Here is a 57,671-nt window from a genome sequence, read left to right on the forward strand (position 1 = left end):
TATTTGTTTTGAAATTACATAGACAGATGGTTCAGCTAAAATAGCAACGGCACCTAGTAAAAATCCAAAGAGTATTACTACTATTTTATTCTCGAAGGAAGTAAGCGTACCTCCGATTGTTACACCAACATCCATAAATCCTCCGTTAGCGCCTGTTAGAAATAATACCGCACCTATGAATGTATGAACAAAACCTTTTATTATATTTAAAAAGGAATTTTTAGATAATTTGAAAGATATAACTTGAAAAACTAAGAATATTATTACTATTGGCAACAATGCCGATAACGTTTCAAGCATAATTGATGGAACCAATTTTAAAAAACTACCTGCAATAGAACTGGAAGTAATGTTATTACTTGTGTAATGGTTTATAGTATGTGACAAATCAGCGTTTCGTACGAAAATACTCATGATAAGCAAAGCAATTACCGCACCGCTTGTTGTAATACCAACTAAGCCAAAACTATCTTCTTCAGATTCTTTCCCAGCCCTTTTTGAAAACAATCCAATGGCAAGTGATGAAATAAAAGGTACAGTTAGAACACCTGTTGTAGCTCCAGGTGCATCAAAAGAAATAGAAATAAATTCAGGAGGAGCAATCAATGCGAGTATAAATATAATAGAGTAAATAATAGTTAAACACAGCCTTAGAGGGATATTAAACATAGGTCTAATAACCCCTAACGTAATTAAAACACCTACTCCAATTGAAACTGAAATGATAATAAGTGATTTTGAAATTGCACCTGCTGTAACATAATCTATCTGACCCGCTACAATATGTAAAACAGGTTCAACTACTGAGATACTGAATCCAAATAAGAAACATATTAATATGATTTTCCATATACTGTTGGTTTCTAGAATGGTCGAGCCCAGCATATCTCCCATCGGAATAATTGCTATATCTACTCCAATTAGAAATATAAATAAACCAAAAATAATCAAAACAGCCCCAATTAGAAATTTAATTAAGGGTGTTGTACCTAAAGGAACAATTGTAAAATTCAGAATCAATACAATAATAGTAATAGGGATTACAGAGAATACAGCATCCCTAAACTTTTTCAATAGTACATTCAATATAGTTCACATCCTTTAGTTATTTTTTAGTGTAGATTTTAGTAATGAGTATGGAATTTTAAAGAAAAATGAGGAGAAATTATCTTCTCCTCTTATTATAATACAATATTAATAGCTTTATTTCAACGTGTTTTGTTACAGAAAGATTTAATCTTTTGAAATAATGCTGTGCTTAATATATTTGTCATGATAGCAAGTAACCATTTCACTAAAGAATTCATAAAAGGATTCATACTTTTTTACGTTTACAGGATTGGGTTGATAACTATCTCCTTTTTTTATAAAAATTTTGCCTGCTTCTTTAAGATTTTTATAGAGACCGATTTCAGTAAAAGCGAGCATTGCTTCGCCTATTAAGGTAGCATTTTCTGTGAGAGATTTAGTAACAGGCATATTGAAGATGTCTGCTAATATTTGAGGCCAAACCTCGCTTTTGCTACCAGACCCTCCAACAGTTAGATATTTCAAATGAACGTTATTTTCTTCTAGAGCAATTTTTATAAGATTTAAACTGTAACCAATTCCTTCAAATATGGATCGTGCGAGATGTGAAGTGGTATGAGTAGTTTTTAAACCAAAGAAACTACCCGTTGCAAGGCTTCCTATCCTTGGGTCTCTTTCTCCAGTTAAAAAAGGAAAGCAGATTAAGCCATTTGATCCTGCTGAGGCTTTCAAAGCTTCCTTGTTTAGATCCTCATAATTCATGCCCTTTGCTATATTATTTATAAACCAATCGATAACAATACCTGCATTGTTTACTGCACCACCTGTTGCCCAAAGATTTGGAAGCAAAGCATAAGTTTGAAGTCTATAATCACCACTTTTATCAAGTAAAGGTTTACTGTAAGCGCATCTGAACATAGCAGTAGTTCCAAGGTTACAAACGGCGTTATCTTCAAAGCCTCCCATTCCTAAGATCATAGCTCCACCATCATAAACACCGAGCATCACAGGAATTTGTTTTTTCAGTCCTATTTTATCAGCAACTTCTTTTTTGATAAGATCTGCTATAGCATTTCCAGGTAATAATCTTGGGAGTTGTTCTTTTTTAATGCCCGCTTGCGCTATTAATTCATCATCCCAATCTTGTGTTTTGATATCTAATAGTTGAGTTGTAGAAGCTATGCTTGGTTCTGATATAAACTGTCCAGTTAAATTATATATAAAAAAACTTTTAATATCTAATATCTTGTATATGTTTCTAAAAACTTCCGGTTTTTCCTTTTTAAGCCATAAGATTCGTTGTAAAGTATAGTTAAATGCAGGTGGACATCCTGTTTTTTGATAGATTTTTTCTGTGGAGAATTTGTTTTCGAAATCTATCATTATCGATTGGGATCTAGTGTCTAATAACGTGATCATCCCAGTTAAGGGTTGATTGTTTTTATCTATAGGTAAGAAGCCAAATTGATATCCAGATAATACTAATAGAGCGATTTCGTTTTCAAAACTAGGTACAATTTTTTGAGATAGTTCAAGAAAATCATCCCACAGCTCTTTGGGATTGTGTTCAGCAGCTCCTTCTTCGTTTCTATACATATTTATTTTTTTTGTTTCTTGAGAGACAACATTTCCCTGTTCGTTTACAATTGCGAGTTTCATGTTTGTTGTACCAACATCAAGAACTAGAACATGTTTCATTGAAGAAACTCTCCTTTCTGGTTTTTTAGCGATTATTTTTACCTTGGAAGGTTTCTAGAATTTTTGATATGACTTCAGGATTAACTATTTGATCAGGAATTTCACCATTTACTAATTTTTCAATGTCTTCAACCATTTTTTCGTCCATCTTTCTTAAGGAATAAGTTCCATATCCTCCAATATGAGGCACGATATAGACATTTGGGAATTTTAACAGAGGATTGTCAGGTTCTATTGGCTCGGTTTCTAATACATCAAGTCCTGCAGCAAACACTTTCCCTGTTTCTAGTGCTTCGACAAAATCTGGAAGATTTATTAATTCTCCTCTTGCAGTGTTAACGATTACTACTCCGTCTTTCATTTTTTGAAAGGCTTTCTTGTTGATAAAGTGGTAGTTTCCTTCATTGAGAGAAGCATTAAGACTAATTACGTCAGATTTTTTAAATAATTCATCGAATTCAACAGGTTGTACCCCTGTTTTTTCTATAACCTTGTCTGCTATGTATGGGTCATAAGCAATTACTTCTGATTTAAAACCTTCTTTTACTATTTCCCCAACTCTACTTCCAATGTTTCCGTAGCCAATAATACCTACGGTAATTTTTGAAAGTTCTTTTCCTACGAAGTTTTTCCTTTCATGCCATTTATTTTGTAGTACAGCTTGATATGCAGGGATTATACCTCTTAAACATATTAGCATCAAACTAACTGCTATTTCAGCTACTGCGTCTCGTTCGTGTACACCATAAACCCTTGTAACCATTACTTCATTTTCTGTAGCAGCCTTTATGTCTACATTATTGTAACCTATACCGTGACGAGCAATTAATTTTACGTCTTTGTTATATCTAAAAAACTCTTCAGAAAAAGTGGGGGTTACACTTGATATGACAAACGTGAAACCTTTTAGTTTTTTGGCTAAATTTTTTCCATTAATATTTGGATCAACTTCAATCCTTTCAATATCGCCTATTTTTTTCAATCTTTGTATTAAATCCGGAAAGTATACCCCAAAGGTACTAGAATTTACAATGGCTATTTTGTAATTTTTACTCACAAAGATGCCTCCTCATTTTATAGATGAGCTTAGATTAAAAAGACCTTTTTAATCTCGGAGATTTTTAAATGTAAAATTTAGATATTATGTATATCCTGCCATTCAGTATGGAATATACCTTCTTTATCTTTTCTTTGGTATGTGTGAGCTCCAAAAAAATCTCTTTGAGCCTGTATTAAATTAGCAGGTAATTCTTTAGATCTTAATCCATCAAAATAATCGAGAGCTGAAGCAAAAGCAGGGATAGGAATTCCAATTTTTTTAATCTCAGAGACCACTTCTCTTAATTTTGGTATTCTATTTTCGAAATCTTTTCTGAATTCTTCAGAAATTATTAAATTCACTAGGTTTGGTTTTGATTTAAAAGATTTTTGAATGGGTTTTAATAGAGCAGACCTAATAATACAGCCGTCTTCCCAGATTCTTGCTACTTCTGAAAGATCAAGTCCATATCCGTATTCAGATGAGGCAACCTGGAGCAATTTCATACCTTCCGCATAAGCTATTATTGTTGCGATATACAAAGCATCTCTAACAGAATTTATAAAATCATTGTTTAGTGAATTGTTTACAGGGGTGTCAAATATATTCCCTATTTCTAATCTTTCATGCTTAATTGCTGAAAGTGTTCTAGCATTAACCGCTGCATTAATCGTAGGGATAGAGATATTCAAGTCAAGCGCATCTTGTACGCTCCATTTTCCAGTTCCTTTTTGTTGAGCACTGTCTAGTATAACGTCAACTAAAGGTTTTCCTGTTTCTTCATCTTTCCATTCTAATATTTTGTAGGTTATCTCCATTAAATAAGATTTGTGCTCATCGTTCCATTTTTTGAAAATTTCATGCATTTCATCAGCAGATAACCTAAATACTTTTCTCATTATATCGTAGGCTTCTGAGATTAATTCCATAATTGCGTATTCAATACCATTATGGACCATCTTTACATAATGACCACTTGATGATGGACCTAGATAAGCTACACAAGGTCCATCTTCAGTTTTTGCAGCTATGGCCTCAAAAATATCCTTCATTTCTTCATATGCGGATTTATCTCCACCTGGCATAATCGAAGGGCCATGAAGTGCCCCATATTCACCGCCACTTATTCCTGTACCTAAAAACCTTATTCCTTTGTCTTGTAGATATTTAAATCGTCTGTTCGTATCTTTATAATGAGAGTTTCCACCGTCAATAATTATGTCACCTTTTTCTAAGTTAGGAAGGAGCTGTTCTATAACATCGTCAACCGGTTTTCCAGCTTTAACCATTAGCATTATTTTTCGAGGCCTATTTAGAGATTTAGCTAGTTCTTCATAAGTATATGTACCTAATATATTTTTATTGCTAGCTCTTTCTTCGATGAATTTTTTTGTTTTATCGTGATCCCTGTTGTACACTGCCACTTTATATCCTTTGGATTCTATATTTAACGCCAAGTTTTGACCCATTACAGCCATTCCAACTACTCCGATATCACACTTTTCCAAGCTCATTAAATCAACTCCTTATTTTTGTTGTTGATGAATTATTATTAGGTGTAAAATATTGTTTAGACCCCGCTGTAGGCAGAAAATCCTCCATCAATCGGAACAACTATACCATTGACAAACGATGATTTTTCACTTATTAACCAAAGAATAGTTGAGATTAGATCTTGAGGTGTACCAAATCTTTCCATTGGAGTATGTTCTAAAATTTTATTGCCTCTTGTAGTTAAGCTTCCATCATCATTTGTTAGTAAAAACTTATTTTGATTTGTTAGTAAGAAACCAGGAGCTACCGCATTAACCCTTATCTTTTTAGAGTAATTGTGGTTCATATGAACAGCTAACCATTGTGTGAAATTACTTACAGCTGCTTTTGCAGCAGAGTATGCAGGTATATTTGTTAGAGGTCTAAAGGCATTCATAGAAGAAATGTTAATAATTTGTCCTTCACCTTTTTCAGCAAAATATTCCCCAAAAACCTGGCTAGCTAAAAAAGTACCAAGAAAATTTAAGTTGAATACCCATTGAACGGCGTCTTGAGGCAATTCAAAAAAACTTTTATCTTGACTTGTAGTTGCCGATGGATGATTTCCACCTGCACCATTTATCAATACATCTATTTTACCAAAATTCAATATCGTTTCTTCTTTTGCTTTTAATAATTGTTCTTTTTCTAGTACGTTGGTTTTTAAAACAATGTGTTTGATATTTTTTTCTGAGAGTTCTTTGCTTAGTTTTTCCATGGCAGATTCTGATAAATCTAAGACAACAATGTTTGCGCCTAAACTACCTAAAGTTCTTGCCATTTCAGAGCAAATTATCCCAGCTCCACCCGTAATTACGATAGTTTTATCTTTTACATCGAAAAAATCAGAAATGTTCATATCTTTCACTCTCCCTATATAAATTATATTACTCATTTTAGAAAATCTTCATTTTTAAAGTTCCTATAAATTATCTAAAAACATCTATAATATATTATACAATTAATTCATTCTAAAATGAAATTAATTAAAATATCATTAATCCGATTTATTTGTTAAAAATCGTTTATAATCATTATTAATGATGAATAATAAACAAAATATTGTATTAATTTTTTTATTAAACATGTTTTTATAGCAATTTTAGCAATAATTTGATACAATTATATAGGTAAACAATTTATAATTAAGGATTTTAAAGATGATAGACATTATGTGCGTATCAGATGAAGAAGTATTCTTACAGAATAAAGAAAATAGAAAAATTGATTTACTCATATCTGCCGGAGATCTTTCTCCGGGATACCTTGATTATCTTGTTAATGAGTTTAAACCGACGTTTAGTATAATGGTACACGGAAATCATGATAAAAAATTTTTTTCAAAGACTTATGAAGAGGAAAATTATTCGTTTTCTAAGGTATATAAAGGTATTTACGTTCTTAATCATGGTATTATTAATTTAAAGAAATTTATAAATAAAGATATTGTTGTTGCAGGATTTTCTGGTGCCTTATCATATGGATATAGGCCTTTTCATTTCTCAGAAAATGATGTTCAAAAATTTAAAAGAGAAATTTTTTTTAAGAGCTCTTTCAGAGGGAACGAGTATAAATTTATAGATATAATGGTAACTCATAATGCACCATATGTAAAAGGGACAATTCAAAGATATAGTCAATCACATCCTCCTTCAATTAATCTAGGAAAACTATTCTATTCTTTACGTCCAAAAATATGGATTTATGGTCATATTCATCCTAGATATGGGCAGCAGGAATTAGATTTTGTAATTGAAAATTCAAAACATAAATGTTATTTAATAAATGCAATTCCTTATAAATTTATAAAATACGACGAAGAAAACAAAGAAGTTGTTGAGATAGAAACATTTAAAAGAATCGAACCAAAGTTAGTTTTAATTAACCAATAAAAATTTGGGGGTAGAAAAATGTATAAGTCGTATAGAACTCAGGCTCGGACTGAATACGAAAAAGCCAATAGGATTGCAAAAAGAGATTTTTTACTGAGTATTTCTAGAGGAGAAGAGGGGTACTTACAGGCGCTTGAAGATATTATACAGAATGTTGAAATTGCTAAAGAACAAAACTTGGGAATTATAGACATTCCTATTGAAAGGATTAAAGGCACTTATTATCATTCAAGGGCAATGTCTTTTTCTAGTAATTTTTATCCTTTGATGAAAATCGATACAGAATTTGCGAGTAAGTGGATGAGTTTATACGAAATTCATTATAAAGAGGGAATAAGTGATCCTATTGTAGCCTACGAATATCTCAATTGGTTTTATGTTGTTGAGGGAAATAAAAGAGTTAGTATATTAAAATATTTAAATGCTTTTTCTATCCGTGGAGAGGTAAAAAGATTAATACCAAAATGGGACGAAAATGATCCTCAAATAAGAATTTATTATGAATTTTTAGATTTTTATGATAAAACAAAAATTAATATAATTTGGTTTAATAAAGAAGGAAAGTTCAATGAATTATATGAACTGATAAAAGATTATCAGAAGAGAAGTGATTTTGTAGAAAATAAATATGATGAATTAATTTCTTCTGTTTATTTGCCATTTAGAAAAGCGTATAGAGACCTCGCTAAAGATAGACTTAAACTTCCAGAAGAAGAGGCATTTATTGAGTATATAAAGAGGTTTGGATTAGATAATGTACCTGAAATAGAGAGAGAAATGAGAAGACAAGTTGAAATTCTAATTGAAGAATTATCAGAAGAAAAAGTTAAACCGGTTACACCTTTATTTAAGATTCCAGGACTTTTGGCTGGTACACCTTTAAAGGTTGCATTTATCTATAACACAGCAATTGAAGAATCTGCATGGACATATTCTCATGAATTAGGTAGGAGATATGTTCAGGAAAGGCTTAAAGGCGAAATAATAACTAAATGTTATGAAAAAGTTACTAATGCTAAAATATATGAACAAGTCATGGAAGAGTTAGAAAAAGAAAAGTTTGATCTTATCTTTACAACTAGTTTTGATTTTTTATATGAACAGCAGCTTAGCGCTTTTCATAATGTTAAGTTCATGTATTTTTCTGGTTATAAATCTCCCGAGGATATTAATACCTATTTTGGTAGGATGTATGAACCTAGATTTCTAGCAGGTATGGTAGCAGGAGCAATGACTAAAAGTAATAATCTAGGTTATGTTGCGTCATATGGAATTCCAGAGGTAATTATGGGTATAAACGCTTTTGCGTTAGGCGCAAGATCTGTTAACTCAAGGGCTAGAGTTCATGTGGGCTGGACAAATACATGGCATAATTCAGAATATGAAAGACGAACAGCTGAATATTTAATAAAAGATTTAGGAGTGGACGTTATAACGCATCATCAAGATTCTGCAGAGGTGTTAAAGGTAGGAGAAAAATATAGCGTATATACAATTGGCTACCATTATGACATGAGAGAACATGCCCCTACTACTTATTTAACATCAGTGGTTTGGAATTGGGGAGTTTATTATGAATCTATTATTAGAGATGTGCTGAGGGGTTCCAACTTTTCTTTGTTTAGATTGTTTTCAGGTTCAGAAAAGATAGAAAAGTTTTGGGGAGGCTTGAAGAGTGGGGTTGTTGATTTAGCTCCTATGAGTAAGCTTGTACTTCCTCAAATAAAAAATATTGTTGAATTAGTTAAGTATGACATAAAAACAGAAGAATTTCATCCTTTTAGGGGCCCAATATTTGATAGAGAAGGTAACCTAAGAGTTCCTGAAGGAGAAGATTTAAATGACGAAGAGCTTATAAAAATGGACTGGTTTGTAGATAATATTTATTATTCATGAAATAAAAGAGCGCTCAAGTTTATTTGAGCGCTCTGTCTGTTATTCTAAACTTTTTATTAAATCTATAGTGATTTCTTTAATACTGTTTACCTTAACATCGGCAAGTGAAAGATCTTGATTCATTGAGTTTGGATTAATAAAGCCTATACATTTCATTCCTGCAGCCTTTGCGGCTTTAACTCCGTTTTTCGAATCTTCAATAACGACACATTCCCTTGGTATAACATGAAGCAATCCTGCTGTATAAATGAAAAGATCAGGTTTTGGTTTTCCATAAGCCACATGATCTGCACTAGCATAGACATCAAAATATTTATCAAGATTTAAGGAGCTCAAGACTTCTTCGATTAAGACTTTTGGGGATGAAGAAGCTAATCCTATCTTAAAATTATTATTTTTTAATGTAGATAATAATTCTACTATTCCGTCAATAGGTTTCAAAGACGATTTTTTGAAATGTTTTATGGTTTCATTATTTTGTCTTTCTACGAGTTCGTTTACACTGTAAGGCAAACTAAAAGTATTTTTTAAATCTTGCCACATTTCCTCATTACTTACGCCAATATAATTGCTATATGGTACATCTTGAACAGGAATTCCTAAACTTGAAAATATTTCTTTGTTAGCTTCATAATGCAATGGTTCACTATCGATTATTACTCCATCCATGTCAAAAATAACAGCTTTAATCAATATTTTCACCAAACTTCCTTTCTAAGCTTTTTGATATTGAAGGTTATTTATAACGTCCATGTTTAAAAATTCATTTAATTCAGATTCGTTACCAACATAAGTTTCTAATTCTTCTATATCCATTTCCATCATTTTTTTAAACTCTTCTCCATATATAGTTTCTTCCTTAAAAATATAAGAAGATAAAAGGTCTAATCTTTTTCGGTTTTTATTTAATATATCTATTGCTTTATCGTACATATTATTGATGATTTTTTTTACTTCTAGATCAAGCTCTTTTTTAGTCTCTTCAGAATAATTTCTTTGTTTAGTTAATTCGCTTCCCAGGAAAACTTCATCTTCTTCTCCTTCCCAATATACGGGACCTATTTTTTGTGACATACCTAAACGATAAACCATCGTTTTAGCTAAATCAGTTGATTTTTGTAGGTCATCTTTAGCACCTGTAGTAGCAAAACCAAAAACGAGCTTTTCTGCAGCTCTTCCTCCTAGCATAACGGTTATTCTATCTAATATTTCAGATTTTTTTATTAAAAATTTATCTTTTTCAGGAAGAAGCAAGGTACTTCCTAATGATCCTACTCCTCTAGGAATTATGGTTATCTTGTAGATAGGGTCTGTATTAGGTAGATAATGAGCTATTAATGAATGTCCCATTTCATGATATGCAAGTATTTTTCTTTCTTTATCTGATATAATTTTATGCTTTTTAGCTGGGCCAGAGATTATTTTTTCTAAGGCCTCTTCAAAATCACTCATGTCGATAGCGGGCTTTCGTTTTCTAGTTGCTATCAGAGCAGCCTCATTCGTTAGATTTTCCAAGTCCGCACCAACAAATCCTGGTGTTCGTTTAGCTAAGATATCTAAATTTACATCATCACTTATAACTTTATTTCTTACATGAATCTTTAATATTTCTTTTCTTCCATTAGCGTCTGGGGGACCGACAAATATTTTTTTATCGAAACGACCTGGCCTTAGAAGTGCTTTATCTAAAACATCAGGTCTATTTGTAGCCGCCATTACTATAACGCCTGTAGAAGAGTCAAAACCGTCAAGTTCAACTAAAAGAGCATTTAAAGTTTGCTCTCTTTCATCATTCCCTCCGCCAAGGCCGGAACCTCTTTGTCTACCAACTGCGTCTAATTCATCTATGAAAATGATGGAGGGTGCATTTTCTTTTGCAGTTTTAAATAAATCTCTCACCCTTGCTGCGCCAACACCTACAAATAATTCAACAAAATCCGAGCCACTTGAATAAAAGAAAGGTACGTTAGCTTCGCCTGCTATAGCTCTTGCAGTAAGAGTTTTACCAGTTCCTGGAGGTCCTACCAATAAAACGCCTTTTGGCATTCTTGCACCAATTTCTTGGTATTCACTTGGGTTTTTTAAGAAATTAACTATATCTTCTACTTCTTCAATTACTTCGTCAATTCCAGCTACATCTTTAAACGTAATCTTTTTATCAGAAGGTTCAAATTTTTTTGAAAGACTTTTACTAAAAGTCATGCTACTTTTTGTGCCTGAGAGGGCATATTTGTACATCCAAAACAAGAATAATACTATAACTACAGTTGGAATCAAGCTCATTAATAACGTAAACCACCATTTGGAGCTCAAACTCTGTTTATAGTCAACCTTAATTCCTTTTTGTATTATCGTGTCTATATACTGTTTATCAGACATCATATTAGGAGAAAACGATTCATACAATGAACCATCTTTTGCAACAACTTTTATAGTTCCATTTTGGTTTATCAACATCGACTCGACTTCATCGTTATTTATCATATTTATAAGTTGAGAAAAAGGTATGTTAGTTTTGGTCTCTTTTGTTAAAAAAAAGATTGCAATAACAAAGATAGCGGCTAAAGCTATATAAATCCAAATAATACCAGTAGATTTTACCTTTTTTTTGTTTTCTTCTTTATCTTGCTTTGGCTGAGGATTGATATTTTTGTCGTCATTATTTTTATTTTTCGCCATTTAGTTACCTCCTAGAAGCCCTTAATCTTTTTAACCTGAACATTTTCAAGCCTTTATAGTTAATTACCTCGATATTTTCGTCATTTTCTAATCTTTCAATTATTGAATCGATAGCCTTACTATTACGACTTTCTAAAAATCCCTTAATCTCGAATTGATTCATTGGGTGTCTTGTGATTATACTAATTATTGCTTCGTAATCGTCTTCTATTGCACTGTAAAAATCATTTTTTGCTAAATAGTCAAGTGCAATCCCACCTAATATTTCTTCTGCTAATTCGATAGACTTTTTATCAGGTATTTGCGCCCATTTTTCCGCAGGTGGCCTAACAGGGACGTTGATATATATTCTATCATAAGATATTTTATCAAAAATTTCTTTAATTTTCCTTAAAGATTCCTCATCATCGTTAACGCCTTTGACCAACATCAACTCTAACCAAATCTTTCCTTCATATATTTTAGAAAATTGTATTATTCCATCTATATACTTTTCAAAAGATATAGTTTTATGAGGCCTGTTAATTTTTTTAAATGTTTCTTTATTATATGCATCTAATGATGGCATTACCACGTCTACTAGTGCTAATTCTTTCCAAACATTTTTATCTGATAATAAAACACCATTCGTAATTACCGATATTGGTTTATCAGTTATTTTTTTTATTTGAGAGATTAATTCACCTATTTTTGAATACAAAAGCGGTTCGCCTTCGCCTACTATTGAAACAAAATCAACATGATCCAGTCCATTTTTAGAATATTCTTTAAATTCTTGAATTATTTCTTCAACCGGAAAAAATTCTTTTCTTTCATTTATCATATTTATGGTTCTTCCTAGTTGGCAATAGACACAAGATAAGTTACATGTTCCAAATGGAATTGGGCTGATACCTAAGGAACTTCCTAATCTACGTGAAGGGATAGGACCATACACATGTTTAAAATTCATTTTAATATCTCCTTCTACTATATATGTAATATTATATATTAAACAAAAATTATTACAAAACAAAGTACAATAAAAGAAATTAAAAATAAGGTATCTTTTAACTTCCATTTAAATTGCTTGAATCTCGTTCTTCCTTCCCATCCGTTGTATCCCCTTGCTTCCATAGCTATACTAAGATCTTCTGCCCTTCTTAGAGCAGAAACTAATAACGGGACAATAATCGAGATTGCGCCCTTAACTTTTCCAGAAAATTTTCTATCGTCAAAATTAGCGCCTCTACTAAGTTGTGCTTTCATTATTCTGTCAGCTTCATTTGCTATAACAGGAATAAATCTAATAGCTATAGTCATAACCATTGCAACTTCATGTGCAAATTTTTGGGGAATGAAAAACCATCGAAGTACGTCTTCTAGAGCATGAGCAAGTGAAGTTGGTGAAGTTGTTAAGGTTAATACCGAGGACAACAAGACTGCGAATATTATTCTAAAAGATATAATAAAAGCATTAAATAGTCCTAAATCGCTAATTCTGATAAAACCAATCTGAAAAAGGGTATTTCCCCCTCTAGTGAACAATTGAATAACGAAAGCAAAGGCAACTATGAACAAAACTGATTTCAACGATTTAAGATAATATGCCAAACTTAATCCTGATAATATCATCAAGATTAATGTATATCCGAACATAAGAGAAACATCAAAAAAACTATTAATTGAAAATGCAAATCCTGCAAGTACAAAAAGTCCTAAAAGTTTGACTCTAGGGTCTAAAGAATGCATAAAAGAATCTTTTTCTACATATCTTCCTAATGCGATATTGTCCGAGAGCATCTACATACTCCTTTACTAAAAGTTTTGTTTATTTTATTTAGAGAGTCTACATGATATTTTGGCATGGTTAATTTCTTATATATTCTAACATAAATAAGAAACAGAAAAGATAAATTTTCAATAAATATAATGTACAAGATGGATTTTTCTATTAAGCTTTTATTAAGAGATGTTTTTTTTGTATTTTCATATAAAATTTCACTTTTATTAAAAAATTCAGTTATTTTAAAATATGGTATAATTTATATACGAGATATGTCGTTCCTTGATTTATTAATACTAATTCATCCCAACATTCGAATTATACTGATTAACTATTATTTTCATCTTTAAAATAGTTCCTTTGAAAGGAGCGCTCTCTATGAATCTTGAGATTTTTTTCAAAGAAAAGAAAAATTTAGCTATATTAAGCATTTTTTTTCTAGTTGTTTTAACAATCTTTATCATAATATATTTTGAAACGAAAAACGAATACAAATATGAACAAGAAGAATATTTGATACAAATAGGTTTTTTTGAAGATTATTTGACAAAGTTCACTGAATTAGATGAGAAGATTATTAGTGAGATGGTTGGTGGTCTCCTGTTTCTTTACAAAGAAATTCCTGAAATAATAGATAAGGTATCTGCTATAGAATTGCTTGCAATCGGTATTGTTGAGACGAATTTTAAAAATATTAAGGGAGATAACGGTAATAGCCTTGGATATTTTCAAATTCAAGCACCTACTTATTGGTATTTGAAGTATGAATATTTAGACATTTATGAGAATATTGATTTCCTTCTGCCTTGGTATTGGGATAATGTAGAAGGGAGAGCCGATGTTCAGATAATTACTGCAGCCCTTTATCTGTATGACCTAAAAATACGATATGGTGAAGAAATGGCGTACAGTATGTATAATGGTGGATCTGAAACATATGAAGATAAGATTACATATACTATGAGCTGGTTAAATGTCAAGTATGATCAGTATACATCATCAAGAAATACTTTTCAGGGTGAAATTATACCTGAAAAGGCCTTTTAAATAATAAAAAAGAGTACTGACTATTCTTCTTGGTTATTCAAGATATGATCCAGTTGAATAATAATTTAACTGAATTCTATATTAACTTCAAAAAACTATCTTAGAAATGAATATTTTCTAAATAATAAGGATTTAAATTTAAAAGGGTAATAGGGCGTAGCCCCCTTTCTCTGGACAAGTACAAAAAGAAATGATTGTTTTTGAATTTCTAAAGTGAGTAAAAAAAGATGGTATAGGAGGATCATATTGATGAAAATAACTGAACCACTAATTTCAAAACCAATTTTTTCAGAAAAGGTTTGGGGTAGCGAAACACTCAATGAAATTTTTAAGGTCAAAACTAATGAAAAAATTGGTGAAGTTTGGTTATACTCGGGATTAAATAACTATGAAACAGAATTGGTTGGAAAAGATAGTGGACAATTTTATGGAAAGCCTAGTGAATTGTTTCCTCATTATCCTCTTCTCTTGAAATTAATTGCTACTTCTTCTTGGTTATCAATACAGCTTCATCCAGATGATGAAATCGCAAAGCAAATAGAAAATCAACAATGGGGTAAATCTGAGGCTTGGTTTTTCTTAAAAGACAAAGGGAGAATAAAGGTGTCCAACGATAACCCAAATTTGTTAAAAGCCTTAGAAGACAATAGTTGGGACGATTTTTTGGAAGAGTTTGAAATGAACAAAAACGATATCATTTATATCCCTGCAGGAACGGTTCATACGCTGGGGCCTAACAGTTTATTATTGGAGATTCAACAAAGTTCTGATTTAACTTATCGGTTATACGATTGGGGAAGACCTAGAGAAATCCATGTTGAAAAGTCTAAAATGGTGTTAAAAAGAGTAAAATCAAGTTATGCTATAGCGAGGAATTCACAAGGTTTACAAACCAAATATTTCAGTTTTATGAAATTTGCCAATCAAATAAAAAAAGGTTGGGGATTGTTTGTAGATCTAAATACTTTTGAAACTATCGTATTATCAGAGGATACAGAATATTTGTTTAAAGGGGAATTTGTGGAGTTTAGAATGAATAATCGAGGATGGGATATTTAGTGTTTCAAAAATGCTAAAAACATGGAGGGATTGTTGTGAACTCAACTTTAAAAGAAGAAGTTTCGATAGTATTATCAGGAGAGGCAGGTCAAGGTATTCAAACCATAGAAAGTTTGCTAACCTATATCTTAAAAAGAGAGGGGTATTATGTTTTCGCTACAAAGGAATATATGTCTCGAATTAGGGGTGGAAGCAATTCAACTGAAATTAGGGTAAGTTCGAGACCTGTGAACAGTTTTGTAGAAAAAATTGATATCTTGATTCCGTTATCAAAAAACTCAGTAACGCATTTAGGAAAACGTGTTAGTGACAATACATTTATTGTTGCAGATAATGAATCATTAAAATTAGAAATGGATAATTTAATAGATGTTCCTTTACTCAAAATAGCGAATGATTTGGGAAACCCGATTTTTGCAAATGTTGTCGCTGTAGGGGTGGTTCTAGGACTTTTTGGTATTAGAATAAAAACAATAGAAGATTATTTAATTGAAACGTTTGGTCAAAAGGGCAAAGAGATAGTAGAAGGGAATATACAAGCGGCTTCCAAAGGTTATCAAATAGGAAAAGAATTACGAGACAAAGGAAAAATAGTTATCGATATTGAAACTAACGACCAACTAAAAGAAGATTTATTATTGAGTGGTACCGATGCAGTAGCTTTAGGTGCATTAGCTGGAGGATGTGACTCGGTTTTTGCTTATCCTATGACTCCTGGTACCGGAGTTTTGACAGCTATGGCAAATTTTTCAAAAGATTTTGATATAGTAGTAGAACAGGCAGAGGATGAGATAGCTGCTATTAATATGGCTTTAGGTTCATGGTATGCTGGTGGAAGGGCTATGGTTACAACTTCTGACGGAGGTTTTGCCCTTATGGAAGAAGGAGTGTCGTTAGCAGGTATGATTGAATCGCCTGTAGTTATTCATTTAGGGCAACGACCAGCTCCAGCAACTGGCTTACCTACTAGAACGGCTCAAGAAGCCTTAAATTTGGTTATTCATGCAGGACACGGTGAATTTCCAAGAATCGTTTACGCCCCTGGTACTTTAGAACAGGCATTTTATTTAACACAGAAAGCATTTAATATGGCAGATAAGTATCAAGTGCCTGTTTTTATTTTGACAGACCAATTTTTTGTAGATTCATATTCAAACGTTAAAAAGTTTGATTTATCTGATATTAAAATAGAAAAGCATTTTGTTGAAACAGATGAAGATTATAAAAGGTACGATTTAAGTAAAGCAGTAAAAGGAGTCTCGCCAAGAGGAATTCCTAATTTTGGGAAAGGATTGATTGTTGTAGATAGTGATGAACACGATGAATATGGGCATATAACCGAAAATCTTGAAATAAGGGTAAAAATGGTTGATAAGAGATTAAAGAAGTTTGAAGCTATTAATGATGAGATAATAAGTCCCGAATTAGTAGGAGACGAGGACTACGAGTATTTGATAGTTTGTTGGGGGTCCAACTATCATGTAGTAAAAGAGGTTATAGAAAGTATTAAAGATAAAAAGATAGCGATGCTTCATTTTTCCCAGGTCTTTCCTCTTGATAAAGATGCTGTTAAATATCTTGAAAATGCAAAAAAGGTTATCGATGTTGAAAATAATGCTACTGGTCAGTTTGCAAGATTGTTTAAGGCTGAAACAGGAGTAAGTATCGACTCAAAAATTCTAAAATATAACGGTATGCCTTTTTCTGTAGAAGAGTTGAAGGTTAAAATAACCGAAAAATTGAGGGGGAATTATAATGTCAAATAGACAAAATCTTTTCACTTTTGAAAATGAAAAGGAACTTGATATTGCTTGGTGTCCAGGGTGTGGAAACTTTGGGATATTGAATATTCTAAAAAAAGCGTTGGAGGAAATAGAAGAGATCACTCCCAATAATTTGGTGGTTGTTTCTGGAATAGGCCAAGCTGCAAAGATCCCTCATTATTTTAAAAATAATACTTTTAACGGACTACATGGACGGGCACTTCCTGTTGCAGCGGCAATAAAAATGGCTAATCCTGAGCTTTTTGTTATCGCTGAAAGTGGAGATGGGGATATGTACGGAGAAGGAGGAAACCATTTTATTCATAATATCAGAAGAAATATTGATATTACAAATATAGTCCATGATAATAGGGTATATGGGTTAACAAAAGGTCAGGCTTCTCCAACCACCCAAAAAGGGATGGTTACGCCTGTTCAGGTAAATGGTGTTGTTTCAGATCCTTTCAATCCGATAGCGGTTGCGATTTCTAATGGGGCTACTTTTGTAGCAAGGGCTTTTGTAGGTGATGTAAAAGGTACAAAAGAGATTATAAAAATGGCGATCCGGCATAAGGGTTATGCTTTGGTTGATATATTTCAACCTTGCGTCACTTTCAATAGAATTAATACTTATGCTTGGTTTAATCAGAATACATATAAGCTTGGCGAAGATTATGATCCAACAGATAAAATTAAAGCACTTGAGATTGCTTTTCAGGAAGATAAACTGGCACTTGGAGTTATATATCAAGAAGATGGAAAACCAACTTTTGAAGAACAATTAAATGTTTACAAAGAAAGTAAAGAGCCACTGTATAAAAGGCAGAGAGATTTAAAAGAAGTTGAAGCATTTATAAATTCGATGAAATAAGATTTGAACTAAAGTCAGGTTTTTTTAAAAGGGTATCTATGTCTCGGATACGGATTTTAAACGTTATAAACGAGAAACCTGTACGCCTAAAACAGAAGACGCATGATAAGAGCGCATCTACAAAACAACAACATTATAGTGGAAAAATCAAAAAAGAGGGATGAAAAATTGAAAAGAAATATGTTCCTTTTATTTGTGTTTCTTTCTTTTACTATCTTGCTAATATCTCAAGATATTAATTTACCTGTGTTTCCAAAAGGTGAGCTAACGATTTCACAAGATGGGAAATCTATAACTATACCTATTGAAATTGCAGATAACGATGAATTACAAAGCTTAGGGTTAATGTATAGAGAAGACATTCCTAAGGAGTATGGAATGTTGTTTATTTTTCCTACTGATGGAATAAGAGGTTTTTGGATGAAAAATACATACATAGCCCTTGATATTGCTTTTATTAATAGTGAAGGAATTATTTTAGAGATTAAAACGATGGAACCTTGTAATAGTGAAAACTGCCCGGTATATACCATTTATAAACCATTCAGATATGCTCTTGAGGTTAAAGCAGGTTTTTTTGAAGAATACGGTTTTAAGCCAGGGGCTAGAATTCAATGGCGTATTAACAATAGGTCTATTAATTGACATTTGAATTTTTTAAAGATATAATTACTATGGATATTCCAACGTTTAATTATTATAAAAATTAATTTGGAGGCGTGTACCGAATCGGCTAAGGGGCCGGTCTCGAAAACCGGTGGGGTTTATCCCCGTGTGGGTTCGAGTCCCACCGCCTCCGCCATAAAAGAACTTAAATATTGATACAATACAAACTCCTTGATTTCAAGGGGTTTTGTTATTTTTAGGGATAAATTCAAGATGATTTTTCTATATTTGCACACAGTATTGCTAAATTATGCACACGGGTGTGTAGTTTTCTATTAGATGGGTGCATTTTTAGCGATATGGTTATATCGAGTCGATTCCAAGGAAATGTAGAATTCTTAAATATAAGCCCTAAAGATGGCTTCTTCACCTGGAATTAATATGTTTAGATTTAAAGGTAAATTTTATGTTATACTGCTAGATTAAATGGTATATTTATAATTAAGTAGGTGATAAGATGAAAATGCAAAATCCACATGATAAGTTTTTTAAAGAAACTTTTTCAAAAGTATCAGTGGCGAAAGATTTTTTAAATAATTACTTGCCACAAAGTATTATGAATGTTATAGATATAGATACGTTAGAACCATAAAAGGATAGTTTTATAAATGAGGAACTTGAAGAGGGTTTTTCGGATTTGCTTTTTAAAGTGAACATAAATAAAAGAGAAGGATATTTCTATTTTCTATTTGAACATAAAAGCTATGCTAGTAAAGATATTGCATTTCAACTGCTTAAATATATGATAGAAATTTGGGATTCAAAAATTAAAAAAGAAGGAACTAATGAACTACCAATAATTATTCCATTTGTAATATACCATGGGAAAGACAACTGGAATATAAAAACCACTCTTGGAGAAATGATAAATGGATATGAAGAACTTCCAAAGGACATAAAAAAACATGTTCCAAATTATGAATACTGGTATGAAAGTAAAATATAGTGTGTCACGAGTGAGCTTCCTGGTATAATTATATTGAGAAACAAAAACTTATAATGTTTTTAGCGAGAAGATACCTGCACCTACTCGTATTTTTATTTATAGAAAGATGGTTGATGAAAATTCTAGAAAGGCTATGGATCAAAAGAAATATTCAAAAAAGTATAATGAGTTAGTTGAAAGATACAGACAAGCCCAAGATGAATTAAATGAAATTGAAGAAAAGCAACAAGAAAACAAAGTTAGAAAAGATAGTATAGATACCTTTATAGACAGACTTAAAAACCAAGATACAATTTTAACAGATTTTGATGAAACTTTATGGATTTCTACTATAGATAAGGTAGTTATAGAAGATGATATTACATTCTACTTCAAGGATGGAACTAAAATTAAACAGGAAATGATATGAGAAATTAGAACCCGCTGGTTTAAAGGTTATAAAGCCTTAGACTAGTGGGTTATTTTTTGTTTAAAATAAATTTAATAGAAATTAGTTAATATATATGATAGAATAAAGAAAATTAATGATATGTGATTAAGATAATTGAAGGATATGTGTAGGATTATGTGACATATAAAAAGTATAGAAATTTAATTAAAGAATAATTTGAAAGCGGGATGTTAAATTGGCAGGATATCAAAATAGAGAAGAATTAATTCTAGAAATTTCAAATCGTGCGAATTGTTCATTGAAGAATTTAATGATATTAATGAAAAAGATAAAGATAAGTTAATTGACGGAGTTGACAGAACACCTGCTCAAACGATTGCTTATCAATTGGGTTGGATGAATATCATCCTAAATTGGGAGAGTCAAGAACAGCTAGGATTTGTTGTCACCACACCCACCCAACATTATAAATGGAATAATCTTAGTGGTTTATATGAAAGTTTTTATAAACAATTCGAGGGATATACTCTAAAGGAGTTGTGTACTATGTTTATAAAGGCTGAACAGCAAATTATTGAATTGATTAATAATTATACAGATATTGAATTATTTCAGCAAGGGTGAAAAAAGTGTGATATTAATAGACTCAACCAAAAAATATTTAGACTACACCTTAGGGTGCTTTCTGAATTGTATGATATCTTTTATTCCCTTATCATTGCACAAGATTACGAATTTGAACCCGATTTGTCCGATATGAAAAACTTGTCTATTGTAAATTATATAGTGCGTCTAAACCTCAGAACAGGTTCCCCGTTCGATCAATATTTACTAAAATCAAAAAAGTAATTAAATATATTGTAAAGAGAGGGCGAAAATTATCATGTCAACGCTTGTAGAAATTAACAAATATTTAAAAAGTAAGATTGAAGGTGCAAAAGAGGATTATGCAATACCTAAAAGGTGGATGCCTGAAGGATACAGTGGAAAAGTAAGACTTTCGGGGAGAAAATTTTTTGTAAATCCGTATGAATTCATTTCAAATATTATAGATGATATTGTTAGTAAATCTGATAGAGAAAAAGACTATACCAAGCCTCTTTCTTTTTTGTGTGGAGAAAAGAGTTCTGATTGGATTAATACAGATATAGTCTATGGTGCTTTTGTTCGTGCTACTGCAGCCTATGTTCATGATCAAAAAACGCTTTTTGTTCCTATAGATGAGAAAGGATACACCGAATCAGGGACATTTTTAAAGATGATAGTTTTACTTCCTTATTTTGCTCAATACAATGTAGATTGTATTTATTTACTTCCTGTCACACAATCCAGCGATAAATTTAAAAAAGGAGAAGTAGGTTCTCCATATTCGGTTAAGGATTTCTTCAAGATAGAAAAGAGTTATCACGATACGTTATTAGGAAACAAGTTTTCTAGTGATCAAGAGTTTGCAGCCTTTGTTGAAGCTGCTCATATGGCCGGAATGAGGGTAATGCTAGATTTTGTTCCTAGAACGGCAGCAAGAGATAACAATTTAATACTTGACCATCCTGACTGGTTTTATTGGATTAGTATCGATGAAATGAATGATTTTGCTCCCCCTAAAGTAAAAGAATTAGGATTTGTTCAGCCAAGCAAAGATAATCTGGAAGTGATATACAACAACGAAGAAGTAAAAAGACATCTTAAAAAATTCGATTGGGATCCTAAAACAAAAAATCCTGTAAAATGGGAAAATTTTGTTAGGAAAAATAGGGATAATCCAAACTTTTTAGATGAAATTGCAAAAGAATTTAAGGTTGTAACCGTTCCAGGATTTTCCGATTGGGTAAATGATCCTCAGCCTGCATGGGAAGATGTAACTTTTTTGAGATTATATTTATCGCATCCTAAAGAAGCATTAAAGTATATAGATGAAAAAAATCAACCACCATACGTACTTTTTGATGTAGTAAAATCCAGTCTCTTTCCTGGAGAGGTTAAAAATGAACAACTATGGAACGTAATTGCAGATATTATGCCTTTCTATCAAAAAAATTTTGGTATTGATGGTGCCAGGTTAGATATGGGCCATGCCTTGCCAGATGAGTTAGAGCATGAAATAATTAGCAGAGTAAAGGCATATGATCCTTCATTTGTAATAATTGCCGAAGAACTAAATATGGATAATCATTTAAAGGCAAAAAAGAATGGCTATGATGGGATTTTAGGAAATTCCTGGTGGGCAGAACCACGAATAGAAGAAGGCGAATTTAAAAAGTTTATATCAGAAGTTACACCCAAACTTGCTGTTCCTACTTTTGCAACAGCGGAGACTCCTGATACTCCAAGGGCAGTTACTAGAAAAGGTGGAGAAATTTTTTCTAAATTGACTGCGGTTGTAAATACTTTTCTACCTAATGGAATAACTTTTATAAACTCTGGATATGAGATTTTTGAACCTCAGCCAATGAATACAGGTTTAGATGTTGAAGATCCTATGGAAGAAAGATTTAAAAATCTACCACCTACAGACCAGTTTTATGGCAAATTAGCCTTCTTTGATTGGTATGTATTGCATTGGGACACCAGCCATCACATGGTTAAATTGCTAACATTATTAGGGGAACTTAAAGAAAAAAGTAAAAATATTTTAAAAAATGTAGAAAATTTTCGCTTCATAGATTTCACCGAAACTGCTTTTACAATGTTTTGGTGGGATGGTAAAAATGGCATTATTATACCTATAAACGTTGATTTCAATAATCCTTATTATTTTGACATTGATGTGGGATATTATACATGGCGAGGTTCACATAAGGTTTTTACTAAGATTGAAAATTATAGAAGAGGAGAAAGTAGTTGGGAGATTCATGATGCTCATTTGAGGGTAACAATTAATCCCGGTGAGGCAAGGGTATTTTTTATAGAATAATATTTAATTATGTAAAAAGTTGATTTAAACAGATGTTGAGACGCCTACAAAGGCGTCTTTTTTATGTATTTATATTTCAGGACTTATTTAAGTTTATAAATTCACAAAATTCAAAATATAAATAAGCAAAAAATTATAAATTTCGTTGTTAATTTAAAATATTCCAGTTCATTCTTGTTTATTTTGGTTTCATGAGTATTGCTAAGAAACAAGTTTCATATTATTATAGTAAATGTGTACCAGCATAACTTGTTAATAGATTACCAAAAATAACTGGTTCAATTAATTAAAATAATAAATAGCCAGTCTTTTTATACTATTAAAGACTCATTAATTATATGAAAGGGGACAGAAAGATATGAAATATGGATATTTTGATGATAATAGAAAGGAATATGTCATAACCAAACCACAAACTCCATATCCGTGGATAAATTATTTAGGTTGTGAGGCATATTTTTCACTAATATCTAATACAAGCGGAGGTTATAGCTTTTACAAAGATGCGAGTAAAAGGCGACTTACTCGTTATCGCTATAATAATGTCCCCACAGATGCAGGCGGAAGATATTATTATTTAAATGAGGGCGGAGATATTTGGTCTCCAACCTGGGCTCCTGTGAAAAAGGCTTTAGATGAATACGAATGTCGTCATGGTATGGGATATACGATAATTAGTAGCAGATACAACGACATTTCTTGCGAAATTTTATACTTTGTACCTTTAGAAGCTAATTGTGAGATTCATCAAATTAAAATAAAAAACGAAAGCAATAGAAAGCGAAAATTTAAATTGTTTTCTTTCATTGAGTTTTGTTTGTGGGATGCTTTTGATGATATGAGTAATTTTCAACGAAATTTTAACATCGGGGAAGTTGAGATTGAGGGATCGACAATCTATCATAAAACTGAATATAGGGAACGTAGAAATCATTATTCATTTTTCACCGTTAATCAAAAGATAGATGGTTTTGATACAGATAGAGAAAGTTTTATAGGCTTGTATAATGGATTTAATGAGCCAGAAGTGGTAGTTACCGGCAAATCAAAGAATTCGGTTGCAAGTGGTTGGTCTCCAATCGCGTCTCATAGTATTTTTTTCGAACTCTTACCAGGCGAAGAAAAAGTTTTAATCTTTCAATTAGGGTATATCGAAAACCAAAAGGAAGAAAAATGGGAAAAACCTGGTGTAATCAATAAAAATAAAGCGCATTCACTGATTGAACAATTTAACACAGAAGATAAGGTTCAAGAGGCTTTTATAAGATTAAACAGATATTGGAACATGCTCTTAGATAATTTTACAGTTCGATCTCAAGATGAAAATATGAACAGAATGGTTAATATTTGGAACCAATATCAATGCATGGTAACTTTTAATCTTGCCAGGAGTGCTTCTTATTTTGAATCTGGAATAAGTAGGGGGATAGGTTTTAGAGACTCAAATCAAGACATTCTTGGAGTCGTTCATATGATACCCGATAGAGCAAGAGAAAGAATTTTGGATTTAGCTGCAACACAGTTTGAAGATGGGAGTGCTTATCATCAGTACGAACCCATTAGTAAAAAAGGTAATGATGCAATAGGGAGCGGATTTAATGATGATCCTTTATGGTTAATCATGAGCACAGCAGCATACATAAAAGAAACAGGTAGGTATGACATTCTTGAAGAAAAAGTTCCATTCAATAATGGCAAAGAAGCAATTCTATTCGATCATCTCAAGGCTTCGTTTTGGCATGTTATTAATAATAAAGGGCCTCATGGATTACCTTTAATTGGGCATGCTGATTGGAATGATTGCTTAAATTTAAGTTGTTTTTCAGAAGAACCAGGAGAATCTTTTCAAACTTTGAGCAATAAAAAAGATAGTCAAGCAGAATCTGTCATGATAGCGGGTATGTTTATAACTGTTGGTCCTGATTTTGTAAAATTATGTGAGCATCTGGGGGAAAAAGAGCTTGCCCAAGAAGCTATGAGACATATTGATGAGATGAAAAGAAGCATAGAAAAATATGGTGTTGACCCCTCATGGTTTTTAAGAGCGTATGATTATTTTGGTAATAAAGTAGGGAGTATAGAAAATGAAGAGGGACAAATTTATATAGAACCTCAAGGATTTTGTATTATGGGGGGAGTTGGATTAGATAATGGTTTTGCAAAAAAGGCTTTAGATTCTGTAAAAGATAGACTAGATACACAATATGGTCTTATTTTATTAGATCCTACCTACAAGTCATATCATATCGAACTTGGCGAAATTTCTTCTTATCCTCCTGGATATAAGGAGAATGGGAGTGTTTTCTGTCATAACAATCCTTGGATTATGATCGCAGAAACTATTGTAGGAAATGGTGAAAGAGCATTTGAATATTATAAAAAGATAGCGCCAGCTTATTTAGAAGATATTAGTGAAATTCATCGGACAGAACCGTATGTTTATGCTCAAACAATAGCTGGTAGAGATGCAAAAAATCATGGAGAGGCTAAAAACTCATGGTTAACTGGTACGGCTGCATGGAATTTTGTTGCGATAACTCAATGGATACTAGGTATTAGGGCAGATTTTGAAGGTTTAGTTATAGATCCTTGTATTCCGTCCGATTGGGATGGATTTCAAGTTAAACGAAGATATTTTGGAGATGTTTATAATATTACCGTAAGAAATCCACAACATGTAGAAAAAGGGGTAAAACAAATTAAACTAGATGATGTAGCATTAGAAAAGAATATTATTAAACCTATAAAAGATGGGAAAACTCATAAAATAGAAGTAATTATGGGATAATAGTACTTAATACCTCCTTGAAACAGTTTAGCATAAAAGAAACCGCTACTTTTATTGAAAAGTAGCGGCTTCTTTTTAGAAATCCAAGTTATTTCGCATAATTTTTCAGTTTCTGAGCTTCTTCTTGAACAAGTTCAATTAAAGCTTTACTACTAATTGTTGCGCTAGATATTGTATCAACATCAATTTTATCATAACTCAAACCTTCAAATTGAGATAAAAACGTATTATCTGTGATCTTATCACCCAGGCCAGGTGTTTCATTTTGTTCAAGTACACGTACACCTTTAAGAGTTCCGTCTATATTTATACCAACCGCAGCTGTTATTGGTCCACCAAATCCTTTTTTACTACCAATACCAACATAACCTATAACTTTACCATTTTGAATTACTTGATAGACATTTTCTTCCACTTGTTTGAATTGAGAGTTTGGGAAGATTTCTTTGAACTTTGCCATAGGTCCGGTTTCTTCTTGGGCACCGCTTTTTGCTTCCCACCATTCATTCAAAAGCTCTGCAGCTTTAGCTGCCATATCTCCAGTAATTCTTCCACAACGTTCTCTTTGTTCATTACTATTTGGTGCATATCCAGAAACCTTGAGCCATTGTTGCTTGGAAATATTACAGTTTACACTACCTGCAACGCTTTGTGGAAATTCTACATCGCTTAAATATTCATCAACCAAAAACTCATGATTTACAGCATATTTGTTAGAAATATCTGTGGGTAAAGGAGTGTTTTTATAGTATTCTACCAGTGCAAGGGCAATAGGAGCATACTCTTTTCCCGTGATGAGATTAACTGCAGCAATTGAACCTAAAACTGAACCACATACACTTTCTTCTCCAAGAATTCCGCCTCTTCCAAAGTGTAACATGTAGGTAGGTATTTGATTGTATGGATAACCAACCTTCTCAGCCAAAGAGGATATAATAGCGTTGAATGCACCGTAAGCACAACCGCCGTCATAATAACCCTTATGTCCTAGTTTTCTAACTTCTTCAACATCCAGAGGTTCATAAGGCCATGGTTGTTCAGGTGCAGGACCTATTTTGGAAGGTTCAACATTTTTTTCTATCTTTTCTTCGACTGCAGAAATTTCAGATTTTAAATTTGATTCTAGATCTTTAATCATTTGAGCCAAAGAGGTAGTTTCCTTAACTTTTTGATCAAGCTGTTTTATATCTTCCTGAATCTTGACTAGTTGGTCTTCTGTAGCCAAATCCTTGCGAATAACAGGTGTTGCAACCAAAAATCCAACCAAAAATCCTAGAGCCACTGCTAGAATAATAGATACTACTCTCCCAGACTTGCTATTTTGGTTCATAATACCGCCTCCAATCTGAATTTTATAGTATTTGGGGATTACAAATATTACTTATTATATAAGATTTTTTTCAGATATTGTTCGTTTCTTCACTAATAGAAGAAGAAAAAAATCCTATCCTACAACTATTAAGCAGCTTTAAAAGAAATATATATGATGAATAGGAAATATTACAATTTTTGGTATTGTATTTATGAATGATTTATGAGAATTAATCATATTTTACTTAATTATATCATTTTTTCTTAGCTTGTTCCACTAGATTCATAAGATTTAAGAAAAATTATTTTAAAATGTGTGATAATTACTTTATTTTCTTGAGTAACTAGGAATTATAAGGGGATGAAGAATACAACTTTTTGAAAGTAAAAAATACTGGAAAGATTCAAGTTAAATAAAAACATTAAATCTAAAGGAAGTATTGAAACTACTTAAAAATTAATAACAAGTGAGGAGATTAAAGAGTAAAAACTAAGAGGGGGAAAATGCTAGTAAAGAAGTTAAAAAAAGCCTTAAAAATAAAATGGCTCCGGGTGAGGGATTCGAACCCCCGACCTAGTGGTTAACAGCCACCCGCTCTACCGCTGAGCTAACCCGGAATAAAAATTGCAGATTATATGTGTTAATCTTGATTCTTGATGTTTCTGAATACCAGAAAAGATTATATCACTTAAATATTGTTTTGTCAATACATTTTTTCTAGTTCTATACTATTTATGTATAACAAAGTTCTACTCTTTTGCTGAGTAATAGCACCTTTTAGGAGAAATAACTTTACCTTCTTTTTTTAATTTTGTTATAATAGAACTCACTTCTTTACTATCCATATTAAGACTCTCAGCAATATCACCAGGTTTTAAGGGCTTATCTGAATTTTTTAAGAATTCTAATATCATTTTTTCTTTTTCGTTCATTTTGCACCTCCAGTTAAATGAAGTTTAAAATATGTATGAGTTTTAAAAGTCCTAACTAACTATTTTAATACGTCTTTTTGCAAAAACAACAAATTAAATATCTAATCAATTATACTAAATTTAGAGTGATTTATCAACAATTTAGTAGAAAAAATTAGTGAAATGTGTCAAAATAAATAAATTTGTTAAATATTCTTCTTCATCTGTTAATATTATCGTTTAAAACCCCCTGATTCATGTTGCAATGAAACAAGTTTCAATATATTATTATAATAGTACAACTAAATTCTAAGAGAGTTATGCACCTCTCACTTTATGTGGGTTAGAGTATATTGTTCTTCTAATATCCACATTTTATTGTTTATTTCACGGAGGTGAACCTCCGTGAAATTTTTAAAAAATGCCTGCTAAATTTATTTACAATAAATAAACATTAATCGTGTTATTAATAATTCTAAATTTTGGTTATTAAAATGAGTTAAAAATAATTTGTTATTAATTTCATTGATTTTAGAAAAAATATGTTGAAAATAAAGATTTTGAATTTAAAAGGGTAACAGGACGTAGCTCTCCCCATCCTTCGGTACAAGTACCAAAAAGTTGTAAATGCAAATTACCGTTTTTGAATTTAAAAAGGTAACAGGGCGTAGCCCTTCTCCATCCTTGGGTATAATACCCAAAAAGTTGAAATTGCAAATTACTTTTTTTGAATTTAAAAGGGTAACAGGACGTAGCTCTCCCCATCCTTCGGTACAAGTACCAAAAAGTTGAAATTGCAAATTACTTTTTTTGAATTTAAAAGGGTAACAGGACGTAGCTCTCCCCATCCTTCGGTACAAGTACCAAAAAGTTGTAAATGCAAATTACCGTTTTTGAATTTAAAAGGGTAACAGGGCGTAGCCCTTCCCTATTCTTTGGTACAAGTACCAAAAAGTTGAAATTGCAAATTCCTTTTTTTGAATTTAAAAGGGTAACAGGGCGTAGCCCTCCCCATACTTTGGTACAAGTACCAAAAAGTTGAAATTGCAAATTACCGTTTTTGAATTTAACAGGGTAACAGGGCGTAGCCCTCCCCATACTTTGGTACAAGTACCAAAAACCTAAAAAGTTAAGATAGGGACTTTAGAATTTCTAAAGTGTGAGTATATGAAGATGCAAAGGAGGTTTTCATGTATGTTTAAATCAAAGCTTATTAAGAAAGGTGTTTATATTTTCTTTTTGGTCATGTTTTTATTCGTATTGACAACAAGTACAGTCTTTTGTAGTTCCAATACATATGTTAATTTGTTAGGAAATGAAGGTTTTACAACAGAGTTGTCTAAAAATCAGCCTGATGAAAGTGGATATCTTGATAGTGAAAACAGTTGGTCACTGTTCTTAAATCATGGGGAAGGGTTGGCGGAAGCTAAAATTAGTAACGAAATTCTAAAAGTCATTGTGACTGATCATGGACCAAATCAATGGTCTGTTCAATTACTGCAATCACCAGTCACGATTGAGAGAGGAGGTAAGTATAAAATAACCTTTGATGCCAAAGCAGAAGGCATGCAATCTTTAATGATTAAAGTAGGTGGAATAGCATCAAGAGGTTGGACAGCATATTCACAAAAACAATTTGACTTATCTCCACAATGGCGAAGCTATGAAATGGATTTTACAATGTATCAAGGTACTGATGAAAATGCTCGTTTTGAGTTTTGGTTTTTGAATAACGGAGTGTATTACATAGATAATGTGAAATTAGTGAAAATAGGTGAAGAATTCCTGCCAGAGGAAGGCTGGTTAACAGAAGAGGATGAAGACAAAGTGGAAAACTGGGTATTAGTTTGGGAAGAGAATTTTGATAGTATAAACCCTGATATCTGGACTTTTGAGATTGGAAGTCCTGATTGGGATGGAGATGGAGTGCCTGATCGTTGGGGTAACAATGAACTACAGTATTATACAGATAGAAATGCTTACGTAAAAGATGGAAAACTAGTCATTACAGCTAAAGAAGAAACCGTTTATGATATGAATACAAGATTTGATTATACTTCAAGCAGAATGATCACAAAAGGTAAGTATGAAGTGCAATATGGAAGGATGGAAATTCGAGCTAAATTACCAATTGGTCAAGGTATTTGGCCAGCTATCTGGATGTTAGGCAACGATATAGATTTCAATACATGGCCAGCATGCGGTGAAATAGATATAATGGAATATTTGGGGCATCAGCCTAATATCGTTTACGGAACTGTTCACGGTCCTATTTCAGGTGGACCTGGTGTAGGGTCTTATTATACCTTGGAAGAAGGGACTTTTCATGATGATTTCCATGTTTTTGCGATGGAGTGGGATGATGACGAAATAGAATTGTATGTTGATGATGATTTGTATCTTGTAGTTAATAAATATGAGATGGGTGAAGCAGATTGGGTATTCGATCATCCATTTTTCTTCATTCTTAATGTTGCTGTTGGCGGTAATTGGCCTGGTTATCCTGATGAAACCACAGTTTTCCCACAAATAATGGAGGTAGATTACATTAGGGTCTATGAAGACACCGATTCAAGAACTATTTCTGGACTGGAAGTCTGGGATTGTGAATATGAAAAGATGATCAAAGAAAAGAGAGGATCTATTACATATACTGAAGGAGAAGTAGTAAATGGAAACTTTGAAAGAGATATTGTAAACAAGCAGGAAGAATCCCCTGATGATTGGTACATCTGGGTTGGAGAAGGTGGAAAGGCTTCAGGAAAAGTTGTTAACGGAGAATTTAGAATGGATGTTGAAGAGCTGGGAAATCAAACATGGTCTATTCAACTAGCACAATTTATTAAGCTAGTAGCAGGAGATTATGTTCTTTCTTTCAAGGCTCGTGCTGATGTTCCAAGGGATATTCTTGTTTTGGTTCAACATGAAGGAGGAAGTTGGACTGTTTATGGTGAAAAGTATGCTGAATTAACCGAAGAAATGCAAGAGTTTACTGTAAATGTTTCACTTCCTGAAGATGATATTCCTAAACTTTCTTTTAATTTTGGAAAGACTCCAAAAGGTGTGCCAACTACTGTGTATATAGACGATGTATATATAAGACCAGCAGACTAAAGTAGACAAAAGCTTTGTAGAGATTGATTTGTGTCATTTTAAAAAATAAATTTTCACAGCTGACATGACAAATTTTGTTTTGAAAGTATTAGCGACTTTAGAAATGAAGATTTTCTAATAATGGAATTTTGAATTTCTAAAGTTAGTAATGTGAATATTGAGAGTATTGAAAGGAGGTTCAAAAATGGTTAAGAGAAAGATCTTTATCTTTATGTTCGTTTTACTTATGTCTTTAAGTTTAGCTAATTCTAATGATACTAAATCAAACCTTGAAGACATGTTTGATTACTCTTATCTTTTAGTTCCTCTTGCGGTTAAACCGTCGGTTGCTGGAACTTTGCGGGTTATAGAACATGAAGGCATAAAAACTATAGGAGATCAAAATGGAAATGTGATTCAACTGAGGGGTATGAGTACTCATGGGTTACAGTGGTATCCAGAAATATTAAACGATAATGCTTTTGCTGCCCTTTCAAACGATTGGGGAGCTAATGTCATTCGATTGGCTATGTATGTTGGTGAAGATGGATACGCAAAAGATCCCACAGTGATGAAAGAAAGGGTGATAAAAGGTATTGAACTAGCAAAAAAACACGATATGTATGTCATAGTAGATTGGCATGTTCATATTCCAGGAAATCCTTTAGCTGAAATTTATAGTGGAGCTTATGATTTCTTTGATGAAATTTCAAACCTTTATCCTAATGATCCTTACATCATTTATGAGCTTTGTAATGAACCTAGCAGTAATGATGGAGGTATTCCTGGTGGAGGGGTTCCCAATAACGAAGAAGGTTGGCAAATTGTAAAATCGTACGCAGAACCCATTATCGAAATGTTACGCAAGAAAGGGAATGAGAACTTAATTATAGTAGGTAGTCCTAACTGGAGTCAAAGGCCTGATTTGGCAGCTGATGATCCAATAGCTGATAGCAACACTGTATATGCAGCTCATTTTTATGCAGGTACACATAAACCTGATCCTAACGATTATGTGATGAGCAATATTTTGTATGCATTAGAAAAAGGGGTACCGGTTTTTATTTCGGAATGGGGAACAAGCGAAGCTACTGGGGCCGGTGGACCGTATCTTGAAGAATCTGATAAATGGATCAGTTTTCTAAACAAACAGAATATAAGTTGGGTTAATTGGTCACTTACAAATAAAAATGAAAGTTCGGGTGCTTTTAGACCATTTATCAGTGGACAACACGAAGCTGCCAGTCTTGATCCAGGAGAACAACAGATTTGGGATCCTTATGAACTCAGTGTCTCTGGTGAGTATGTCAGAGCGCGTATTAAAGGTATTTCTTATCAACCTGTTGACCGAGGAAAGAGTATTATATGGGATTTTAACGATGGTACCACACAAGGTTTTGTAGTAAATAGTGATAGTCCTATCAAAGATTTAGTTCTTCAAAATGAAAAGAAAAGACTGAAAATATCGGGTTTAGATTCTAGTAACGATGTTTCAGAAGGTAACTTTTGGGCAAATGCACGTATTTCCGCAGATAACACAGCAGTGAGAAAGGATATTTTAGGTTGTGAAGAATTAAAAATTGATGTTTTTGTTACAGAACCAACGACTGTTGCAATAGCTGCTGTTCCACAAAGTGCGACTCATGGTTGGGCTAATCCTAACTGCGCTGTAAAACTAACAGAAATTGATTTTGTGAAACAAGAAGATGGCCTTTACAAAGCAACATTGAGTATTACTACGGAAGATGCACCTAACTTGGGAGTAATTGCTACAGACCCTAATGATAGTACCTTAACCAACATCATCCTTTTTATTGGAACAGATAATGCTGATACCATTTTTCTCGATAATATCGCGATATTTGGTGAAAAGATGGTCACCCCTGTTGCACACGCTCCTTTAGGAGTTGCAAAATTACCTTCCGACTTCGAAGATGGTACACGTCAAGGTTGGGATTGGGATGGAACATCAGGGGTAAAGAGTGCTTTGACTATAGAAAATGTAAACAATTCTAAAGCTCTTTCATGGGAAGTAACGTATCCAGATGTCAAGCCAACGGATGGTTGGGCCAGTGCCCCACGATTAATCCTTGCAAATATAAACACAACTAGGATTGATAACAACAGGTTTGCTTTTGATTTCTATTTAAAACCAGAAAGAGCAAGTAAGGGAGCTATATCTATAAACCTGGCTTTTGCGCCACCAGCTTTAGGTTATTGGGCTCAAGTAAAAAAAACTTACGACATATCTTTAGAGGAACTGCAAGCTGCAGAATTAACAGAAGAAGGATTGTATCATTTCAAGGTTTCTTTTGATTTAAATGACATCGCAGATAATAAGGTTATAGGACCTGACACTGTTTTAAGAGACATAATAATAGTGTTTGCTGATGTAGAAAGTGATTATTCTGGAAAAATGTATATAGATAATATCAGGTTTGAAAAGTAAAAAGAATTAGTATTTTGTTAATTTTTGTGTGTTTAATTTATTAATTTAAGTAAAACTTCAAAAATTTAATTTTATTGGAGTTATTTGCCTCTAAAAAGACTTAAACCTTACTCTAAGTATGTAATTATGTTTTGAATGTAAACTGTTTCATAATAGAATGTAAATGATGAGAAGTTTTTTAGGAAGGGCCTTCCTTAAAAGAGATAAGTACCAAAAAACTGGAGGTGAAGAAAGTATGAAAAAAGGTTTTATGGTGTTTCTTTTATTGGTGATGTTGGTTACTGGGGGAGTAATGCTCGGACAAGTAACCCAGATTCCAAGGAATGAAGCTGTATATGTTGCCGGTTTTCAATGGGGACCACCAACATCGGACAACCCATTTACAGGATCTCCAATGACATTTGTATCAGACCCAAGGCAACATATTTGGATATATGAACCGCTGTTTACATGGGATTTTCTCAATGGGAAATATGTTCCAATTTTGGGAGAATCATACAAGTGGTTAGACGATATGCGCTTAGAAGTAAAAATAAATCCAAAAGCTTATTTTCATGATGGAGAACCCGTAACTGCTGATGATGTTGTATATTCCTTTAAATTTGGACAAAAATACCCAGTAGGATTACAGATTTGGGAATGGTTGAAAGATATCTACAAAGTAGATGATCATACAGTTATCTTTGAGATGAAGCCAGAAAATCCAAATCGTTTGATGGTTGAAGATGCTATCGGTGCAACATTCATTATTCCAGAACATATTTGGTCAAAAGTTGAAGCAGATAACGGATATGACATTGTAAAGATAAGACAGTTTAGAAATGAAAATCCTGTTGGATCAGGACCTTACAAAGTGTTTCATGAAAGTCCAGAAACAATTATCTTAGAAAGAGTTGACAACTATTGGGGTAACGAAGCACTACACGGTGGCAAAAAGCCATCAGCAAAATACATAGTTCATCCTATTTTCAAGAGCAATGACGAAGGTAACTTAGCTTTTGAAAATGGTGAAGTAGATATATCTCAAGAATTTATACCCAGAATTTGGGAAGCATGGGAAAAGAAGGGACTTCCAATAGGAACATGGTACAAAGAAATTCCTTATTATGTTCCAGCAACAATGCCTTCCTTATGGTTCAATGTTCACAAATATCCATTAAGTTTACCGGAAGTAAGAAGAGCAATTGCTTATTCAATAAACTATGCAAGAATTGCCGAATTGGCTATGTCTAATTATTCTCCAGCTGCTCAGGCTAGTTTGATCATGCCTTATGGAGGAGAGGCTAAATATTTCAATGAAAGTTTAGTAAAACAATACGGTTGGGAATACAATCCTCAAAAAGCAATTGAAATATTAGAAAAAGAGTTAAAAGCTACAAAAGGGAAAGATGGCATATACGTATTACCTGATGGAACAAGACTTGGCCCATTTAAGGTTGAATGTCCATATGGTTGGTCAGATTGGAATGCTGCATTACAGATAGTAGCTCAATCAGCTAAAGCTGTAGGAATAGATGTTCAAACTTCGTTCCCAGATGCGCCTATAGCATACGACAATAGACAAACAGGAAACTTTGACATGACAATGTGGACACCTTCTTCACCATGTCCAGCACAACCATGGTTGAATTTCCAAATTGTTATGTATTCAAAGGGAGTAGCAGAATTTGGAAAATTAGCATACAGCAACTTTGGAAGATATAAGAATGAATGGGTAGATCAATTAATAGATATGATACCAAAAGTTACAGATGAAAATGAGTTAAAGAATCTATATAACGAACTTGATCAAATTTACAGACAAGATATTCCAGTTATTCCACTTATGTACAGACCTTGGACTTTCTATGAGTTTAATGAAACACATTGGACTGGATGGGCAACTGCTGAAAATCCATATGCACCACCGATGCCATTAGTTGGTGCAGGTATGGAAATGCTTTGGCACATCCAACCTGTGAAATAGTGATAAATAGTTGACAAGGTACATAGAAGTTCATGGGGTGGATAAAGGTACCCCATGAACTTCTTTAAATATTATTGTGCTGAGAGGTGAACTGTGTGAAAGGATTTACAAAGTATTTTATACAAAAGCTTCTATGGTATGCACTCGCTTTTTTTATAGCACTCTTTTTGAATTTTTTTCTTCCTAGATTAATACCAGGAGATCCTATTTCGGTTATAGTTGGACGTGTGATGTCTGGAAATGTGGCTAGTGAAACACAAGAACGTATATATCAGTCTTATGTTCATGAGTTTGGATTAGATAAACCAATTATTGTTCAATTTTTTACATATATAGGAAATATTTTTAAAGGGAATTTAGGTACTTCATTTAGCTTATATCCACTTTCAGTGAATGAAGTAATAGGTAGCGCTGTTGTATGGACAATTGCATTACAACTTCCTTCAATTCTAGTTGGATGGATTATTGGGAACCTTTTAGGAGCCGCTGCTGCATATAGAAATGGTGTTTTTGATAAAACAATCTTTCCTTTGTCATTATTCGTAAGTTCAATACCATATCAGTGTTTGGCAATAATCTTATTATACTTTTTTGGAGTTAACTTGAGATGGTTTCCAATTGGAGGAGGTTACAGCAGAACCTTACTTCCATCATTATCTTGGACTTTTATCGTAGATGTATTGCATCATTATTTTTTACCTTTCATATCTTTGGTACTAGTTACGATAGGCGGACAAGCAATTGGTATGAGAGAAATGTCAATATATGAACTTAATACAGATTATGTTACCTACTGTAAGATGTTAGGCATGAAGGATAAGAAGATTCAAAAGTATGTATTTAAAAATGCTGTTCTACCTCAAATTACTGGACTTGCAATCAGTTTGGGAAGTATGGTAGGAGGCGCTCTGGTTACAGAGATAGTATTTGGATACCCTGGTTTAGGTACTTGGCTTTTCAATGGGATAAGGCAGCTTGATTATCCATTAATACAAGGATCAACTCTAATAATAGCGTTAATGGTATTATTAGCTAATTTCATAATGGATATGGTATATGGATTAATTGATCCAAGAATAAAAGCCGCTCAAATGGAGGAGGTTTAATATGACTACAATAAAACTATTACTAAAATCTCCTAAATTTCTGATAGGATTTGGAATATTCATTTTTTTGTTATTAACTGCCTTCATATACCCTGCAGTATCAACAAAAGATCCATTTGATATGGTAGGATTTATGTATGAATCACCCTCATCAACTTTTTTGTTAGGAACTGATAATTTTGGTAGAGACGTATTTGTTGAATTAATTCATGGAATGAAATCTTCTATAATTATAGGATTAATTTCCGGAATAATTGCTACAGTGATAGGTATAACTATAGGGCTTTTTGCAGGATACAAAGGAGGAATGGTGGACAACATACTTAATTCAATAACAAACATCTTTTTAGTAATACCGCCATTTGTAATTTTGATACTAGTTACAGTAAGTATGAGTAGTAGGTCATTAGTAACAATGGGATTAGTTTTAGGAATTACCTCATGGCCATGGACAGCAAGGGCAGTAAGGGCACAATCATTAAGTTTAAGGAATAGAGAGCATGTTGATATAGCGCGATTAAATGGAGCAAGTACTTTTGAAATAATAATAAAAGAAATAATGCCTTATATTCTTTCATATATTTTCATGGCATTTATCCTTCAAGTAGCAACAGCCATATTGAGTGAAGCAGGAATAAGTATGTTAGGACTGGGTCCAAGCAACATAGTTTCATTAGGAACGATGTTGTCCTGGGCGCTATTATTTGAATCAGTAAGGTCAGGAGCGTGGTGGGCATTTATACCGCCAGCAGTTGTGATTGCGTTAATAACATTTTCACTCTATATAATGAACACAGGGATGGACGAAATATTCAATCCCAAACTTAGGAGTTGATAAAGATGACGACAAAAAAAACTATGTTGGAAGTAAATAATTTAAAGACATATTATCAAACGAGGCTTGGAGAAAAGATAAGGGCAGTCCATAGTGTGTCATTTAAGTTGTATGAAGGAGAAATATTTGGTATAGCGGGCGAATCCGGATGTGGTAAATCGACATTAGCGATGAGTCTGTCTGGACTATTTTTACCGCCATTAAAATATGAAAGTGGATCAGTATTTTTAGAAGGAGATAATATATTTAAAAAAGATATAAATTATTTGCGAAAGGAAATATTAGGCAAAAAATATTCATATATACCCCAAAGTGCGATGAATGCTTTAAACCCCACCATAAAAATAAAAGATTTTGTGATAGATTTAATGAAAGAACATGAACCAGATATGAAAGAAAAAGAGATAATAGAACTAACGAAAAACCGTTTTGAATCGTTATCATTACCCTCAAGGGTATTAAACCTATATCCGTTAGAATTGAGTGGAGGAATGAAACAAAGGGTAGTAGTAGCGATATCGACATTGATGAATCCTGTTGTAGTAGCAGCAGATGAACCAACATCTGCGTTAGACGTATCTACACAAAAATCAGTTATACAATTAATAAAAGAACTATTTGATGATGGAATAGTAAAAAGCATAATATTTATTACGCACGAACTACCAGTTTTGAGACATATATGTGATCGAATAGCAGTAATGTATGCAGGGGAATTTGTAGAAGTGGGAAAGATGGAAGATGTAATATTCAATCCAATACATCCCTATTCCCAAGCACTGATGCAATCGATACTCGTTCCTGAAAAAGGTATGAAAGATAAAAAGTTGCCAAGTTTACCAGGATCCCCTCCAGACCTCAGAAAAATACCAAAGGGTTGCAGGTTTGCAGATAGATGTCCTTTAGCGATAGAGGAATGTAAAAAAGAAAATGTAGAAATGGTATCGCTAGATGATAGAAGTGTGCGCTGCATACGGATAAACCACATATTAACGCAAGGAAAGAAGGTGACTCCATATGGCACAAAATACTGAAGAAATAATCAAGGTAGAAAATCTTACAAAAGTGTTTGGTAGTGGTAAAAAGGCAGTAAAAGCTGTAAACAATATCAATTTTTCGATAAAGAAAGGCGAAATAGTTTCATTAGTAGGACAAAGTGGAAGCGGAAAAACAACGGTAACGAGATTAATTTTAAGGTTGCTGAAAGAAACAGAAGGGAAAATAATATTCGAAGGAAAAGATGTAACAGATATAAAAGGCAAAGAAAAAAAAGAATATTGGAAAAAAGTCCAAGCAATATTTCAAGACCCTTATGCATCATTCAATATATTCTCACCTGTAAAAAAAGTATTATTAGATACATTTAAATTGTTTAATAGTAGCTATAGCAAGAAAGAAAAAGAAAAGCTAATATGTGAAACCTTAGAATCAGTTAACTTAAGGCCAGAAGAGGTAGTGGATAAATATCCATTTGAATTAAGTGGAGGTCAAAGGCAAAGGATAATGATAGCCCGCGCTCATTTAATCAGACCCCAATTGTTATTAGCGGATGAACCAACATCGATGATAGATGCGAATTTAAGATCAGGAATACTAGAACTATTATTATCGCTGAGAGATACAGATGACTGTACAATAATGTTTGTTACCCATGACCTAGGATTAGCGTATTATGTGAGTGATCGAATTTTTATAATGCATGAAGGAGAAATAGTGGAGGAAGGAAGTGCTGACAAAATAATAACAGCGCCAGAACATCCATATACGATACAATTAATAAAAGACGTTCCAAAGCTTTCAGAGGAATGGCTTACAAGCTAATAACTTTAATATTTCATCTAACCTAATTAACCTAAGAAAAACTCTACAGTAGGAATATGTTTAATTATGTATATTAAAATACAGATAGAATAGAAGCTTTACAAATAATAACAAAAGTAGGCTTTTGTAACTTCTAAAGACAGTAAAGATAGTAAAAAAAGGAGGAGTTGCCCATTGTCGACAAAATATTTTCCGAAAGATTTCTTATGGGGTGCAGCAACTGCATCTTACCAGATAGAAGGGTCACCACTTGCTGACGGAGCAGGTTCTTCAATTTGGCATAGGTTTTCTCACACGCCGGGGAACATATTAAACGGAGATACCGGAGATGTTGCAGCAGATCATTATCGTAGATACAAAGAAGATATTGCTTTAATGAAAGAGATGGGTTTAAAAGGGTATAGGTTTTCTATAGCTTGGCCAAGAATTTATCCATATGGCAAAGGAAAGATAAATGTAAAAGGAATGGATTTTTACGATAGGCTTGTGGATGAGCTGCTTGAGGCTGGTATCACTCCATTCATTACCCTGTATCATTGGGATCTACCAGCCACTTTACAAGATTTAGGTGGTTGGGCAAACAGAGATATTGCTTGTTGGTTTGCAGATTATGCAGATTATATGTTTCAAAGACTTGGAGATAGGGTTGAAAATTGGAGTACTTTAAATGAACCATGGGTTGTTGCCTTTGTTGGTCATCTGTTTGGAGAACATGCACCTGGGATGAAAGATATTTATTCTGCGTTTTTAGTTACACATAACCAATTGAGGGCTCATTCAAAGGCCGTTAGGGCTTTCAGAGAGGCAAATATTGCAAATGGAAAAATTGGAATAACGTTGTCAAACACTTCTCATGATCCTGCAACAGATTCAATGGAAGATAAAATTGCAGCAAAGGTTGCACACGAATGGAATAATTACCCACTGTTCTTACATCCCATATACTATGGAGACTATCCAGATACTGTAAAAGAATTTTTAAAAGAGTATTTGCCTAAAAATTATTACAAAGATATGGAAGAAATAAAAGAAGAAATCGATTTTGTTGGAATCAATTATTATTCTGGCGATCTCGTTAAGTTTGATCCTGATTCACCCTTGGGTGGAAAGTCAGTTAAGAGAGGTCTTCCAAAAACAGAAATGGGTTGGGAGATCTATCCAGAAGGTTTTTATAAAATACTAAAAGGGCTTCAAGACGAATATAACCCAAAAGAGGTTTATGTAACAGAAAATGGAGCAGCTTTTGATGACAAAGTGGAAAATGGAGAAGTGCATGATCATAAGAGAATTGATTATCTAAAGAAACATTTTGAAATGGCTCATAAAGCGATAGAAGATGGTGTGAAACTAAAAGGATACTTTGTTTGGTCTTTACTAGATAATTTTGAATGGGCTTTTGGGTATTCAAAAAGATTTGGAATAGTTTATGTTGATTATAATACCCAAAAAAGAATAATAAAAGACAGTGGAAAATGGTATTCCCAAATCATTAAAAATAACTCTTTAGATTTTTGAGAAAAGGTTTTGAATTAATATTTATTTATGGTCGTGCCTTTGAATCCTTTAGTAGGTAGGTACCTAAAAATATGTAGGCAACATACATATGCTAAAAGGTACCTATTTTATGAAATTCAACTTTATTATTTTTCTTTAAATTAAAAAATCCACGACAAGTGGGATAGGGGATTTCAAAATATGTTTACCTAATTTTCAAAACAAGGATGTGAAAAAAGTGGAAAGAGACATAAAAAGTCTAATCGCACAGATGACACTTGAAGAAAAAGCGAGCTTATGTTCAGGGTTAGACAATTGGCACACAAAACCCATAGAAAGGTTAGGAATCCCTTCAATAAGGATGAGTGATGGACCACACGGATTAAGGAAAGAAGTGCCAAACCAACAAACCAGTGTACCCTCAACATGTTTTCCAACAGCAGTAACAACTGCAAGTTCCTGGGATAGAGAACTAATCAAACAAATGGGACAAGCCATAGCTCAAGAATGTCAAGCAGAAGAAGTAGACATCATATTAGGGCCAGCAATAAACATAAAAAGGTCACCGCTTTGTGGAAGAAACTTCGAATACTTCTCAGAAGATCCATACCTATCAAGCCAATTAGCAACAGCCTACATACAAGCAGTACAAAGTATGGGAGTAGGAACCTCCTTAAAACATTACGCAGCGAACAACCAAGAATACAGAAGATTCACCATAGACGAAACAATAGACGAACGAACATTAAGAGAAATATATTTATCAAACTTTGAAGGAGCAGTAAAAGAAGGCAAACCCTGGACAGTCATGTGCTCATACAACAGGGTAAATGGGATACTAGCCTCTGAAAACAAATACCTACTAACAGAGATACTAAAAGAAGAGTGGGGGTTTGAAGGATTTGTAGTATCAGACTGGGGAGCGGTAGATGAAAGGGTAGATGCATTAGAAGCGGGGTTAGACCTAGAAATGCCATCAAGTTATGGGATAGGAGACCAAAAGATAATAGAAGCAGTGAAGATAGGGAAACTTGACGAAAAAGAACTAGATCAAACAGTAGAAAGACTACTAAAAATAATATTCAAGGCAGTAGATAACAGAAACCGAGGAACAACATACGACAAACAAGCCCACCACAAACTAGCAAGAAAGATAGCAGGAGAAAGCATGGTACTCCTAAAGAACCAAGACAACATCCTACCGCTAAAAAAAGAAGGAACCATAGCGATAATAGGGGCATTTGCGAAAAAGCCAAGATACCAAGGAGGAGGAAGCTCACACGTCAACCCAACAAAACTAGATAACGCCCTAGAAGAGATAGAAAAGCTAGTCCAAGGAAAAGCAAAAATCATCTACGAAGAAGGATACAACCTAGACAACGATGAAATGAACCAAGAACTAATAGACAAAGCAAAAGAAACAGCGAAAAAATCAAATGTAGCGATAATCTTTGCAGGATTACCAGACAGATACGAATCAGAAGGATACGATAGAAAACACATGAAAATGCCAGAAAACCACAACAAACTAATAGAAGAAGTGTCAAAAGTACAACCAAACACAATAGTAGTATTAAGTAACGGAGCTCCCGTAGAAATACCGTGGATAGATAAAGTCAAAGGACTACTAGAAAGTTACCTAGGAGGTCAAGCAGGAGGAGGAGCTGTAGCAGACATACTCTTTGGAGAAGTAAACCCAAGTGGAAAACTAGCAGAAACCTTCCCCAAAAAACTAAGTCATAACCCATCATACTTAAACTTTCCAGGAGAAGGAAACAAAGTAGAATACAGAGAAGGAGTATTTGTAGGCTACAGATACTACGACAAAAAAGAGATAGAACCACTATTCCCATTTGGATATGGACTAAGCTATACAACATTTGAATATACAGATATAATAGTAGACAAAAAAGAAATAACAGACAAAGAAACAATAGAAGTAAAAGTTAAAGTAAAAAATACAGGAAAAGTAAAAGGAAAAGAGATAGTACAACTCTATATAAGAGATGTAGAAAGTAAGGTAAACCGGCCAGAAAAAGAGTTAAAAGGATTTGAAAAGATAGAACTCGCGCCAGGAGAAGAAAAGACAGTAACGTTTAAACTAGATAAAAGATCGTTTGCATATTACAACACAGAAATAAGAGACTGGTATGTAGAAAGTGGAGAGTTTGAGATACTGGTAGGTAAATCATCAAAAGAGATAGAATTAAAAGAAACAGTTAAAGTGAATTCAACAGTTACTATTAAGAAAAAATACGATAGAAATTCAACAATAGGAGATTTGATGGAAGATCCAGAGGCTTCTCAAGTATTAAAAGAGTTATTGGAAAAGATAAATGAGATAGGAGGAATTTTTCAAGAAGACGAACATAGAGATCAAGAATTAATTATATCAATGATGAGATATTTGCCATTAAGAGGCTTAATAAACTTTGGAAGAGGATATTTTACAGACGATATGCTTGAACAGCTTCTAGAAAAGTTAAATAAAGAGGAGAGATGACTTTGCAAATAAATCTAAATGGTAAATGGAAAGTTTTTGATAATGAAAATGAATTTGAATTTAGTGGCAATGTTCCAGGCACTGTTCAAGGAGATTTAATAGATTTAGAATTAATGCCACATCCATATATTGGAACAAATGAAAGGCTTTTTAAAAGGCTGGAAGAAAAAGATTGGACTTATACACGAACTTTTTTTATAGAAAATTTAAATCAAGATTGGCGTTATGAGTTAGTTTTAGAAGGCATTGATACCCTTTCTAGTATTTACGTAAACGATAAATTTGTAGGAAAAACAGAAAATATGTTTATTGAATACAGATTTGACGTAAAAGAATGCCTGAGAAAAGGGGAAAACAGCATTAGAGTGGAAATTAATTCTCCCATTAAGATCCCAAAGGCTTTAGAAAGAAACTATGGTAAATTACATGCAGGTGAGGAAACAGCAAGAGTATATATAAGAAAAGCTCAGTATTCATATGGCTGGGATTGGGGAGCTAGGATAGCTACAAGCGGTATATATAGGAATATTTACATAGATTGCTTTAAAGATGCGCGGATTTATGGCAGTTATGCGTATATAGAAGATTTAAACGGAGAGATTACTTTTACAGGATACGTGGATTTAAAGGATAAAGAAATTGATAAATACTACGTCGACATTTTGTTGAATGGTAATTTAGTAATTACGCTACCTGTAAAAAATTATTTAGAAAGGTTTGGATTTGAAGGCAAAAAAGAAGTTAAGAATTTAAAATTATGGTATCCGCATGATCTAGGCGAAAGTTATTTGTATGATATTGAATTTAGGTTAAAGAAGGCAGGAGAAGAAATATACTCAGAAAAGAAGAAAATAGGTTTTAGAACTGTACAGGTTTTAAGAGAAAATGATGGAGAAGGCGAAAGTTTTATTTTTGAAATTAATGGGAAAAAACTATTTGCTAAAGGAGCAAACTGGATTCCTGCTGATAACATTCTAAGTTGGCTTAAAAGAGAAGATTATCAACGATTATTGATGATGGCAAAGGATTCAAATATGAATATGTTAAGGGTATGGGGAGGGGGATTGTACGAAGACCCTGCATTTTATGAAATATGTGATGAATTGGGAATTCTTGTATGGCAAGATTTTATGTTCTCATGTGCTGAGTACCCAGATCATATTGATTGGTTCAGAAAACTTGCCAACCAAGAGGCGAGACATAATGTAATAAAATTAAGACATCATCCTAGTATAGCTATTTGGTGCGGAAATAACGAGAATAACTGGGGTTTTGAAGAGTGGGATTACAAGATAAAAGTTGACGGAAAAAATCTAGGGAATAGACTATACCTTGAGGATTTCCCAAAGATTTGTGCTCAAGAAGATCCTACAAGGTTGTATTGGCCGTCAAGTCCTTATGGAGGATCTAGAGCAAACTCACAAGACGCTGGAGATAGGCACGTATGGGAAATTTGGTCTGGTTGGCAAGATTTTAAACATTATACAAAAGATAATTCAAAATTCGTCAGCGAATTTGGGTTTCAAGCAGCACCAGATCCTAAAACGATAGATTTTTTTGCTAAAGAGGACGAAAAAGAGATTTTTTCAGACGTTATGTTAAATCATAACAAACAAGTTGAAGGAACCGAGCGATTATTAAAGTTTATTAACGCACATTATGGTTTAGTGAGTGAATTTGATTCTATTGTATACCTTACACAATTAAACCAAGCAGAAGCTATCAAAACTGGTGTAGAACATTGGAGAAGCCGCAAATATAAAACTGCTGGCACACTTTATTGGCAAATAAATGATTCTTGGCCAGTCTTTAGTTGGTCATGCATAGATTATTTTAAAAGACCTAAAGCCCTCTATTTTTATACAAGACGTTTTTTTAACAAATTGTTGCCTTTAGCAAAAAACAAAGATGGAGATATTGTTATATCAGTTATAAACGATGGAGACTACGTCAACAAAATTAACTTAGAATTTGAGCTTTGGAGTGTTAGTGGAGAACTTTTAATGAACAAAACATATACCGATTTAAAAATCCCAGATGATTCTGTGATGATCATTGATAGAATACATGTAGAAGAAGATATTTTAAGCAAATCTGTAGGCTATATTGCTGTTAAGAAAGATGATGACGTCATTGAAAATCATGAAATTTTCGCAGATTTAAGAATAAACAAGTTAGATAATCCACATATAACTTATAAAGTTGAAGGCAGAAATTTAATTTTGAAAACTCAAAAACCTGCAATTGGTGTGAATGTCAGAGTTGACGGCGAAAATTATTCTGGAGATAATTTCTTTTCACTATTTCCCGGAAAAACAAAGATTTTAAAGAATGTCGAAGGAGAAGTATTTGTAAAAAGTGCATTTGATTTCTTGTAACATTTAGAACATGGGGGATGGGAAAAACAAAGCAAAGCTCTGTTTTGACTTTATATATGTTTTTGGGTGGGCAGCTCGTATTTTATATCTTATGACTCTTTATTTCTGAGAAGGTAAGGTTAATACGAGCAAAAGCCCCCCTGTTTTTTAAATACCATATAAATGCTCTTTTATCATGCCAAAAGTGTTTTAAGAATACCTTCAGGAATTAAATAAAATCTCATAATAGGGGGTTGATTTCATGAAGCATAAATCAGTTAGTAGGAGAATAATAAATATTATTTTAGTAATATTCTTACTCTTCGGTTTATCGATTGTTTTTAATATAATTTCACTCAGTAATTCCAATAGAGGGCTTGAAACGTATAAAAAGCTATCAGAAGATGTCAATACTTTAACAGAGGTTGAAACAACTTTTCTTGAAGCAACGCTTGATTTTAAGGATTATCTTGTGGCATATGAAAATATTTTTGAAGAGTCATTTAAAAATAATTTATCATCTATTAATAGTTTTTTGGATTCATTGACTGGTAGTTCAATAGAAGCTACAAATGTGACACAGGTACATAGTTTAATGAGGCAGTACAATGATAGTTTTAATAAAATTGTTGAATTAGATACTCAAGCTAACAAACTTCTTACGGATTTTAATATAATGACTGACACGATTAAACAAGAACTTTCAAATTTTGACAGCTTATCTAAAAAATACAGTGTTTTAGCATTTTCATTGCTTCCTGAAAATCCAGTTACAACAGTAGATACTATAAACGACGCTGTTCACATTTATTTTTCAACCAGATCAGCTAGTGATAAAATAAGCGTTCTTAACCTATTTTCAAACTTCAAAAATAATTTGGCTTTCGTAGAGTTTGGATTGACAAACGACGAATTAAAGAATGCCTTTTCACAATTAATGAATAATATAGAAAATCTAGAAACCGAGTTTAATGAACTAGTTAACTTAATCGAATCTCAAGGCCCAATAATCCAAGAAATGGAACAATTAAGGGTAGAAATACTAAACCTATTAGAAGACCAAAGGGCTCAATTAAAAGAACAACAAGACACATTAGGGCCACAACTAATAGAAAAGAACAACAACTCTATCCTACTAACAATAATATTAACAGTAATAGCCTTTGTAGTAGCAATAATAATGGTCATATATCTAATACGAAGTATAACCAAACCATTACTTGAACTAAGAAACAAGATAAACCAATTCAAAGAAGGAGACTTAACAGTAGACTTTCAAGTAAAAAGTAAAGATGAAATAGGACAAATGGCGTTAGCTCTATCAGAGATGAGTAAAGAACTAAGAAATTCAATGGGATCGATAAGACAAGCTTCAGACAAAGTACAAGAATCCTCAGTCAACCTAACCAAGACCTCGCAAGAAAGCAGAGAAAACTCAGAAGAACTAAAAAGACAAATGGATACGATACAGACATATGCAGAAGAGACAGCAGGAAATGTAGAAGAAGTAACCTCAGGAGTAGATGAAGTAGCAAGAGCGGCGCAAGGAGTATCGCGAGATGCCCAAAGATTAAGTGAAGAAGCAGAAAACACAAACAAAGCAGCCCAAGAAGGAAGTCAAACAATACTAAGCATAAGTGAAATAGTAAAAGAAGCAGTAGAAAGGACAAAAGAAAGCCAAGAAGAAGTAACCCAACTAGCAACGAATCGCAAAAGATGTACAAAGCATAGTAGAAACGATAAACTCGATAACGGAACAAACGAATCTACTAGCCTTAAATGCAGCGATAGAAGCGGCAAGGGCAGGAGAAGCCGGAAGAGGATTTGCAGTAGTAGCAGATGAAATAAGAAAGTTAGCCGAAGAGTCAAGAAATGCGACAGACGAAATAAGTCAGATACTAACAAACATAACGCAAGGAACAAAGAAAGTAAACGACTCAACAAACAAAGTAGTAGAAACGATAGAAGAAGTGAACAAAAAAATGGACAATGTACTAGAGAGTTTCAATAACATAAGAGAAAGAATAGAAAAGATGAATCAAGGGATAGAAAACATGACAGCAAGTGCAGAAGAACAAAGTGCAAGTGCCCAAGAGATGAGTTCAGCGATAGAAAGGGTAGCCAGGGCAGTCTCAGAGATAAGTGAACAACTAGAAAACTCAAGAAAGGTAATAGACAGACAACTAAATCAATCAGTAGAGATAAACGAAAGTGCAAAAGAGTTGAGTGAATTATCTTCTGAACTAGAGGCTTTAGTTAAGAGATTTAAAATATAATAACAAAAAATACAATTTGGGAGTGATGCCTTTGAAATTTGGATTTGACCATTTTGCGATAACTGTTTCAAATTTACAACAATCAATACGGTTTTATAGGGATGTTTTAGGTTTTAAAGTTTTGGGTCAGTTAATTCAAGATAATGGAAATTTTATAATTGTCTATCTAGATATGGGAAATGGTAAAATACTTGAATTATTTCAATTTACCGAGAAAGGCGAACCAATAACATCGTACAATGACAAAAATATTGGTATGAAGCATTTTGCTTTCAAGGTTGATAATGTTGACGAAGCCTATGAGTATTTAAAAAAGAAAGGTGTTGAATTTACTATGGAACCTACTAATGCAGAAGGCGGAGTGAGAATAGCATTCTTTAAAGATCCAGATGGTATCCTTATTGAAATAATTCAAGGAGAGCTCAAATTAAAACCTTTTGAAAATTAACTTTAAAAATGGGTGATAGATAATGGCTACAATTAGAGATGTTGCGAGGGTTTCTGGATATTCTATAGCGACAGTATCAAGAGTTTTAAATGGATATGATAACGTTTCACCAGAAACCAGGAAAAAAGTATTAAAGGTTGTAAAAGAGTTAAACTATAAAAGAAGCGATAGTATGAAAGGCAGTTCGTATAAGGTTGTTGGGGTGCTTGTGCCAGATTTATTTGGATACTATTATGGAATAATCGCAGAAAGTATTAAAGAGGTATTAATAAAAAGTCATATAGAAATGTTTCTTTCAACATTTAGAAATTCAATTGAAAAAGAAAAAGAGGCGTTAGAGGAATTTTTTGGTCGGAAGGTAGATGGAATTATTGTATGTACAACGTATGATGATGAAGATAGTTTAGAAAAATTTGTGACAACAGGAATACCTGTTGTGGCATTAGATAGGGATCAATCTGAGCTAAAGATAGACATTATAACTATAGAAAATTATAATTCAACCTTAAAGATAGCCCAATATTTGTATAATATGGGTCACAAAAGGGTTGTCCATGTAGAAGGTCCTTTAAGGATTTATTCTGCTAGGGAAAGAAAAAAGGCTTTTCAGGATTTTGCTCAAAAAAACAAAGACTTTGAAGTAATTTTCATTCCAGGAGGATTTGATGCTCAATCAGGATACACATCAATAAAACAATATCTTAAAAAGAATGGAAAAGACTTTACCGCTGCCTTTTTCGTAAACGACTGGGTTGCTTTAGGTGGTCTTAAGGCTTTGAGGGAAGCTGGATATTCATGCCCAGAGGATGTTTCTGTTGTAGGTTTTGATGATGCCCCTTTTGCTAAATATTTACATCCATCATTGACAACTATATGTCAACCGATGTATGAAATGGGGTTAAATGCCGGTAAACTTATAGTGGAAAAACTTGAAGGGAAAAAAGAAAGTCGAGTCAAAAGGAGAATTATTCTTCCAACGGAAATTGTTGTCAGAGATTCTGTTAAGAAGATTTGAAATAACAATTATTTAATTATAATATTGTTTAGCAAATACAGTAAAAAAGAGGCTTTTCAGCCTCTTTTTTATTCCTTGGGTTTTACAAGAAATTTGATTGCAGTTCTCTCTTCTCCTTCAATTTCTACGTCCGCGAAAGCAGGTACACATACTAGATCAATGCCACTTGGTGCAACATATCCTCTTGCTATAGCTATAGCCTTCACTGCTTGATTAACCGCACCAGCACCAATGGCTTGCAATTCGGCGACTCCCTTCTCCCTGATAATAGCAGCTAGAGCCCCTGCAACTGCAACAGGTTTTGAATTTGCTGCTACCTTAAGTACTTCTATCTCTGCCATGAACGATACCTCCTTGTAATGTTTTGATTTTAACTTTGACTTGTTTAGGACTGAATGGCGCGTCTGGTGGGATTCGAACCCACAAGCCTTCGGATCCGAAGTCCGACGCTCTATCCAATTGAGCTACAGACGCTATACTTATTATTAATTATACCTTAAACTAACCATATAAATCAAGAGAGAAAATAAAGTTAATCATGGTATAATTTATAACATGGAGGGAAGCAATATGTTAGAAATTCAGAATAATGTTTTTTTAGCGTTTGATTTAGAAACAACAGGATTAAGTCCAGAGTATGGAGACAGAATTATAGAAATAGCTGCCATACCTATTTTTAACAAAAAAATTAAATTTAAATATTCATTTCATACGTTGGTAAATCCAATGATTTTTATACCAGGAGAAGTTTCAAGGTTTCATAAGTTAAACAATGAAGATGTATCTCAAGCACCTTTATTGATAGACGTTTTTCCTAGATTTAAGGAATATATTGATGATTCAATATTAGTATCTCATAACGCTAAAATGGACCTAAGATTTTTAGATATAGCTGCAAAAGAAAGTGGAATGTTTTCAATTGATAATTATTATATAGATACTTTGGAGGTGTCAAAGTATTTTTTAGAAAGTGGTCCATATAATCTTGAACATCTTTCAAATAAATTTAATCTTGGTATAAATAAATTTCATAGGGCTTGGGATGATGCTTTAGCTACAGCTCGATTATTTCAAAAGTATATAAATCTTTTTTCTCTAAAAGCATTAGAAAATTTTATTCGAAAATGGGGTGATTAGTCTTGGTTAAAAATTATATATTGGATACAAATGTATTAATACATGACCCAAATTGTATATTTAAATTTGAAGATAATAATTTAATTATACCTTTTCCAGTTATAGAAGAAATTGATAAGCTCAAAACAAGAAGTGATAAAGTTGCTAAATCTGCAAGAGATGTAGCCCGTATTTTGGATAGTCTACGAGATGGAATGCCTCTTCAAAAAGGTGTTAAGTTACAAAATGGAGGAACATTGAAAATATTGGCTATAGAAAAGAATGATCCTAAATACAAAATGCCAAGCTATTTAGGAGAATCAAAAGATAATTTTATATTGTATTATGCATTATATTTAAAAGAAGTAGATAAAAATTTCAAAACAATAATTGTAAGTAAAGATTTGAATTTAAGAATTAAAGCTGATGCGCTTGGTATAGAAAGTCAAGATTATTTAAGTGACAAGATTGATATTGAGCTTTTACCAGATGGATACATAATAATAGATAATCCAACTAAACATTTAGAAATCAAAGACACATATACTTATAGCGAATTAGGACTTAACGAAGAGCCATATCCTAATACCTATTTAAAATATGGTGAGAAGTTATTAAGATATAATAAAAAGAAACAGGCATTTGAAAAAATACAAATGACTTTTAATAGTGTAATTTTTGGTATTACCCCGAGAAGTGCGGAACAAGTATTTGCGTTGGATGCTTTGTTGGATCCTGACATCCCTTTTGTAACTCTGGTAGGTATTGCTGGAACAGGTAAGACTTTATTAGCACTTGCAGCGGGTCTATATAATATTTTAGAAAACAAAGTATATGATAGATTGTTAGTATCGAAACCAGTAATTCCTATGGGAAAAGATATTGGATACATACCTGGAGGCATAGAGGAAAAAATGAGGCCCTGGTTACAATCTATATATGATAATTTAGATTTCTTATTTAAAGGCAAAGGGAAAAAACCTGATGAGTATTTAACAAAAAGAGACTTGCTAGAAATAGAAGTTTTATCTTATATACGAGGTAGGACAATACCAAATCAGTATATGATAGTGGATGAAGCTCAAAATCTAACTCCAAGTGAAGTAAAAACTATTTTAACAAGAGCAGGTGAAGGAACCAAGATCGTCTTTACTGGAGATCCATATCAAATAGATAATCTTTATTTAGACAGTTCTTCGAATGGACTCGTCTATGCGGCTTCAAAGTTTAAAGGAATAGATTTAGCTGCAAACATAACTATGAAGAAGGGTGAAAGATCTGAATTAGCAACCATTTCTGCAGAAATATTATAACTTGTGTAGCAATTAAAATGAAAGTTGGAAAAACAGGAGGGCGAACTAATAAATGCCGTATGATAACAGCATCCCGGAGTTTGATATCTTCATAGATATTGCAGAAGAAGATATTCATCTATTGATTTATTTGATAGAAGCGGAAGCACACATAATGAATGTTAGGAAAAGACAAAAGAATGGATATTTTAAAATAATTGTTCCAGCAGGTTTTTTAGATGAATCACTCATTTTACTCAATTCATTGAAAAAATCAGACATCAAATTGGAGGTTATAAGTGTTGAACCGCATGACGGGATTATTTAAATATATTCCTATTCCCCAAGAACATAGTCCAGATATATACTCAGTAGATTATGAGAATCTAAAAAAACTAGGGTTTACAACTATTCTTATGGATTATGACTTTACTGTTACAGGTTGGAGAGATGACAACATAACTGACAAAACTTTAAAGCTTTTTGATAAATTGATAGAAGAAGGTTTTAAAGTAGCTATTGTTACAAATGCAAAAAGAGAAAAGGTGAAAATAATTGAAGAATTAACTAATGGCAAAGTGAAAGTCTATACAAGTATGAAAAAGCCTAATACAAAAAAATTAAAAGAAGTTTTGCAAGAAATGGATTCAAAAGAATCAGAAACAGTAATAATAGGAGACTTGTTTATTACAGACATTAGTGTAGGAAACAAGCTAGGATTGTACACAATATTGATAAACCCGTACACATATGGTCTAGAAAGCAAGTTTAAAAAATTTGTTGCAGGTTTTTCAAAGTTTGCATATAATGTCTTTTTTTATACTATTGGTTGGTTTTTTAGATTTATCGACTTAGCAGCGCCTAATGAGTTTAGAGAAAATATTTTTGACATAGATTATATTCAGTTAAAAGAAAAAGGGTACAAGATGATTATATTTGATTTTGATAACACATTAAATGAATACCATAAGGATTTCTTAACTCCAGAAGCTACGGATTTGATTATAAGGCTTAAAGAAATGGGGTTCTATTTATTAATAGCTAGTAATGGAAGAAAGAGTCGTTTTAAATCTTTAGAAATGGATTTAGATGAATTAGGAGTAGATCTTTTAACTGCAGCTAGGAAACCTCTTAAATTTAAAATAAGGAAAAAAATAAAGTACTTAGGTTATAAGCCAAGTGAGATAGTGATGATAGGTGATCAGCTTTTTACTGACGTAGTATGTGGTAATGCCTTTAAATTTTACACCATAAAAGTTGAACCACTAACAACAAATGAAGGGATTTGGACAAGAATGATCCGTTTTTTTGAACAAATAGCTTTGAAAGGGATAAGGGAAAAGCCAACACTTAGTAATAATGAAGAAAAAAAGATAGGAAAGGATTCTTCAATTACTAAAAATAAATTAACTAAATAATTATTAATTTTAAAAATGTTTAAAAATTAAGAAAAATAAAGAAAAATTAAAATAAACACGAATATTTAGGTCTGATTGTGAATAACTAGCGCTAATCAGACTTTTTTTTGAAGAAGAAAAATAATATAAATTTGGAGGGTTAAGCGTTGATCAAGAAGGCGTATTGAATTTTAAGCCTTGGCTGCCTGAACAATGGAAAGAACTATCTTTTAAATTGAGATGGAGAGATGCTAAATTAAAAGTTGACATTCTACAAGACAAGATTGTCTTTTTGTCTGATCAGACATTGAAAATCAGGGTCTTTTCGAAGGATTATATCTTGGAACAAAATAAACCATTTACATGCCAAAGATAAAACATTTATAAATCTAAAAAAACGGGCTTAAAGCCCGTTTTTTATTAAGCTCCATATTTTTCAAGTTTTCCTGCATGAGCTAAAGCTAAAGGCAATAGATCTAATGCAGATATAGTACCTAACACTCCTCTAGCACATTCAAATTCGTCAAACACATTTGATAAACCTTTTCTAACAAATTTAGAATTAATGAGTACAGGTACTGGATGCCAACTATGTGATTTCATAGGTGCTGGGGTTGAATGATCCCCAGTAATGATTAAAACATCTGGCTTCAATGCTAAAATATCTTTTAGTACCCTATCGGTATTTTCTATAACTTTAACTTTTTCATTAAAATTACCGTCTTCTCCATAAGAATCGGTCTTTTTGACATGAACGAAGAAAAAGTCATATTTATTCCAATTCGCCTTTAAGGTTTCAATTTCATCTTCAATAGTTTCTCCAGTTTTGATAATTTGCATTCCTACTAATTTAGCTAAGCCTCTGTACATTGGATAAGTTGCAATCGCTGCTGCATCTAACTTATAAATTTCTTTAAAAGTTGGAAGCTTTGGATGTTTAGAAAATCCTCTTAGTAAAGCAAAATTCATTTTTGGTTGATCTTTAAGTACTTCACCAATTTCTTTTAGTAATTTATTGGCTATCTTTGCCATTTTTTCTGAATCGGGATTTAGAGACTTTGCCCATTCCATAGGGTGTCCTTCTTTTTGTGGGTCAGCATCAGATACTTCGTCAAACAAGCCTTCTCCTGAAAATTTTACTACGAATCGGTGTTCTTTTCCAGGATAAAAAGTTATTTTAACATCATCAATTTGTTTAATTTTTTCAGATAATAGTTCGACAATTTTTTTCGATTCTTCAGAAGCAGGTCTTCCTGCTCTTCTATCAATGATTACTCCATTTTTTATAGTTGCAAAGTTTGCTCTTGCAACAACATCTTTTGGGCCTACTTCGACGTCCAAGCCAAGAGCTTCTAAGATACCTCTACCAATTTGATATTTCAAGGGGTCATATCCAAAAAGCGATAAATGGCCTGGGCCACTTCCAGGGGTTATACCTTGAAATACCGCAATACTCTGGCCTAATTCGCTTTCTTTTGCCAATGAATCCATAATAGGTTTATTAGCTGCTTTTAAAGGAGTTTTTCCTTCTTCGTTAGGTAGATCACCAACACCGTCCATAACCAAAAGAACTATTTTTGAATCTGTCTTAATTGATAAATCTTTAATGATATTTTGTCTATCAAATGAAATCAAAAATGACACCTCCTGATTTTAAAGTTTTTACTCACTTTAGAAATTTTAAAAAATATGCGAGAATAGCCTCAACGTCGAACCCTTTTAAATTCAGGGTCTTATTATATTTCTATTTATCGGAACATAATACTTACACATCTAATTCTGTAATAAGAATGTTTAGATTATCTTGAAATAGGAAATTTCAAAGTTAATTCATAGCAAATTTTTTGATGAACACGGTAATTTCTTTGGTTTGTAACTAAGTTTGTGTTCCTCAAATTAAACACTGAGTGACAAATTTAACTTTTACAATTATACCATAAAATATATTCTTTAAATTTTAAATCGGCTGGTTTCTTCTTTCAAATTATGTGCGATTTTGTTTAAAATTTCTACTTGTTCGAGTAAAGAGTTAATTGCATCACTATCAGCTTTTATTCCTTCTTCTACTATATTTAGTTTAGAAATAGTTGTGTTTGTTTGAGATTCTATTCCTTGTATTTCATTTTTAAACTCTTCAATAGTTTGATTTTGTTCTCTTACAGATTGAGTAAGGTCATTTACAACACTTGTTAATGATTTTGAAGAATTTTCAAGATTGTTGAAACCTTCTTCAAAAACCTTTATGGTGTTTCCGAGGTCATTAGTTTTTTTGTTTGTTTCCTGGATTCCTTGAGCTAGAGTTTTTAAACTGTTCAATATATTTATCATTTTATCTGAAATACCCATTGCTGTCATTGACGTTTCTTCCGATAAATTACGAATTTCTTCTGCAACCACTGCGAATCCTTTTCCGGCTTCTCCGGCTCTTGCTGCTTCTATAGAAGCATTTAAAGCTAATAAATTTGTTTGCTTTGCTATATCAGAAATATTTTTTACAAATTCATTAATCTTTTCAACTTCTTTAGAAAAATTATCTACACTGACACTTGAGTTTTTGACAAGTTCTTCAACGGAATTTGAAACGTTTAAAACTGAGCCTACAAATTTTTTTCCTTCATTTGCAAAAGTTATTGTTTCATTTGAAATTTTTGATATATTTTCCGTAGCATTTTTTACCTTTCTTGAGTTTGAAATTAACTCATCAATTTTTTCTGAAAACCTTGAAGAAATTTTAGAGACAGTGTCTCCAAGATCTTTAATCTGTTCTAGTAAGGAGTTTAAATTTTGTTGGGTATTTTTCAATAGTTTAGATTTTTCATCTACATTTTTAGATGAAACAATTATTTGTTCAGAGTCTTCTAAAAGATTTTTGATCATCATTTTAAGCGAAGAAATTGTTTTGTTTAATTCCTTATTCATTTGATCAAATTCATCTTTTATTTGAGTTACATGAGATATTTCTACTGTCAAATCACCTTCTGATAATCTCTGTAGGTTTTTCGTAAAGTTTCTAATTTGTGTTCCAAATCTACGACTCAATAGATAAGATACAAAAATAATTATTAAAATCAAAATAATTAAAATAATAATAGTGTTTCGTATAATTTTATTTAAGCCTAAGTCTATTTCAAAGGTGACCTCTTTGGCTGTGAGGGTTGGAAGATCAAAAGATGTTTCAAGGGGGATGTTAATTGATGCATCAAAATCTTGGTAGTCCTTAGATATTTGTATATACAACCCATCGAATTCTTCTGTTTGAAAGTAATAACTTCTCTTGGGCTTGTTTAGTATTTCTTCTGTAACAAATTTGGCATTTAATTTATTTTCATCTATATAAATTTCGTCTTTAGGAAAATTGGAATAAATGAAATTATAGTTTTTATCATAAAGAGTTACTGAGGCATCAAGTAATTTTGAAATTTCAAGCAATTTTTGATTTTCAAATTCTTCAATAATAACTAAAAAACCATTGACAGTGTTGGTTGCTATTGGGTCAACAATTGGAAATACACCAATAAAATACGGAATTGAGTTAAAAGACTTTGTTTTAACAACGGGGGTTAAATATCCAATTTCTAGAATATTCGTAAATATTTCTTTGAGGAAATCATCTAAATTCAATTGTTTTGTGTATTCATAGCCTTTTGAATAGGTTTCAGCCTTTTTTTGAAGTTTATAGGTTTGATTTTTGGAGGTTACTTCTACTCCAGTTCCAGCAGTGTTCGGAGGATAAAGTATCCAAAGTTGCATACCATTATATTCTTGAGTTGTAACAAATGGTTCTAAGATGCTGTATCTTTCCATTAAGGATATAGACTTTGAAGCAGTTTTTTCCTTAAGTATAGTATCAGATGCTATTAATTTTCCAGTTTTTTCAAGCGTTCTTTTTTCCGAGTCGAGAAAGTTTGAGAATATTGTTCCTAAAGTTTTTAGTGAATTGTCAAAGGATTGAGTGTACATTTCTTTCATTTGTTTGGATACTTCTTCTTCGATTAGTGTGATTTGACTTTTTAAATAGTTATTGTACGAGTTTAGCTGTTCTTGTACAGCGTCGTTATACTCATTTATTTGTTTTAGATATTCGTTGTTCAAATCTTCCACTACATATGAGATGTTAGCTTCGTTCTCTAAGGTTTTATTTTGAATAGACAGTGTTATATAAATTACTAAGAAGATACATGGCAGTAAGCCAAGGACCAAAAGTATAATACTAATTTTGTTGCTAAATTTGTTAAACCATTTTATGTTCATGTTCTCTCTGTCTCTTGGTTTCATTTTGATTCCTCCCATGAAAGCGTTTTCTA

At 32.7% G+C, this 57,671-nt stretch carries 43 protein-coding genes, 3 tRNA genes and 2 pseudogenes (1 of these 48 only partly in view); 32 read left to right on the top strand and 16 right to left on the bottom strand.

Annotated elements, in window-relative coordinates:
• From DTL3_RS05760 to DTL3_RS05780, 5 genes are all read right to left on the bottom strand, one after another.
• On the bottom strand, positions 1–1,086 hold the 5' portion of the coding sequence (locus tag DTL3_RS05760; RefSeq protein ID WP_045087908.1) for a DUF1538 domain-containing protein. The gene continues 414 nt to the left of window position 1, outside the view; only the first 1,086 of its 1,500 coding nucleotides appear in the window; the start codon lies at positions 1,084–1,086; the stop codon falls past the left edge of the window.
• Between the two features lie 147 nt (positions 1,087–1,233).
• Positions 1,234–2,727 carry a gluconokinase gene (locus tag DTL3_RS05765; RefSeq protein ID WP_045087909.1) on the bottom strand — a complete coding sequence of 498 codons (1,494 nt, stop codon included), beginning with the start codon at positions 2,725–2,727 and terminating at the stop codon, positions 1,234–1,236.
• A 25-nt stretch (positions 2,728–2,752) separates the two neighbouring features.
• On the bottom strand, positions 2,753–3,784 hold the full coding sequence (locus DTL3_RS05770; protein ID WP_045087910.1) for a D-isomer specific 2-hydroxyacid dehydrogenase family protein: 1,032 nt from the start codon (positions 3,782–3,784) through the stop codon (positions 2,753–2,755).
• 77 nt (positions 3,785–3,861) lie between these two features.
• Positions 3,862–5,280 carry an NADP-dependent phosphogluconate dehydrogenase gene (gene gndA, locus DTL3_RS05775; protein WP_045087911.1) on the bottom strand — a complete coding sequence of 473 codons (1,419 nt, stop codon included), beginning with the start codon at positions 5,278–5,280 and terminating at the stop codon, positions 3,862–3,864.
• Between the two features lie 56 nt (positions 5,281–5,336).
• Positions 5,337–6,158 (bottom strand): SDR family oxidoreductase, encoded by an 822-nt coding sequence (locus tag DTL3_RS05780; RefSeq protein WP_045087912.1) that lies wholly within the window; start codon positions 6,156–6,158, stop codon positions 5,337–5,339.
• 301 nt (positions 6,159–6,459) lie between these two features.
• On the opposite strand from DTL3_RS05780, the gene DTL3_RS05785 reads away from it, so the two are divergent.
• Positions 6,460–7,191: a metallophosphoesterase family protein gene (locus DTL3_RS05785; protein WP_045087913.1), complete on the top strand. Its 732-nt coding sequence runs from the start codon at positions 6,460–6,462 to the stop codon at positions 7,189–7,191.
• Positions 7,192–7,209: 18 nt separating this feature from the next.
• The gene (locus DTL3_RS05790) at positions 7,210–9,087 is read left to right on the top strand and encodes a BMP family ABC transporter substrate-binding protein (protein WP_045087914.1); all 1,878 of its coding nucleotides are present in this window, start codon (positions 7,210–7,212) and stop codon (positions 9,085–9,087) included.
• Between the two features lie 39 nt (positions 9,088–9,126).
• Here DTL3_RS05790 and DTL3_RS05795 read toward each other — a convergent pair whose 3' ends face one another.
• The 4 genes from DTL3_RS05795 to DTL3_RS05810 are packed head-to-tail and all read right to left on the bottom strand — an operon-like array spanning position 9,127 to position 13,548.
• On the bottom strand, positions 9,127–9,789 hold the full coding sequence (locus DTL3_RS05795) for an HAD family hydrolase (protein WP_231853941.1): 663 nt from the start codon (positions 9,787–9,789) through the stop codon (positions 9,127–9,129).
• 12 nt (positions 9,790–9,801) lie between these two features.
• Entirely contained in the window at positions 9,802–11,766 is a 1,965-nt protein-coding gene (gene ftsH / locus DTL3_RS05800; RefSeq protein ID WP_084217200.1) for an ATP-dependent zinc metalloprotease FtsH, read from the bottom strand.
• Positions 11,767–11,770: 4 nt separating this feature from the next.
• Positions 11,771–12,718, bottom strand: a complete 948-nt coding sequence (locus DTL3_RS05805; RefSeq protein ID WP_045088646.1) for a radical SAM protein — start codon at positions 12,716–12,718, stop codon at positions 11,771–11,773.
• 38 nt (positions 12,719–12,756) lie between these two features.
• Positions 12,757–13,548, bottom strand: a complete 792-nt coding sequence (locus tag DTL3_RS05810; protein WP_045087915.1) for an energy-coupling factor transporter transmembrane component T family protein — start codon at positions 13,546–13,548, stop codon at positions 12,757–12,759.
• Between the two features lie 361 nt (positions 13,549–13,909).
• Here DTL3_RS05810 and DTL3_RS05815 point away from each other — a divergent pair, with 361 nt between their 5' ends.
• From DTL3_RS05815 to DTL3_RS05865, 11 genes and pseudogenes are all read left to right on the top strand, one after another.
• Complete coding sequence (locus tag DTL3_RS05815) at positions 13,910–14,578, top strand: hypothetical protein (RefSeq protein WP_045087916.1); 669 nt, start codon at positions 13,910–13,912, stop codon at positions 14,576–14,578.
• A 249-nt stretch (positions 14,579–14,827) separates the two neighbouring features.
• Entirely contained in the window at positions 14,828–15,637 is an 810-nt protein-coding gene (locus tag DTL3_RS05820) for a class I mannose-6-phosphate isomerase (RefSeq protein WP_045087917.1), read from the top strand.
• A 35-nt stretch (positions 15,638–15,672) separates the two neighbouring features.
• Positions 15,673–17,403: a 2-oxoacid:acceptor oxidoreductase subunit alpha gene (locus DTL3_RS05825; RefSeq protein ID WP_045087918.1), complete on the top strand. Its 1,731-nt coding sequence runs from the start codon at positions 15,673–15,675 to the stop codon at positions 17,401–17,403.
• Positions 17,393–18,271 (top strand): thiamine pyrophosphate-dependent enzyme, encoded by an 879-nt coding sequence (locus DTL3_RS05830; RefSeq protein ID WP_045087919.1) that lies wholly within the window; start codon positions 17,393–17,395, stop codon positions 18,269–18,271. Before DTL3_RS05825 ends, DTL3_RS05830 begins: the two co-directional genes overlap by 11 nt.
• A gap of 168 nt (positions 18,272–18,439) precedes the next feature.
• Entirely contained in the window at positions 18,440–18,916 is a 477-nt protein-coding gene (locus DTL3_RS05835; RefSeq protein ID WP_231853942.1) for a DUF192 domain-containing protein, read from the top strand.
• Positions 18,917–18,984: 68 nt separating this feature from the next.
• A tRNA-Ser gene (locus tag DTL3_RS05840) sits at positions 18,985–19,073 on the top strand.
• A gap of 327 nt (positions 19,074–19,400) precedes the next feature.
• Positions 19,401–19,883 (top strand): annotated as a pseudogene (locus tag DTL3_RS05845) (Rpn family recombination-promoting nuclease/putative transposase).
• Positions 19,884–19,989: 106 nt separating this feature from the next.
• Positions 19,990–20,292 carry a hypothetical protein gene (locus tag DTL3_RS05850; RefSeq protein ID WP_045087920.1) on the top strand — a complete coding sequence of 101 codons (303 nt, stop codon included), beginning with the start codon at positions 19,990–19,992 and terminating at the stop codon, positions 20,290–20,292.
• A gap of 273 nt (positions 20,293–20,565) precedes the next feature.
• On the top strand, positions 20,566–20,898 hold the full coding sequence (locus DTL3_RS09545) for a ClbS/DfsB family four-helix bundle protein (RefSeq protein WP_197539508.1): 333 nt from the start codon (positions 20,566–20,568) through the stop codon (positions 20,896–20,898).
• Between the two features lie 259 nt (positions 20,899–21,157).
• Positions 21,158–23,188, top strand: coding sequence for an alpha-amylase family glycosyl hydrolase (locus DTL3_RS05860; RefSeq protein WP_045087921.1), 2,031 nt, complete (start codon positions 21,158–21,160; stop codon positions 23,186–23,188).
• A 358-nt stretch (positions 23,189–23,546) separates the two neighbouring features.
• Positions 23,547–25,976 (top strand): glycoside hydrolase family 94 protein, encoded by a 2,430-nt coding sequence (locus tag DTL3_RS05865; RefSeq protein ID WP_045087922.1) that lies wholly within the window; start codon positions 23,547–23,549, stop codon positions 25,974–25,976.
• Between the two features lie 88 nt (positions 25,977–26,064).
• On the opposite strand, the gene DTL3_RS05870 is transcribed toward DTL3_RS05865, so the two are convergent.
• From DTL3_RS05870 to DTL3_RS05880, 3 genes are all read right to left on the bottom strand, one after another.
• Positions 26,065–27,306: a C-GCAxxG-C-C family (seleno)protein gene (locus DTL3_RS05870; protein WP_052670400.1), complete on the bottom strand. Its 1,242-nt coding sequence runs from the start codon at positions 27,304–27,306 to the stop codon at positions 26,065–26,067.
• A 524-nt stretch (positions 27,307–27,830) separates the two neighbouring features.
• Positions 27,831–27,905, bottom strand: a tRNA-Asn gene (locus tag DTL3_RS05875).
• Positions 27,906–28,037: 132 nt separating this feature from the next.
• On the bottom strand, positions 28,038–28,220 hold the full coding sequence (locus tag DTL3_RS05880) for a winged helix-turn-helix transcriptional regulator (protein ID WP_045087923.1): 183 nt from the start codon (positions 28,218–28,220) through the stop codon (positions 28,038–28,040).
• Positions 28,221–29,393: 1,173 nt separating this feature from the next.
• On the opposite strand from DTL3_RS05880, the gene DTL3_RS05885 reads away from it, so the two are divergent.
• From DTL3_RS05885 to DTL3_RS05950, 14 genes are all read left to right on the top strand, one after another.
• Positions 29,394–31,313, top strand: a complete 1,920-nt coding sequence (locus DTL3_RS05885; protein ID WP_045087924.1) for a carbohydrate binding domain-containing protein — start codon at positions 29,394–29,396, stop codon at positions 31,311–31,313.
• A gap of 184 nt (positions 31,314–31,497) precedes the next feature.
• Positions 31,498–33,741, top strand: coding sequence for a carbohydrate-binding domain-containing protein (locus DTL3_RS05890; RefSeq protein WP_045087925.1), 2,244 nt, complete (start codon positions 31,498–31,500; stop codon positions 33,739–33,741).
• A 235-nt stretch (positions 33,742–33,976) separates the two neighbouring features.
• Entirely contained in the window at positions 33,977–35,707 is a 1,731-nt protein-coding gene (locus DTL3_RS05895; RefSeq protein WP_045088649.1) for an ABC transporter substrate-binding protein, read from the top strand.
• Between the two features lie 95 nt (positions 35,708–35,802).
• Positions 35,803–36,813 (top strand): ABC transporter permease, encoded by a 1,011-nt coding sequence (locus DTL3_RS05900; protein WP_045087926.1) that lies wholly within the window; start codon positions 35,803–35,805, stop codon positions 36,811–36,813.
• Position 36,814: 1 nt separating this feature from the next.
• On the top strand, positions 36,815–37,648 hold the full coding sequence (locus DTL3_RS05905) for an ABC transporter permease (RefSeq protein WP_045087927.1): 834 nt from the start codon (positions 36,815–36,817) through the stop codon (positions 37,646–37,648).
• 5 nt (positions 37,649–37,653) lie between these two features.
• A complete protein-coding gene (locus DTL3_RS05910) occupies positions 37,654–38,682 on the top strand; it encodes an ABC transporter ATP-binding protein (protein ID WP_045087928.1) in 1,029 nt (342 codons plus the stop codon).
• Positions 38,666–39,469, top strand: coding sequence for an ABC transporter ATP-binding protein (locus DTL3_RS05915; protein ID WP_045087929.1), 804 nt, complete (start codon positions 38,666–38,668; stop codon positions 39,467–39,469). The genes DTL3_RS05910 and DTL3_RS05915 overlap by 17 nt, the downstream gene beginning before the upstream one ends.
• A 174-nt stretch (positions 39,470–39,643) precedes the next feature.
• The gene (locus tag DTL3_RS05920) at positions 39,644–40,984 is read left to right on the top strand and encodes a GH1 family beta-glucosidase (RefSeq protein WP_045087930.1); all 1,341 of its coding nucleotides are present in this window, start codon (positions 39,644–39,646) and stop codon (positions 40,982–40,984) included.
• Positions 40,985–41,201: 217 nt separating this feature from the next.
• Entirely contained in the window at positions 41,202–43,466 is a 2,265-nt protein-coding gene (locus DTL3_RS05925; RefSeq protein WP_144403489.1) for a glycoside hydrolase family 3 C-terminal domain-containing protein, read from the top strand.
• The gene (locus DTL3_RS05930; protein WP_045087931.1) at positions 43,463–45,844 is read left to right on the top strand and encodes a glycoside hydrolase family 2 protein; all 2,382 of its coding nucleotides are present in this window, start codon (positions 43,463–43,465) and stop codon (positions 45,842–45,844) included. Before DTL3_RS05925 ends, DTL3_RS05930 begins: the two co-directional genes overlap by 4 nt.
• Before the next feature lie 241 nt (positions 45,845–46,085).
• Positions 46,086–47,666, top strand: a complete 1,581-nt coding sequence (locus DTL3_RS05935) for a methyl-accepting chemotaxis protein (protein ID WP_052670402.1) — start codon at positions 46,086–46,088, stop codon at positions 47,664–47,666.
• Entirely contained in the window at positions 47,572–48,099 is a 528-nt protein-coding gene (locus DTL3_RS09820; protein ID WP_231854068.1) for a methyl-accepting chemotaxis protein, read from the top strand. The genes DTL3_RS05935 and DTL3_RS09820 overlap by 95 nt, the downstream gene beginning before the upstream one ends.
• 31 nt (positions 48,100–48,130) lie before the next feature.
• Positions 48,131–48,547 carry a VOC family protein gene (locus tag DTL3_RS05945; protein WP_045087932.1) on the top strand — a complete coding sequence of 139 codons (417 nt, stop codon included), beginning with the start codon at positions 48,131–48,133 and terminating at the stop codon, positions 48,545–48,547.
• Positions 48,548–48,569: 22 nt separating this feature from the next.
• Positions 48,570–49,562 (top strand): substrate-binding domain-containing protein, encoded by a 993-nt coding sequence (locus DTL3_RS05950; protein ID WP_045087933.1) that lies wholly within the window; start codon positions 48,570–48,572, stop codon positions 49,560–49,562.
• Between the two features lie 68 nt (positions 49,563–49,630).
• Here DTL3_RS05950 and DTL3_RS05955 read toward each other — a convergent pair whose 3' ends face one another.
• Entirely contained in the window at positions 49,631–49,894 is a 264-nt protein-coding gene (locus DTL3_RS05955; RefSeq protein ID WP_045088651.1) for a stage V sporulation protein S, read from the bottom strand.
• A 64-nt stretch (positions 49,895–49,958) separates the two neighbouring features.
• Positions 49,959–50,036, bottom strand: a tRNA-Arg gene (locus tag DTL3_RS05960).
• Positions 50,037–50,132: 96 nt separating this feature from the next.
• Between DTL3_RS05960 and DTL3_RS05965 the strand changes: the two genes are divergently transcribed.
• The 5 genes and pseudogenes from DTL3_RS05965 to DTL3_RS05985 all read left to right on the top strand — a co-directional run.
• Positions 50,133–50,699: a 3'-5' exonuclease gene (locus DTL3_RS05965; RefSeq protein ID WP_045087934.1), complete on the top strand. Its 567-nt coding sequence runs from the start codon at positions 50,133–50,135 to the stop codon at positions 50,697–50,699.
• Positions 50,700–50,701: 2 nt separating this feature from the next.
• Positions 50,702–51,991, top strand: coding sequence for a PhoH family protein (locus tag DTL3_RS05970; RefSeq protein WP_045087935.1), 1,290 nt, complete (start codon positions 50,702–50,704; stop codon positions 51,989–51,991).
• A gap of 52 nt (positions 51,992–52,043) precedes the next feature.
• Positions 52,044–52,298 (top strand): DUF4911 domain-containing protein, encoded by a 255-nt coding sequence (locus tag DTL3_RS05975; RefSeq protein WP_045087936.1) that lies wholly within the window; start codon positions 52,044–52,046, stop codon positions 52,296–52,298.
• Complete coding sequence (locus tag DTL3_RS05980; protein ID WP_045087937.1) at positions 52,282–53,388, top strand: YqeG family HAD IIIA-type phosphatase; 1,107 nt, start codon at positions 52,282–52,284, stop codon at positions 53,386–53,388. Before DTL3_RS05975 ends, DTL3_RS05980 begins: the two co-directional genes overlap by 17 nt.
• Positions 53,389–53,548: 160 nt before the next feature.
• Positions 53,549–53,743 (top strand): annotated as a pseudogene (locus tag DTL3_RS05985) (glycosyl hydrolase family 65 protein); the annotation flags it as partial.
• 44 nt (positions 53,744–53,787) lie between these two features.
• Here DTL3_RS05985 and DTL3_RS05990 read toward each other — a convergent pair.
• Entirely contained in the window at positions 53,788–54,999 is a 1,212-nt protein-coding gene (locus DTL3_RS05990) for a 2,3-bisphosphoglycerate-independent phosphoglycerate mutase (RefSeq protein WP_045088652.1), read from the bottom strand.
• A 318-nt stretch (positions 55,000–55,317) separates the two neighbouring features.
• Positions 55,318–57,642, bottom strand: coding sequence for a methyl-accepting chemotaxis protein (locus tag DTL3_RS05995; protein WP_045087939.1), 2,325 nt, complete (start codon positions 57,640–57,642; stop codon positions 55,318–55,320).
• Positions 57,643–57,671: the final 29 nt, after the last annotated feature.

The organism is Defluviitoga tunisiensis (assembly GCF_000953715.1).
GTDB classification, from domain to species: Bacteria; Thermotogota; Thermotogae; order Petrotogales; family Petrotogaceae; genus Defluviitoga; species Defluviitoga tunisiensis.

Coding starts and splice junctions, on each gene's coding strand:
- DTL3_RS05765 (WP_045087909.1), bottom strand. CDS start 2,727: ATGAAACATGTTCTAGTTCTTGATGTTGGTACAACAAACATGAAACTC.
- gndA (WP_045087911.1), bottom strand. CDS start 5,280: ATGAGCTTGGAAAAGTGTGATATCGGAGTAGTTGGAATGGCTGTAATG.
- DTL3_RS05780 (WP_045087912.1), bottom strand. CDS start 6,158: ATGAACATTTCTGATTTTTTCGATGTAAAAGATAAAACTATCGTAATT.
- DTL3_RS05785 (WP_045087913.1), top strand. CDS start 6,460: ATGATAGACATTATGTGCGTATCAGATGAAGAAGTATTCTTACAGAAT.
- DTL3_RS05790 (WP_045087914.1), top strand. CDS start 7,210: ATGTATAAGTCGTATAGAACTCAGGCTCGGACTGAATACGAAAAAGCC.
- ftsH (WP_084217200.1), bottom strand. CDS start 11,766: ATGGCGAAAAATAAAAATAATGACGACAAAAATATCAATCCTCAGCCA.
- DTL3_RS05805 (WP_045088646.1), bottom strand. CDS start 12,718: ATGAATTTTAAACATGTGTATGGTCCTATCCCTTCACGTAGATTAGGA.
- DTL3_RS05810 (WP_045087915.1), bottom strand. CDS start 13,548: ATGCTCTCGGACAATATCGCATTAGGAAGATATGTAGAAAAAGATTCT.
- DTL3_RS05815 (WP_045087916.1), top strand. CDS start 13,910: ATGAATCTTGAGATTTTTTTCAAAGAAAAGAAAAATTTAGCTATATTA.
- DTL3_RS05820 (WP_045087917.1), top strand. CDS start 14,828: ATGAAAATAACTGAACCACTAATTTCAAAACCAATTTTTTCAGAAAAG.
- DTL3_RS05830 (WP_045087919.1), top strand. CDS start 17,393: ATGTCAAATAGACAAAATCTTTTCACTTTTGAAAATGAAAAGGAACTT.
- DTL3_RS05850 (WP_045087920.1), top strand. CDS start 19,990: ATGGTTGATGAAAATTCTAGAAAGGCTATGGATCAAAAGAAATATTCA.
- DTL3_RS05860 (WP_045087921.1), top strand. CDS start 21,158: ATGTCAACGCTTGTAGAAATTAACAAATATTTAAAAAGTAAGATTGAA.
- DTL3_RS05865 (WP_045087922.1), top strand. CDS start 23,547: ATGAAATATGGATATTTTGATGATAATAGAAAGGAATATGTCATAACC.
- DTL3_RS05870 (WP_052670400.1), bottom strand. CDS start 27,306: ATGAACCAAAATAGCAAGTCTGGGAGAGTAGTATCTATTATTCTAGCA.
- DTL3_RS05880 (WP_045087923.1), bottom strand. CDS start 28,220: ATGAACGAAAAAGAAAAAATGATATTAGAATTCTTAAAAAATTCAGAT.
- DTL3_RS05885 (WP_045087924.1), top strand. CDS start 29,394: ATGTTTAAATCAAAGCTTATTAAGAAAGGTGTTTATATTTTCTTTTTG.
- DTL3_RS05890 (WP_045087925.1), top strand. CDS start 31,498: ATGGTTAAGAGAAAGATCTTTATCTTTATGTTCGTTTTACTTATGTCT.
- DTL3_RS05895 (WP_045088649.1), top strand. CDS start 33,977: ATGAAAAAAGGTTTTATGGTGTTTCTTTTATTGGTGATGTTGGTTACT.
- DTL3_RS05905 (WP_045087927.1), top strand. CDS start 36,815: ATGACTACAATAAAACTATTACTAAAATCTCCTAAATTTCTGATAGGA.
- DTL3_RS05910 (WP_045087928.1), top strand. CDS start 37,654: ATGACGACAAAAAAAACTATGTTGGAAGTAAATAATTTAAAGACATAT.
- DTL3_RS05915 (WP_045087929.1), top strand. CDS start 38,666: ATGGCACAAAATACTGAAGAAATAATCAAGGTAGAAAATCTTACAAAA.
- DTL3_RS05930 (WP_045087931.1), top strand. CDS start 43,463: ATGACTTTGCAAATAAATCTAAATGGTAAATGGAAAGTTTTTGATAAT.
- DTL3_RS05935 (WP_052670402.1), top strand. CDS start 46,086: ATGAAGCATAAATCAGTTAGTAGGAGAATAATAAATATTATTTTAGTA.
- DTL3_RS05950 (WP_045087933.1), top strand. CDS start 48,570: ATGGCTACAATTAGAGATGTTGCGAGGGTTTCTGGATATTCTATAGCG.
- DTL3_RS05965 (WP_045087934.1), top strand. CDS start 50,133: ATGTTAGAAATTCAGAATAATGTTTTTTTAGCGTTTGATTTAGAAACA.
- DTL3_RS05975 (WP_045087936.1), top strand. CDS start 52,044: ATGCCGTATGATAACAGCATCCCGGAGTTTGATATCTTCATAGATATT.
- DTL3_RS05980 (WP_045087937.1), top strand. CDS start 52,282: ATGACGGGATTATTTAAATATATTCCTATTCCCCAAGAACATAGTCCA.
- DTL3_RS05995 (WP_045087939.1), bottom strand. CDS start 57,642: ATGAAACCAAGAGACAGAGAGAACATGAACATAAAATGGTTTAACAAA.